Source organism: Mesorhizobium sp. WSM4837 (assembly GCF_055811435.1).
Genome location: NZ_JBVVQE010000047.1, coordinates 1 through 54,729, shown reverse-complemented (window position 1 = coordinate 54,729; position 54,729 = coordinate 1). Strand labels below are relative to the sequence as shown.

Sequence of the window (54,729 nt, the reverse complement as noted above, 5' to 3'; positions counted from 1 at the left end):
CGCCGTCCCCTCGATTCGCCGCCGCCGAACCGAGTGAATCACGCTCCGCAGCACAAGGGAATCGCAAAACCGAATTGCAGGAAAACAGCGCTCATAAACCGCCAATCCTGCAATTCCGAAGCCGCTATCCGCCTCAATCAACATGCCAGATCAATGGCTTGCGGATAGTTCACGGTCGACTAATCAGTCATGTGCTAATGGCCATATGGCATCCTAAAAGCTGACGTTTACTGCACCGGAAGTCCTACCCAACTCAGACATCGGGGGTCTCGCGTCCGAGCGCTGCCTCAGGACCCTCGCCATCATAGGTGGGTCGGCGTAGTCTACAATGGTCAAACTACCGAATTAGTCGGTCTCTCACGAACGGGGGACTAGACCGGCACCTTCACTTGTAAGCGTTGGATGCGCGGCTCTCCGCCGGGTGTTGGGACATCGGATGTGTCGACGAATTGTAAATCGCAGAGCTCATAGGTGATCTTGACACTCTGCTGATCACCTTCCGGAAGCGGAAGTCCGCCCTGGGAGTCAAAGCGAATGATTTTCGTGGATTCGCCGTCGACGGTCGTATTGTCAACGGCTGTTGTAAATACCTCTGGATACGATTGACCAGAGCTGTCCTCTACCGGCTTGTCATCTTCGGTATAAGAATAACACTGGTATCGCTTGAAAACGATCGCAGACCTGAGCCCGTAGTTCACGAACAAGATCTCTAGGTATCCGGCCTCCCCTGGGCTGGACCCTCCGCCCGCAAGACTGGCGGCCAAAATGGCATGATTTTGCGTCACTTGTTTAGTTAGTGCTGGAAGTCCGACGACCAGAAATGTGGCGATCGACGCCAAACCCGTGATTATCGCCAAGGCCGTTGAGGCGTTCCCAAGATTGCCCCACCAACTCTTGCTTTGAGATGTACCACAGTGAGGACACTTGCTCGCGTCGTGTTCGATTTTGAGCCGGCACGCCACGCAGCGGTCTTCTGAAAAATCTGCGGCCTGATCAGTCACCGGTTCCTCCTTTGAGTTAGCGCAAGTTCTACGGCCGCCACAGACATCCCACTGGCAATGGCGTGGCATAATATGGCAGTCTGGGCTTGCTAACATGCGGTAGTTTAGTTGCAGCTATGCAACGTTGTAGAAAACAGGCGCTGTATATGGTCGTTCTTGCCCGGAGGGGTGACGGCAATTTTAGACTAGGCGATTTTTATCCCCTCTTCCGCCATCGCATAGCTGTGTATCAATAAAGCGAATGGTAAAATCATCATATTTATCAGGCACTTTTGTGAGTTTCTGATAGAAAAAGAGGAGTCGGAGCCTGTTCCAAGTGTCGGCTAATCAATAGCGGGTTTTTAGTTTAGTACCAGCGAGTTTATTTGATACTCTCCTTGTTATAATGGATCGCGCGCAATCGCGTTTCGTTTGGCTCGTAAAGCGGAGCGGGTTCGATGGGGGAAAAAGACGGGCGACCGGACCAGAACTCTGCGGCGGATCGCTTGCTGCCGTGTGATATTGTCATGGCTGGCGGAGTGACGAGCGGCGTCATCTATCCCGGTGCAGTGTCGATGATCGCCCGCCGATATTCATTCCATTCGATAGGAGGCACTTCTGTCGGGGCGATTGCCGCAGCGGTCACCGCTGCGGCGGAATACGGTCGCCGCACCGGGCGCAATCCGAAAGCGTTCGAAGGCATAGCTGCGATGCCCAAAAGTCTCGGCGACGTCGCTCCAGATGGGCATTCGCGGCTGTTCCATTTGTTCAGCCCCGAGACCGCAACAAAGCCGTTGCTTGCCCTTATCACGCCGGTCATGAGCGGCAGGAACTTCAGCGGAAAATTTGTTGGCATACTCACCGCATCCTTGTCCGCCTGGTCGCTCGCAACCATGGTTGCTGTTGCCTCGCTGGCAGGCGTCGCCATGGTCGTCAATGCACTCATTGATGGAGGCATCATTCTTGGCGCAATCAGCCTCATCGCGGCTCTGTGCCTCGTACTGGTCACTTGGCTTATAATGCTCATCGTCGTGCTAAACCGCCGCTGGTTGCCGCTATGGCGCGCCAATGGCTACGGGATATGCACGGGGAAATCTGCGCCTTCATTCCCAAGCAAACCGGCCATCGCAGCGTTCGAAGGTCTCTCGCCGTGGATGCACCGGGTGGTGCAGGCGGCCGCGGGGCGAAGCGTTGAGGATGCGCCGCTAACATTCGGCGACTTGTGGAGCGCACCGGACGCAGCCGGCGCACAGCCAGGGGCCATTGGCCCGACGGCACCCCGGTCAATCGAACTTGCGATGATCGCCAGCGACATCAGTCGCAATCGTACGGTCCAACTCCCTTTCCTGGAATCGCCGTCACCTCTATATGCCGATATCGGTACTCTGCGCCGCTATTTTCCGGCCAAAATCGTGGAGTGGATGGAGGCCCAGGCAGGCGTTTACGAGGACAGGGTTGAGAGGCGGGACGGGTGGATAAGGCTTCCGCAGCCGCAGAACTTGCCGCTCGTCTTCGCTGCCAGATTGTCTTTGAGTTTTCCCATCCTCCTGTCAGCTGTTCCTCTCCTCACGCCCGATTTTGTCAGAGGCAAGGCGGCTAGCGGAAAGATTCCGTTGCGGCCAGTCTGGTTCTCCGACGGTGGGCTGACATCCAACTTCCCAATCCACTTTTTCGACAGCCCCATACCTTCCAGACCGACCTTTTGTCTGAACCTTATCGATTATGGGGTGGGAGCGCCGACCGTCGCGGCCGATGGGCAGCAGGAAGACGAGGTCCACGATCATTCGGCCGGCAAAGCGATTGCAAACCCGCGCGACGAGCGGCGCACCGCGAAGAACCGGCCTGACGTAACACCTCTTGTCGATCCGAAGCCTCGTGATCCGGTCTGGGAGTTTATTTCGATGGCGAAGGGAAACCGGTTTTCGCCCGCCCCGTTTACTGCGTTCGACACCGCGCCCGGTCTCGGCTTGGTGGCGTTCTTCACGGCGCTCCTGAACACGGCAAGGTTTTGGAGTGACAACCAGATGCTTCTAGCACCTGGCGCACGCGACCGCGTCGTCAACATTGCATTGCGTGACGACGAGGGCGGCCTCAACCTCGACATGGACTCCAAGGTATTGAATGATCTTGATTTGAGAGGCCGCGCCGCGGGTCTTCTGATTGCCGCCCGTTTCGATCCGGAAGCAAAACGCGATCCCGAAAGCGGCGACAAGACTATCCAGGTTTTCGCCAATCACCGATGGGTTCGGTTCCGTAACTTCATGGCGGCGTTCGAGGACACTTCCCGGCGCTTCGCCACGTCGAGGCGAAAGTCCGATGCGGCGGCTGTCGATCGCAATGAGTCGCTGCTGGACCAGATAATTGCGGGAAATGCAGGCGAGAAGCTGGGCTATCCGGCACTTGCTAGGGCTCGCGAGTTCTATCACAAATACACCGACGCCTTGGAACAACTGGGGCGCAGCATGGCTGAAGCCACGAGAGCCGACCCCGACAACACGTTCGACCGGCCCCGATTATACCGTCAAGGAAGTTCGACAACGCCAGCTGGTGCGGCACCACGGCCAAAGATGCGAATCAGGCTGAGGCCGCTGACTGACAACGATCCACGTGCCGAGTACGCCGACCTTCCGGAGGCGTGGCAGCCGGCGAACGGCGCCAACGATGCCCCATAGTTTGGCAAGCTCGCATCATTGTGTGCTTCGATGCAACAGGTTTTTGGACGGTCTTGATGCCTCACCATCTCGCAGCACGTGAATACAAACTGTTGCTGGACTTCTCACATTTTGACGCGGCTCCGACGTTGGAGTTGGCCAACTCGTTTTGGGAAAACAAGATCGTGCCTACGATCGACGCCAGGCTTGGCATGCGCGGGCAGGTGTCCAGGGCCGAACAGTGGTTCACGTCAGCCGGCGTGAAATCGATCAGGTTTTGGGACACCTCCGCCTGCCTATTGACGCGGTGCAGCTACGCCCTGCGGGAACGGGTCTCGAACAGGAAAGAGGCGGACCGGAAACAGCAGCGTGAAATTACAATCAAGCTTCGACTACCTGACGTGTTTGTCGTTGCCGCAACGTCACTGCCTGGCATGCAAGGCGCCAAGACGTCATTCGAGGAGGATATCGCACCCCTGGAAGTTGCCGATCAGAGCTACCCATCCGCAAAGATCGCGATCGCGACGCCTAGATCGATGCGCAGCCGATTTGCGCTGTCGACATCGATCAAAGGTGTCGAGTCCGAACCCTCTACCGTTTTGGGTGCAAGCGCGTTGTTTCCGACGCTTCTGACAAACTTGGAGGCGCAAGGTGCCCGTGTCTCTGGCCGCGACGAATTTCAGCATGGGCCGCCTATCCGGGAATATGTTTTCAAGGGGGCCAGCGTCAGGTTAGGGAGCGGCGCAACCGGAGAGTTTGCTCTTACGATCTGGCATTTTGTGCCACCAGGACCGGTGCCCGGCGTTGCCGAAATATCGTTTAAATGTGGCCTCGAAAACGGTAGAATGTCAGGCCCTGCGGCGCAGCGTGCATACAAGCTGTTCGTGGGCCTCCAAGAAGATCTTGGCGATTGGGTCAATCTGCAACATCCGAGCAAAACGGAACTCGCCCTTCCGCGCGGATGCGGCAGCGAATAGGTGCCGCCGGAGACATTTCCTTCAAAACGCAATATCGTCCGCATTTCTGATCGGACGGGCGGATTCGACAGCGGTCGTCTCGACACTGCCCATACGGTCCATCTTGCGAAGCGCGCCAAAATCGAGGCCGGTCAATTCCTCGATGAGTTTGATCGGACGCTGAAACACGCGCGCCTCATCGACACTGTAGGGGTTGTACTTGGTCGTCTCGAAGATAGGCGCGATCGTCGACGATTGCTCGACGACAAAGCCAGTCACGGAAACTGTGCCATCGGGCCGCTTGAAGACGCAGATCTTCCAAAAGGACCATGGGATTTGCCACGGCCCTCCTTTCAAGCCCTCGCCGTAGAAATTGTCATCCGGCCGCAGAATTGGTCCTGTCATCACCGTTGCCTTCTGTGCGCGCGTGTCGGCGCGGGCGAGCACGAAATCCTCCAGATTGCCCCAGGTTTCGCTGTTGTAGATGTGCTCCTGCGGCGCCGCGTTCGTATAGTGGAACGTATCGGCGCCGGCCCGGTCCGCAACATCCTGCGGTCCCCAGACCGGATCGAGACGACGCACAAGATGGCCACGATCGATCTGAATGCCTTTTCCGGGAACCTTGCCGTAAACTTCTGCCAGTGTCTGTTGATTGGCTAGAAGTCTGTCATCTCGGCGCCAGCTTGGCGATTTCGCGGACTTCAGCTTGTTGCCGTCGATATTAACGGCAGTCCAGATCGCAAGCCTGCGCTCCACATTCATGGCCAGGCTGAAGTGCGTGTAGTCGAACACAGCCTTGTCATTGGTGTTGTTCTTCGCCAGAGTTCCCTTGAAACCAGAACCTGTTTTCGGCAAAGGGACGACGAGGTCCGCCCCGAGAAACTTTGGATCGTAGCCGAGCGATTGTGCAAAAGCCGGATCAGTGAAACGGGTTGTTTCAAAGGCTGTAGCCTCAGCAGCATTTGGGACCGTTTGCCAGTTCTTCGGCGCTGTGTCGGCTTGGGCAGGGTGCGGTCGGTAGGCGGCACGAGGTTCATAGGAGAGCATCGCCATGATCTTTGCAGCGTCCGCGCTGAACGGAGCGTCCGCCTGGAGATGCGCCCATAAGGCGCTAATGCGAATGCCCTCATTGGCGATCCACTTTTTAGCACTCTCACCGTCGGCTTCAGTCCAAACCTTTCCCTGCTTATCTAAGGGATCACCCTTCTGGTTCCGATCAACGATTGCTTGGTGGTGAATTGCGACCAAATCCCATTGGTCGTTGAAGACTGGCGCCCCTGACGAGCCTCGTTCGGTGTCAGCTGTATAGTGAATGAAGGCCGGATTGATGTTCGGGAATTTCGTTTGGTCGAGCGCCACTATCCGATTTTCACGCACCACCACCTGCTTGGTGGCGCCTTCCGGATGCTGGATGATCGAGACATGCTCGCCCGTGATCCCCTTACCGCTCATCGGGATCAGCGGCAGCACACCGAAATCGGTGATCGGCGTTCCATCATGGCCCATGGGTGAGATGGCGACGATGGTAAAATCAAGATCGACGCTCGTATAGAACGCTTCGATCGGCGCGAAGGGGAAGATGCGGCCGCGTCGCTCGACGAAATTCGGGTCGAGTTCGTAGCCAAACTCCGCCAAGCTACGGCTTGCAGTTTCCGGATCAGGAAGGACGTGGTTGTTCGTCACCAACAGTGCCGGCGTGGCAAGGAAACCAGTCGCATAATCTGGCGGTCCGCCTCCCATTCCGAGGGTCTTGATGCGGCAGACAGCCTTGGCCGTTTGAAGGCCTCGCTCAAAGAAGTTGACACTGACGATATCGCGCTTGCCTATGAGCCGTTCGAATGCGCTCGGATCGTTGCGATTGATCAGATCGAGCCTAACGGCGATACGATCCGGCCTATCAGTCCCAAGCACCTTCGCGGGAACGGAGTCGGACGACGCGTTCTTTTTCTTCTGATCGGCAACCGTTTGATGTTCGACCGCCTCCTTAGCCGCCAGACTGGTATCTCGCTCTATCCTTCGTGCCTTTTTCGCGTCGTCGATCTGTGCCATGTAACCCCCACCTTACAGTGCGATTCAGTAATTGCTTTTCGTCGGTCAAGCAGTTCAGCGTTCGCCGCGATCAAAGCTGTGCGCTGTTGAGAAGCTTGGCCAGGCGCACGCCAGCCAACGAGACCTGTGCATTGCAAGCGTGCTGCCGAAGCATCTTCTGGACGCCGTAAGCGATGGCTGCCATTTCCCTATCGCCCGGAGGAGAGAGAAATCAGCAATATGCGCAAGAATGACGATGAAATGATCTAGCATCTTTCCCCCTCGATGCCGCCCGGACAGTTCACCACGCCAAGTTAGCTCTGCAATACGTCTGGCACAAGGTTTGACTCGAGTCGCAAACGAAGATCCCAAAAGCTTCGAATTTTGCTCAGCCGACGAAAGTTATTTCCTAAAGCCGACGTTTGGTTTTCGTCGCAGACCGCGGGCACAAAACGATCTGGTTTCTCACCAAAAGCGTCAGGGAGTCTATGACAATGTCAGAGAGGAGCCGCAGCTATACTGGAGAGCTCGGTAGTGATATTGATATTACGGGAGCAAGATTCCAGGAACACCAATCCTGGCAGCAGCGCGGGGGCGTAAATGACTGAAATCACCTTGAAAGTGTTTGCAAATTCCGACGACGTGCATCTGGTGTGGTCCCACAAGGCCGATATCCCGGGATGTCTGGGATTTGCAGTCCAATGCCGTCGCGGCACGGCCGCTCCCAAATATCTGTCGAACCGTGTCGGGTTCGAAGACGATACGGAGGTCGACAAGGACGGTAGCCGGATCACCTCTCGTTCCTCGCAGATTTGGCCGTTCCAGCGCTATGATTGGACAGACCACGCCGCCGACCTTGGCGACGTTATTGCCTATCGCGTTGTCGCGAGGGTGAAGGGTGCCGGCGACCATTTGGAAGATGGGCCTTCCACCGATTGGTCGCAGACGATGACTCTTTCCGCCGATTGCGGCGATGGCGCGAGCGTGCATTTCAACCGCGGCTATGTGTTGTCGCAGTTCATGGCGCGTTACATGAAACGCAAGGGGATCACGCTGCAGGAGCTGAAGGAAACCGCCGTCATTGTCAGCGAGGAGGTCGATCGCGAGGCGCGGGCATTCCTCGGAGGGACGTTGCGTGACACGATGTTGAAGATGATGGCAGAAGTCGCGGCCGATGACGGCCTCGAGCTCCACGCCGCGCTCGATGAACTAAGTGATGAGGAACTCATCGACGGGCTCTGCGCAATCGGCAAGCGCGCGAAAATCGTTCTGGCGAATGGAAGCGTCAAGACCGAGGGCGGGGACGAAAACGCGGGTGCGCGGACGCGACTGCGCGATGCGGGCGTTGTGGTGCACGACCGCTTCCTCGCGCCGAAAGCTCTCGCTCACAACAAGTTCGTGGTCGTGGGTCGCCGCACAGGTTCCAAGTTCAAGCCGACGAAGGTGTGGACGGGCAGTACGAATTGGACGCCGACGGGACTCTGCACGCAGCTCAACAACGGCATCATGCTCGATCATGCCAGGTTAGCGCGGCGCTACGAAGCGCAGTTCAAGCTGCTTGTCGGCGCAAAGAACACGGTTTCTGACGCCCTGCTCGCATCAAACAATGCGCCGGAGGGCGGCATCGAGTTCGGAACCGGCACAGTCGATAGCTGGTTCTCAAGTTTGAGCGAGGAAATCGACATAAAGGAGCTGATCAAGCTGGTGGAGGGCGCGCAGCAGGGGGTGTTCTTCGTGATGTTTCAGCCGGGCAACGAGCCGGTGCGGACATTGCTCAGGCTTCAAGAGGAAAAGAAACTCTACGTGCGCGGCGTGGCGACGCGGTTCACCGGCAAAGGCCAAGAGGAATTCAAGCTGCTGAAGGCGAAACCCGAGGATTTCTTCCTCGATGCGGCGCAGGACACCGGCGTCGGGAAACCGGTCGGACAATGGGCGGTGGAAGGCACGGCGGCTGATTTTACATCGGCCATCGGTCACGCCATCACGCATTCGAAAGTGCTGGTGATCGACCCATTCAGTGACAATCCCGTGGTTGTCACCGGCTCGCACAATTTTTCGCATTCGGCGAGCGCTGACAATGACGAGAACTTCATTGTCATTCGCGGCCATAAGCAATCGCCATGCATTACGCCATTAACGCCATGCAGACTTACAGCCACTATCGCTGGCGGGCCTACCTTGCGGAGGCAGCCAAAGAAAACAAAGATCCGTTCGAGTACCTCTCGCGCGACGAAAAATGGCAAAGGCGCCGGACCTCCGGCGAGACCAAGCGCATGCTAACGTTCTGGATGGCCGACGCGCTAGGCGCTTGAGCCGCTCATTTTCGGGAACCTCGCCTCTGGCAGGTGATTGGATGTCCGACGTGGTGGGGCGCCACGGAGCAGGGCCGAAATCGATCTGAGATGCCTGGGGAGACCGTAAATGCACGAGCTCAAGTTCAAAGATATATCGGATCTAATTGCCAAATGGATAAGCATCCTAGCGGCAATTTTTGGCGGATTTATCTGGCTTGACGCATATGTTGACAGCAAGAGGGACGAGCTCACTGGGCGGCAACAGGAAAGTATGAAATTTTTCCGGGAATATAACGGGCCGGATATGTTAAAACTCAGGCAGGAATATTTCGACCTGAAGCAGGCAGCTCATAAAGAAGTGGATCAAAAAATCGCATCGCTAGGAAGCTCCGATGCGGCCCTAACCGAAGCCGAGCATCTAATCCGCAGCGCCGCATTAAAACTCATGTCAGCTGGCAACAAAGGCTTCGAAATGCGGAGACTGATTGAAATCTTCGACCAGATTGCAGCCTGTGTCGACATGAACGTCTGTGACCAGCAGGTAATTTATCGCTTCTTCATCGCAGACGCTTATGACATTCGTTACGTGCTCATGGACTTCATCGGCAACGTCAAACGGACCCGTCCGGATTTTGGCAAAGGCATCGAGGCACTCTCCTACAAACCGAACGATTGACCAGGATGCCGTAAGTTCATTGCCTTTTGGGCCGGCGGTTGCCGTGAGGAGGAAGCGTCCCAAACCTGCAAATCTCCCGTGCTGTCGAAGGCGAGAGATTGGCAACACAAGCAGGAGCGACATTCCTACTTTGCCAGATCCGGACATTTTAACTTAGCTGCTACGGGTCAAAGTCGCATAAGATGCAGTATGGAACCAGATTGCGCCTGTTCATCGCCTAACCGTTAAAAGGCCGTGTTGAGCAGCGATCCAATTCTGCGCCGCCCAAACTTCCATCTCGAACTGCGCGCGGAATGCCCGCGCGCCGGCTGCCTAGTCTTAGTCTAGCAGTTGCACTGGGCATGCCCTGTGCTCGGCGACCTCGAGCTTCTCCAATGCCTGCCTAATCTCATCTCCAGCGTCCTCCGGCAGCGGCAAAACAGGGCGCGGTGGCTGGACGTGCGCCAGACCGAGGAGGTCGGCGATGACGAACATGACGCGAAAGCTGCCGTAGCGTTTGAACAAGGTCCAGAGCGGCTCGAAAGCGTGGTTCAACCGAGCGACCTCCACAGCGTCGCCGGACTGCGCTGCACGCGTCAGCGCAAGCGCCGGAACCGCCAGCAGACCTGCCGCAACGCTGTACCAAGTGTCACATCCGGCAAGCAGTGCATCGGCCGCGCCCCAATCGCCGCTGTATTCGATTGTGAAAGTGTCAGGCGTCATCGGCCGCAAGCGTGCCAGTTCCCCCGCGTAATCGTTATTCGCCGCCAGAGGCATTTTCACGGCGACGATGTTGGACACCGCTGACAGCCGGGCGATCGATGCGTCGCTGAATGTGAAGCGCGTGGCGCTTGGATTGCTGTATATGCACAAAGGCAGTTCCCCCGCCTCGGCCACGGCGACGAAGTGCTGGAAGACTTCGTCCTCGTTCAGGGGAACGTAGGACATCGGTGCCAGGAGCAGGCCGTCAGCGCCAGCGGATTGGCATCGCGCGCCAGAGCCTGAGTTTCGTGGGTACGCAATGCACCCACACCCACGACAAGAGGCGTTTTGCCGCCGATGCATTCCACGGCAGCCTGGACGGCACGCTTCCTTCGCTCCCTCGTGAGGTAAGCATAGCCGCCCGTGCTTCCGAGCAGCCCGATGGAATCTGCTCCCGCGTGGTGAATGCGCTCGAGAAAACGGGCCAGTGCCTCGGTGTCGACATGCCCTTCCGCATCGGTTGGCGTGAGGGGGAACGCCGATAGGCCACGAAACATAGTCATCATCTATCCTTTCGAAACTACATACGGGAAAGCAGCATGCGCAGCCCGGCGAACGCGAAGAACATCGCCAGCAGACTTTCGATCCAGCGGCGACAGCGGCGATACAGAGCCACCATCGGCGGTGTGGAGAAGACAATGGCGTAGCCGCAGAAGATTATGACACTTAGGACGGCACAGCCACCCAATATCGCTGCGATCCTCTGCCACGACGAATTCGGGCCGATGCCCAGCGTGACGAGCGCGATCCATGCCAGCACGGATTTTGGGTTCGTCAAATGCATCAAGAGGCCCCTTCTATAGAGCTCACCCCGTGAAAGAGCGACTTCGTCGGCCGACGCGCGCGCCGCCAGCTTCTCGTTCGACGTAAGCGCCGACCGTCCCGCCCTGAAGGCGAGGAATAGCAGGTAGAGGCCCCCGAAAATCTGCAGAACGAGCAGTGCCTGTGCGTACCTGGCCAACAGGGCGGAGATGCCGGTCGAGGCCATCAGACCCCAGAAGATCGAGCCGCTGACGACGCCCGAGGCGAGCATGAGCGCAGCACCTCTGCCGCGAGCCATCGCCACGCCCATGATGCGCATGTTGCTGGGGCCGGGGCTTCCCGCGGCAATGACATATGCAGCAAAGACAATGAGCAACTGATGGAGATCGACATTCATTCTCTGAGCCCTTGAGATTCTCATTCAAATCAATGATGCGACCGCTCGACCGGAAACGCCATTTGGTGATGGCGATAGCTTGGCTGACGATCCTGCAGCCCGGCATCAACGCGTTCAGCCCTTCGGCTAGGGCATCTGTCGCCTCCGCCAGCGCTTTGTCGGGCATGGTTTCCAACGCCTCCAATATGAACCACATCCGGCCTGTTGCGGCCTCAAGGCGGGTTCGAGTTCCTTGTCGCCAGTTCCAGCGTCTTCAAGTGACGCCAATGTCGTCGCGCCAGATGACCTGTCCCAATAGGGGAGGATCGTCGACTGCCTCCCCGTTCATCAGAGTGTCGAACGTCTCACTCCCGTCCGCGATCGTCAGGAAGGGTCTCCCGACATAGGCGTCGTGGTTCTCCGCCCACCGGGATTGCGTATTTCAGGCTGACGGCGTTGTAGAGATCGACGACTGGGTTGATCGTCGCAAGGGTGCCGTCTTTCAGAACCCGCTTTCTGAGGGCCTGGGCTGAGCACGGCGTGCGGCTAGGCTTCGCGCCAAAGAGGACGTAGGCGTCGGACCAACTCGCCAGATGAGCTTCTGCCCAAGCCGGGCCACCCGCCAACACGCAATCGCAGGCTTCAGCAAGCAATCGAGGATCGAAATGTCCTTCTCCAGCTGAAGTCGCATCGACGTAGACGCTCACGGCTCTAAATCCCGATGCAATATTCTGAATTCGACCATCGATGATGGGATCCTCAAACATCCAGGCAACTCCATCAATTCAAGTGCAAGCAATCCATGAGCGGCGCGACCAGTGACGATCGCGTCCTTGACTGCAGACCAATATTGCAGTTCACTGGCCCAAATTAAACTGCCACTTTTGGAGATTTTCACTGGTCCAGTATAAGGAAGGTTCTCGCAGGACAGGAGCGACGCGTCGAATTTATCAATCCCTGCTCAAGCAGATCCAGGCCGGAGTGTACGGTGTCAGTGACGCTCTACCTTCAAGTCGCTCGCTTGCGGAAGAACTGGGTGTTTCGAGGACGACGGTTACCGCCGCATTCGACCAACTCATTTCGGAGGGTTATGTGCGGGTACAGCAGGGACGGAAAGCGTGGGTTGCTTCAGCAGGGCGGCTGAGCCCGGTCGCTCCGCCCGACTGTTCGGCGATGCCCGCTCGCCAGCTTTCAGCCTATGCAACTCGTGCGATGACTCTGCCGTCGAACAGCACCGCAGGCAGGCCGCCGCTCAAGTTCGATTTCCGCTACGGGGATGTTGCAGCAGGAGACTTTCCAAAGTTCGAGCAAGAGGCTCTCGCGGCGCTGATCGAGACTGGTGCTTACGAGCGGCATGTCCGCAGGATGCGGAGACTTAACGCAGAAAGGCGCGCCGTATTTCTGGCGTCAATGATCCGCGCAATTGCGGACGATATCGAGATCGTCGGCACGACTGCGGGACTTCACGTCGTCGTGTGGTCAACACAATTTGCGCCGGGCAAGAGGCGCGTTTCGCAGATACCGCTCGAAACCACGACATCGGAATCTATCCCGTCACACGCCTGTTCTCATCCCCGACCGATGAACGAGCCGGATATATCTTTGGCTATGCATCCATGTCTGTCGATCATCTCGCCAAAGGAGTGGAAAAATTACATCGCGCATACCTCGGCTTCGTCGGCGAAGCGGCCCCCCCAAGCGGGCCCGGGGGCGACAACGGGAAGTTATCGATCACCACATAGTTTTCATTGCAAGAGGTACCCAGGCATTCGCTGTTTCTGTGACCTGGAGAGAAAACGTTTTCCGGTAGAGCGGTTTTCGGATCAACCACGATGCGCAATCATGAGCCTAACCCTGACGCGTGGCGCGGGAGGCTTCCGGGAACCAAAAGCAATGCTGTATGCGGTGGGCACGGGCGTATTTATCGCCGGATATACGGTCGTAGATGGTTTAGGCGCCCGTCTTGCCGAAAGCGCAGAAAGCTACACTTTCTGGTCTCACCTCTTCAACGGTATTCCGATAACCTTGCTGGCATTGTATCTGCGAAGGGGGCAGGTTAGGGTCTCGCTGCAGAAATGCTGGAAGGTCGGAGTGCTCGGGGGCATGATTTCTCTGTTGGCATATTGGATTGTCACTTGGGCAATGAGACAAACGCCTTTGGCTTTGGTATCCGCAGTCCGGGAATCAAGCATGGTGTTCGCTGTGCTGTTTGGTGTCTTCTTCCTTAAGGAGCGCCTCGACCTGGCGCGGTTGGCCTCCATCGGCACTACGTTGATCGGGACCGCGATGCTTAAGATATCCAAGTGATCGCTGTTCCGAGTTCGATCGAGCCGGCATGAGGGACGAAAGCTCGCTCTTGACGCCTTGCTGCGTTGCGTTGGTCAGCAGGAGCGGCATGTCCGCTCTCCATCACCCCCCGCGGACATCGCCGAGAGCATACCTAGAGAGAATCAGAGGGCTATGCGGTAGCCCTCTTCCACGATCTCTTCGCCGGCCAGGTGGCGTCGCGCATTTCGCAAGTCGCCTCCGCCGTGCACCAGCAGATCGTCGTCGCCTTTACGGCGTACCATATTTCCTGTTGCAGTTTACAGGTTCGCTCGTCCTGCTTGCCACGCTTCCCTGGCCGCTTGCGCTTCCTGTCCTTGTGTGGATCGCGGCGAACATCGCCATTGAGGTTATGGCTGTTCGAGCCTGGCGCCTTGTCCCAGCCACTGCCCAGGCGCGTGCCTCCCGACACGACCGATCTCGTCAGCCTTCAAGCTGCAGGCGCGGGGCCCATTCGGGGAAATCGATCAGGGGATTGCGATTACCTGGAAGAACGTAGATCGCCGCATTGCGATGTTTTTCCCACTCGTCGGGGGCATATTGTTCATGCCAGGCCAAAAGCGTTTTCAGCCGCTGTCCGGCATAGCGCCTGCCGCATAGCCGGCAGATGGTTCTGTCGCAAACGGAATGGCAACCCATATCTGGCACGAAGGCCTCTCTTTTTCGGGGAGCTCGCTTGCTATGTTCAAAGGCCGTCATTTCGACCGATCAGTGATCTTGCTGTGCGTGCGCTGGTATCTGGCCTACAATCTCAGCCTGCGCGATCTGGAGGAGATGATGGCCGAACGCGGCCTGAACGTCGACCATTCGATTGTGCACCGCTGGGTCGTCCACTTCTCGCCCCAGCTTCTGGAGCGCTTCAACGGCGCAAGCGCGCCGTCACCGACGGCGTCGGCGACACGGTCGAGTTCTTCTTCAGCGAACACCGCGACCTGCCGGCAGCCAAGCGCTTCTTCCGGAAGGCCCTGGAGCGCCACGGCAGACCGGATCGCATCGTCATCGACGGCAGCCCGACCAATCATGAGGCGATCATTTCCTGCGACGCCGAACACCGTCTGCGGAATCGATCGCGACCAGCGCTGAAGCCGATCCGCATCCGCAAGAGCAAGTACCTCAACAATTGGATCGAGCAGGACCATCGGCGCACCAAGCGCCGCAATCGGTCGATGCTCGGCTTCAAGTCGATGGCGAGTGCCGATGCCGTCCTTTCCGGCATCGAGATGGTTCACATGATGCGTAACGGCAGGCGAGGTTCGCCATAATCCACGTCCCTCGATCGCCGAGCGGTTCGAAATCCTTGCAGCATGATCATCGGCGCGAAAGCGTCCCGTTGTGACCAAAAGCACGATTTGCGACAGAACCGCATAGACCCGATGGCATGAACAGGTTGTGGCAGGCCATCGACCAGGACGGCTATGTGCTCGACGAGATCGTCCAGAACCGCCGTAATACCAAGGCGGCCAAGCGCTTGCTGACACGGCTGTTGAAGAAGCAAGGCATCGCGCCGAAGCGCATGATCACCGATAAGCTGCGCTCCTATGGAGCAGCCAGGCGACAGGTGATGCCGCACGTCGAGCACCGGTCGCACAAGGGATTGAACAACCGGGCGGAGAATGCACATGTGCCGCTGCGAAAACGGGAGCGGACCACGCAAGGCTTCCGATCACCAGGAGCACTGCAACGCTTCGTTTCGATCTTCTCGGCTCTGCGCAATCTCTTCGTCCCGCCCTACTCAAAACGCTCCGCTCTCGCCACACATGTTGACCGGCTGCAGGCCATGGCGGAATGGAAAGCCGTGACCGTGGTCAGCTGACATCAGCGGCCGCAGGTCTCAACGCGTTTATATGCAGACAACGTGACATCACCGCTTCAATGCGTCTCGATAAGCATGTCAGCATGACATCGCCCGCCGCATAGAGCAGGGTTACGCACCCGCCGGCGCTGCATTTCGACATTCTGTCATGTAGTCGACCTCGCCCGACTGGAAGCGGCGTGGCACCAGGCCAAGATAGGCGCCCAGATCGCGGGAGCGCCTAAAGCGTCCACCACCGCGGAGAACGCGAGCGCGGTCAGGTTGTCGACGCCTGGGACTATCATTAGCCGGCGGCATGCCGTGGAACGTTTCGCGACGTTCTTGATGTTGCCATCGATTGCCGACGGCCGAGTGCATCGCGGCACGCGCTGCAATGAGGCTCTGCACGGCGGCGGATAGCCCGGCTATTCCCTCGCCGGCCTGCAGCTCCTGTTTGATTAAGCGGGACTGAAACACCCACGACAACACCGCGGATCTGGTTTGCATGACGCCTTGCCCGACCAGCTTCTTGCGGGCGATGATCAGCGCGCGAACGGCAAACGCCAGAAGTCACTTCACATGCGCCGGCTTGAAGAAGCCGATGCGGGCAAATCCGTACGTCGGCAACGGCGCCGAAGGGCTCAGCGGCAGCCTCAAAAGACCAAATCAGAGCGGCGTCCTGTATCCACAGCGCCGATAAGATTCATACAAACAATCGATTTTATCAATCTTGCCCGATGCTGCATAAGGACAGCGCCTAACGGCATCGATCTTTCGATCGCGAGGTGGGACCAACGCTTAAGTCGGGCAACGGCACGCGCGGGCGCGGTCTCTGGCGGTCATTGAGAAGTTCAATTGAGCGGCGGCGGCTCCGGTCAAGGACGCCGCGCGCCTCATCAGGCCAACTCGTTTGGAAGGTCGTCTGCACGAGAGTGCCGTCCCTCAGCCATTAAATTGGAGAAGCCGTTGAAACTTACAGGTAAAATCATCGTCATAACCGGTGTCTCCTCCGGAGTCGGCAGCGAAGTCGCCCGTCTTGCCCGGTGCGAAGGCGCGGGCGTCATCGGCTCGCTCGAGGTGATCCCACTGTCACGCTGGACGGCTTCATTCAGATCGACCAGAGTGCGCCCGAAGAGATTGATGCAGCGCTTACCAAATTCCCGGAACGCATCGACGGTCTTGTGAATGCCGCCGGCGTCCCCCGCATACTGGACCGCGATATTGTTGCACGCGTGAATTATCTCGGGACACGCCATCTCTCATATGAACTTCTTTGCCGTATGCCCAAGGGCGCTTCGATCGTGAATTTCGCCTCCCTCTCGGACACCGAATGGCCCAAGCGCGTTGATCTGCATAAGGAGCTCGCCGACACTCAGAGCTTTGCGGATGGACTCACTTGGCTCGCCGCCCATCCAGTGCCACAGGAAACCTGCTACCAGTATTTCCAGGCGCTGATTGTTTGGTCGGCCAGTGCGAGCTTCGACCTATACATGCGGCGGGGCGTCCGCATGAACACGGTGGCGCCTGAACCTGACTGGACCATTCTCGGGGATTTCTGCGCTATGCGCGGCCGTGGCTACGAACGGCGAGTTGAGGGGCGTCCGGTTGAGACCCACGCTAGAGCGCCGCGCGTCCAATTGGACGCGCAAAGGACGCTCTAGCATTTCTAGACTGCGCATGATGCTTTCCGGAAACCGATTTCCGGTTTCCGGGGTCATGCGCTAAGGACGGCCCATGCTGGAAAACAGGACTACAGTTACAGATGATGCGGCGATCGTCGACGAGGCGATCACGTCGCGCCGTTCGGTGCGGGCCTTCCTGCCCGACATGGTCGATGACGAGACGATCCGCGCCATTCTCTCTGTTGCCGCGCGTGCACCTTCGGGCACCAACATGCAGCCCTGGCGAGTCTATGTCACCAAGGGCGAGGTCAAGCAGCGGATCACCGACGCCATCCTCAACTCCGGCGTCCGCGCCGAAAAGGCCGAGTGGGACGAGTATCGCTACTATCCCGACCAGTTCTTCGAACCGTATCTCAGCCGGCGGCGGGCCAACGGCTTCGGACTCTACAGTGCGCTCGGCATCGGCCGGCGTGAGGTGGATAGGATGCGCGCGCAGCACGACCGCAACTTCGTCTTCTTCGACGCTCCGGTCGGCATGATTTTCACCGTCGACCGGCGGCTCAACAAGGGCTCGTGGATCGACTACGGCATGTTCCTGCAGAACATCATGGTGGCGGCGCGGGGCATGGGCCTGCACACCTGTCCGCAGGCGGCGTTCGCGCCTTATCACCGGCAAATCAGGTCAGTGCTCAACATTCCCGACGAGGAGATCGTCGTCTGCGGCATGGCGCTCGGTTACGAGGATACGTCCAAGCCGGAAAACGAGTTCCGCACCGACCGCGCGCCGCTGGAAGAGTGGGTGACGTTCGCCAAGTGAGGAAGTGAGGTGACGACCGGCCGCCTCGGTCTACTGCACTTCGTAGCCGACTTCTTCGCTGGCGTGACAGAGCGCCTTCCAGAACGACCGCGCAAACGAGCGGAACACATAAATGGGGAGCATGAGGAAGTGTGGGGCAGTTATGCGGCGAGAGCTGTTTCGTCTGGTTCGTGATTGTCGTTCGCCATACCGGGATACCATTGCTGGAAGGTCGAGCGTAGGGAGCCGTCGAGGGTCTGCGTTCGGGTTTGCAGCAGAAGATGCGCGCCGATCCTGCTCCACTGCATCTGCTGCTTTTTCGCGAACCGCTTGCTGATGACGGCATTGACGGTTGCCTCGACGAAGGCCGAGGATATCCGCTCACCGGACCGGTAGCGTTCGCCGTAGTTGATCAGGCTGGCACTGTTGGAAGCGATGTAGGATCGGAACTCGCCAATGGCCGTGAGGAATTTGCGCATGATCGGGTAGTCCGTTTCGAGCGCTTCCGCATCGAATTGCAGGTCGCCGATTTCCTCACTGGCACGGTACGCATTGCCATGCCAGAGGTGCCATTTGATCCTGCGCAGGGTTTCAAGCAGATCCTGTCCGGCCTGCTCATTATGGTTTTCGAGACCCTGGGCGAATTGGCGCAGGACCGTGATGCGCATGGTGATGTGGAACCAGTCGAGGACATGTTCGCTTGCCGGCGCGATCATCTCGGCAAGCGAGCGGACTTCTTCTCCTCCGTCGGTGATGAAGGTGATGTCCTGATTGGCCTGAACACCCTGCTTTTTAAGATGGTCAAGGATACGCCGCTGCGGCTTGCGATCGTAGCCATGGACAAAACCGATGTAACGGGCATCTCCGTCCTCGGGTAAGGAGCGGCCGACGATCAGTTCGAAGTTCTTCTTTCGATCGTTGCGGTCACGGATATACCCGCCATCCAGACCGATGACGATGCGGCCATCGGGAACGGGCAGGTTCATCCAGTCGCGCGGACAGGCATCCTGCATGAAGGAAACCCGCTCTTCGGTCAGTTCCCGCTCGATGCGCCTGGCGGCCTGCAAGGCGTGCTGCCGAACCGTCGTGGCGTTGGCGCCGCTCTCGACCGGCAGCACATCGGCCAGCAGCTCGGCCGCGGCGGCATAGGGCACGAGCGATGCCCACCGCGTTTCCAGATAGAGGCGCTCGGGCGCAATGTGGTCGGGGATCAGTTTCCGGAGTGGAGAGATCGTTGCTGGATCGTTTCCGCCGACCGAGTGCGGCAGGTAGTATCGGGGGCTTTTCAGGCGGACGTCCCCAAAGAGCGTATGGAAGGTTATTGGGTAACCGCCCTTGCTGCGCAGGCGACGCCCATCCAGCTCGCGGTTTTCGCTCAGCCAAAGTTCCACCTGCGTCTCCACCATCGCCTGCTGTAATTTCGTAAGAAGGCCTTTCGCCTCCGACAACGACAGACCGAGATCCTCGGTGCCCTTCGTCACCTTCACCAGATCGGCGACGGTTTCCATTGCAATCATCTCACCATCGTCACCCATAATCTCCAGAACCAGCCGCGCCCGCATCTCATGTCCTCGCAATGAGTTTTCCAGAATGACCGGAGTGGAAAACTGATTGCGCCCATGACGCCCGTTTCTCCTCTGCGGCCTGCCGGAAACGCTGATAAAGACCATCAGTTAGCAATCCGAAAATCGTCCGGTAAACCGACATGATCTCGATCAAGCAGGCCGCCATCCCAGCCTTGCTTTCGGGCATCAACACTCGCGGTGATGATGCCGCCCTTCTGGGGGCCAATCTTCTTTCGAAAGATCAGGTCATCAGGCCCGTCACATCTGCTGGTGCATGAGGATCAGATGTTCGCTCTGCCGCAGGCGATCATTCACTTTCCGCCGCTCGAACGACTGGCCCAGCAGTGTAGCTCCGCCTTTGATCCGAAACCGCAATTCCTGTAATTCCCAAGCGCGGTCCGGATCATCGAGGACCGCAAGGGACCGGGTGTCGCCGATTTCCGTGATGAATTCCAATGCTGTGGCGAGATCCTCATGGAGGTCAGGCCCGAGCGCCTCGTCCCTCTGCCACATCCAGGCTTCCGGTCCACCACAATCCTCAGGCGGACAGTTGCCGTCGCCGCCCGTACACGCCGGATAGTGAGCTCCGGGTTTGACAGGCCGGCGCTGCTCTAGCCGGACCTCGTGCTCCCAAGGGAAGTTGAGGTCGTACTAGTACAGGAACCGGCTGCCGTTACGCAGTTGCAAATTGCCAAGTGGGATAGCCGGAAAGCGGGCACCCGCCTCCCACGAGCCGTACCGCACCGTGTGAATGACGAACTGGTAAAGGTGTATGCCTTCCCATCCCATCGCGACCTGAAGGACGCCATGAAACTCGCGTAGCGTCATCGTCGAGGGAACCTGAACCCTACGCCACACCATGGGGCTCACGTCCTTCAGCCAGATGCGGGATTGCAGGATGGAAATCTCATCCTCCGAGGCTGCCGCCTCTCCGGCAGTTTTCGTCGCTGCCCGTTTTGCCCTTTTCACATCCGCCGGCCCCGTCAAAATTCAACGGTGACGACATACTTCGTTCCAGCCCGCCCCACAAATCCTCATGCTCCCCAAGGACAGCTGCCGTGAAGGCCTTGATACCCATCACGAAGCCGATAAAGAAGTTGAACGAGCCGTAGTTGAAGGTGACGAGCACGCCGCCGACGGCTGCCGTCGCGGCGCCGATAACGAAGACGGTGGAGATCGTGCGGTCGGTGTTTACACCCAGCACCGCGGAGATGTGGCGGTTTTGCTGGGTGGCCCGGCACTCGCGGCCGATGCGCGTGTGGTTGATGAGATAGGTCAGAAGCGCCACGGCGACGAGCGAGGCGATGAGGATCACCGTCTGCATATAGGTGATCTGCACGAAGTGAGCGCCATCTCCAAAACGGAAGGCACCCTGGATCAGCAGCGGAACGCCCTGGTCGCGCGCGCCCTGCGCCACCTGCACATAGCTCTGTAGCATCAGCGAAATGCCGATGGCCGAGATCAAGGGCGCAAGCTTCGTTGACCCGCGCAACGGCCGATAGGCGACACGCTCGATCGTCCAGCCGTAGACGCCCGTGACGGCGCAGGTGATGATCAGAATCGAGATGAGTGCGAATGGAACGGACTGGACACCGAAGAAGTGGAGCACCGCAAGCGTGATAGCTGCAATATAGGCTGACACCATGTAGACGTCGCCATGGGCGAAATTGATCATGCGGATGACGCCGTAGACCATGGTGTAGCCGACGGCGATCAGCCCATAGATGGTGCCCAGCGTGATGCCATTCACCAATTGCTGCGCCAGGATGTAGAAGTCTACTGCGGCCCCCTTTGTTCATGGGCATGCAGGAGCCGGCCGAACAAAGCCCGACCGGCAGGGTTCAATTCCGTCAGTTTGCGCGGGCCGGATCGCCCTTGTCGTCGAAGGTATAGAAGACGAACTTGAAGTCCTTGACGTCGCCTTTCTCATTCCAGGCGAGGTCGCCAACAGCCGACTTGACCGAGTTGGACTGCAGCCATTTGAGCTGGTCGTCGATGCTGCCGTTCTTGGTTCCCTGCAGCGCCGCGACGATGGCCTGGGCGCTGGCGAAACCGAAGAGCGTGTAGTTGTCGAGAGGCACGTTGGCCTTCTTCAGCGCATCCTGTGCTTCGGCGGCAGCCGGGTCTTCCTTTGGGTCTGCTGCGGACGAGTAGTAGACGTTCTTGAGGTTCTGCGCGCCGCCGGCGGCGGTGACAATTTCCTTTTGGGCGAGTGCGTCACCGCTAACGAATTTCACATCGAGGCCCTGCTCGTGGATTTGGCGATGAGCGGGCCTGCCTCCGGGATGAGGCCGCCGAAGTAGACTGCCTGCGCGCCGGAGCTCTTGATCTTGGTGACAAGCGCGTTGAAGTCGCGCTCACCACGGGTGAGGCCTTCATACAGCACCGGCTCGACGCCCTTTTCGGCAAGTGCCCGCTTGAGCGCGTCGACCAGGCCCTGACCATAGGTATCCTTGTCATGGATCAGCGCGATCCTGTCGAGCTTTAGCGTGTCGAGAATGTACGAGCCGGCGACCACCGCCTGCTGGTCGTCGCGGCCGCAGGTGCGGAACATCGTTTCGAGGCCGCGGTCAGTGACGATCGGGTTTGTGGATGCAGGCGTGATCGTCAATATGCCGGCGTCGTTGTAGATTTCCGACGCAGGGATGGTGCTGGACGAGCAGAAATGGCCGACCACCGCCTGGACCTTGTCCTGATCCACGAGGCGGTTGGCGACCGCCACCGCCTGCTTGGGCTCACATGCGTCGTCGCCCTTCACGAGCTCGATCTGCCTGCCGTCGATGCCGCCGGACGTGTTCACTTCATTGACGTAGGTGGAGACACCCGTCCAAATCTGTTCGCCGAAGGTGGCGTTGGCCCCTGTCATCGGACCCGCAACCCCGATCTTGATGGCGTCGGCCGCCAAGGCCTGTGCCGCGAACATGGAGGACGCTACCGCGGCGGCAGCGAGATATTTGCGTAAGCGATTCATTTGAACCTTCCCTCTGTTAGGAGACAACCTTGTTGGATCCGTTTTGGGTGCGGGTTCGGCCCGCACTCCGAATATCTTTCCTTTTCGGGTCGGCCGTTTTCGGCCTGATCCTCCGCCCTTGGAGCTTCTCTCCGCTTGGTCGGATCGCGAGGAACGTTGCCCCTTTTAAGTTGACACATATATGATAAGTGCTATATCGAAAGAACGTCAAGCGGAATTATTTCGCTCCGCGCTAGATAAGAAAAAGTAATAGATGTCAGTGCCTTGGAGCATCGCGCAGGCTGGGGTTGAGCGAGGACCACTTGCTCTCCAAGGCATTTAGGAGATGAGAATGTCGGTACCCGCGGGAGGAAATTGTCGTGTCGGCGTGGACATTGGCGGAACTTTCACCGACATCGCGCTCGATCTCGATGGAGCGCTGCATTCCACCAAGATACTGACCGACTACGCAGCGCCAGAGCGCGCGATCCTGAAAGGCGTGCAGGTGGTGGCGGAGATGGCTGGCATCGAGCTGTCGCAGATCGATATCCTCATCCACGGCACCACGCTCGCCACGAACGCGTTGATCGAACGGCGCGGGGCCAGGACGGCGTTCGTCACCACCGAAGGTTTTCGCGATGTGCTGGAAATGCGCACCGAAAACCGCTTCGAGCAGTACGACCTGAATATTGCTCTTCCGCCCGCGCTGATCGAACGCGCGGACCGCTTCGTCGTGCGCGAGCGAATGGATGCCTCCGGCAAGGTGCTGCTGCCGCTCGACGACGCATCCGTCGATGTTGTGGCCGAACGCATCGCAGCGGGCGGCTATGAAAGCGCGGCGATCGGCTTCATCCATGCCTATGCCAACGGCGGCCATGAAAGGCGGGTGAGGGACGCGCTGCTAAAGCGGTTGCCGGCGCTTTCCGTCTCGATCTCTTCGGAGGTCTCGCCGCAAATGCGGGAGTTCGAGCGCTTCAACACCGTATGCGCCAACGCCTACGTGAAGCCGGCGATCAAATCCTATCTCGACCGCCTCGTCGTCTCCCTCAAGGAGATCGGCGTCGGCTGTCCGGTTTTCATGATCCATTCCGGCGGCGGAATCGTCTCGGTTGAAAGCGCCTCGGAGTTTCCGGTGCGGCTGGTGGAATCCGGCCCTGCGGGCGGCGCGATTTTCGCCGCCGATATCGCCCGCCATCACGGCCTCGACGCGGTGCTTTCCTACGACATGGGCGGCACGACGGCGAAAATCTGCCTGATCGAGAAGCAAGTTCCCAATACCGCGAAGACCTTCGAGGTCGCGCGCACCTATCGCTTTCGCAAGGGCTCAGGCATGCCGATCTCCATTCCGGTGGTGGAGATGGTCGAGATCGGCGCCGGCGGCGGCTCCATCGCCGGGGTCGACGGCATGCGCCAGATTCGCGTTGGTCCACACAGCGCCGGCTCCGAGCCGGGGCCGGCTTGCTATCAGCGCGGCGGCGCGCATCCGACAGTGACCGATGCCGACCTGATGCTCGGCAAGCTCGATCCGGACAATTTCGCCGGCGGGGCGATCACACTGTCCGCCGAGGCGAGTCGCAAGGCAATGCGCGTCGACATCGGCGCCGTGATCGGGCTCGATGCGGAAGCGGCCGCCTACGGCACCTGCGAGATGGTGGACGAGAACATGGCCAATGCCGGCCGGGTCCACGCCGTGGAGAACGGCAAGGACATCTCCGATTTCACTATGATCACCTTCGGCGGTGCCGGCCCGCTACATGCCGCCCGGCTCTGCGAGAAGATGGGTATTTCCAGCTTTCTGGTGCCGCCTGGTGCCGGCGTCGGCTCTGCCATCGGCTTCCTCAGGGCGCCCTTCGGTTATGAAGCGGTCCGCAGTTCGGTATTCCGTCTGTCGCAATTCGATGCGTCGGCGGCGAACCGCCTGATGGAGGCGATGGAGGCCGAGGCCGCAGGGTTCGTCGCCGGGGGGATCGATGATCGCGAACCTGTGATCAAACGTAGCGTGTTCATGCGCTATGTCGGACAGGGATGGGACATTCCAGTCGCCCTGCCGCTTGCCCGCTTCGACGCCGACAGCGCCGCCCGCATAGGCGCACTGTTCGGAGAGGAATATGAGCGCTTCTTCGGTCGCGCCATCGAAGGTCTTGACGTCGAGATCGTCAGTTGGTCGGTCAAGGTCAGCTCACCGCTTCCACCTGTCGCCCGTGTCGAGCCAGTTTCCGAGGGCTCCGTTGTCGCCCCGACGAAGACCCGGCGCCTGTTCGAGGCCGCGCAGAGGGCCTATCTCGAGGCCGGCATTCACGACCGCTCGGCGCTCAACCCCGGCGATGTCGTCAAAGGGCCCGCCGTTATCGTCGAGCGCGAGACCTCGACGGTGCTCACTGCCTCCTTCAGGGCCGTCATCCAGAACGACGGCTGTATCCTGGCCACCCGCACATGAGGACCGGAACATGAACCAGTCCATGATCGACATCCACATGCAGGTGATGTGGAACCGGCTGATCTCGGTGGTCGAGGAGCAGGCGCAAACGCTGATCCGTACCGCTTTCTCCACCTCAGTCCGGGAGGCGGGCGATTTGTCCGCCGGCGTCTTCGACCTTGAAGGCCGCATGCTCGCCCAGGCAGTCACCGGCACGCCAGGCCACGTTAACGCCATGGCCGAATCGGTCGCCCACTTCATCCGCGACATCGGCCCCGAGAACATCTTCGAGGGCGACGTCTACATCACCAACGATCCCTGGAAGGGCACCGGCCACCTGCACGACATCACCGTCGTGACACCCTCCTTCCATCACGGCAGGTTGGTCGGCCACTTCGCATCAACGGCCCATGTGGTCGATGTCGGCGGGCGCGGCTTCGGGCCGGACGCACGCGAGGTCTATGAGGAAGGCCTGTTCATCCCGATCATGAAGTTCTTCGAGCGCGGGGAGCTCAACCGGACCCTCGTCCACATCGTCCGCAACAATGTACGCGAGAGCGACAAGGTGGTGGGCGATTTCCATGCGCTCGCAGCTTGCAACGAAACTGGCCACCGCCGCCTCACCGACATGCTGACGGAATTCAACCTTGCGGATCTCTCACAAATCGGCGGCTTCATCCTGAAACACAGCCGCGAGGCGACGCTGGAGCGGTTGCGTGCGCTGCCGCATGGAAGCTGGTCCTATGGCCTCGACCTCGATGGCTATGACGAACCGGTTCACCTGCATGCGAAATTGACAATCGGCCCCGATGGAGTGCTGGTCGATCTCGACGGCACCTCGGGTATGAGCAAATTCGGCATCAACGTGCCGCTCGTCTATGCCAAGGCCTATGCCTGCTACGGCATCAAATGCGTCGTGGCGCCTGAAATTCCGAACAATGCTGCCTCGCTGGCGCCGTTCGACATCGCCGCGCCGGAAGGTTGTATCCTCAATGCCAAGCGCCCGGCGCCAGTGGCCGTGCGCCACGTGCTTGGCCATTTCGTGCCGGATCTCGTGCTCGGCGCATTGCATCAGGCGCTGCCCGGCAGGGCGCCAGCCGAAGGCGCGAGCGCGCTCTGGAACCTGCACATGAGTGTGCGGCCGCTATCGGATGAGATCGGTGGTTCCGGCGCAGAGATCCTGATGTTCAACTCCGGCGGTTCCGGCGCGCGCCCCACGCTCGACGGGCTGAACGCCACGGCGTTTCCGAGCGGCGTCCACACCATGCCGATCGAGGCGACCGAGAATGTCGGCCCCATTATCGTCTGGCGCAAAGAACTGCGAGAGGGTTCGGGTGGCGCCGGCGAGTATCGCGGCGGCCTCGGCCAGACCATCGAGATCGCGGCGGCCGACGGCTACGGTTTCCGTTTTTCGGCCATGTTCGACCGCCTCAACCATCCGGCCCGGGGGCGCGACGGCGGCAAGGACGGTGCGCCGGGATCGGTATCGCTCGACGACGGAACGGTCCTGCGCGGCAAGGGCCTGCAATTCGTGCCGCCGGCGCGTCGTCTGGTGCTCCAGCTTCCGGGCGGCGGCGGCTTCGGTGATCCCGCGAAGCGTCCGGCGGCGGCGCTCGAGCACGACCTCAAGCACGGCTACCTCACCGGCGAACAGGTCGAAATCCACGGCAAGGCCAGCATACGGAAGCCAAAAGGATGAACATGATCGCTTTTGAGAGCAAGCGGGCCGCGACGATCAAATCGTCGCCCTCAATGGCGGTGTCCATGACAGCCAAGGCGATGCGCGCCAAGGGGGAAAGCGTCGTCGACCTGTCGCTCGGCGAGCCGGATTTCGATACGCCTGCCCATGTGGTTCAGGCCGCCATCGACGCAATGCGGCGCGGCGTGACACGCTATACCGGACCGGACGGGCTTCCAGAGCTGCGCGAGGCGATCGTTGCCAAGTTCAAGCGCGAGAACGGGCTGGACTATGCGATCGACGAGATCTCCATCGGCAACGGCGCCAAGCAGATCTTGTTCAACGCTTTCCTCGGCACGCTGGAGCCTGGCGACGAGGTGATCGTCCCGGCACCCTATTGGGTGTCTTACACCGACATCATCATCCTGCATGGCGGCGTGCCGAAAATCGTTTGCTGCGGCGTCGAGGATGCCTTCAAGCTCGCGCCGGAACGGTTGGAGGCTGCCATCACGCCGAAGACGCGGTGGTTCCTGTTCAACTCGCCGTCTAATCCAACCGGGGCGATCTACAGCGCCGAGGAACTGAGGGCGCTCGGCGCGGTTCTGACGCGGCATCCGCGCGTTGCCATCATGTCGGACGAGATCTACGAGCATATTGTATGCGGCGAAGTACCGTTCGCCTCGTTCGCGGCAGCCTGCCCCGACTTGCGCGAGCGAACGCTAATTGTCAACGGCGTCTCCAAGGCTTACGCCATGACCGGCTGGCGGCTGGGTTATGCCGCCGGGCCAAAAAGCCTGACCAAGGTGCTGAACAAGCTCCAGTCGCAGAGCACGACTTGCCCGTCGTCGATCACTCAGGCCGCCGCCGTTGCGGCGCTCAATGGCCCACAGGACTTCGTCAGCAAGGCTGTCGAGGAATACAAGGTGCGCGGCGCGCTGGTGACGAAGAGTTTCGGAGCCATCCCGGGCTTGGAAGTGCGGGCGCCTGACGGAGCCTTCTACCTGTTCCCTAAATGCGAACCCCACATAGGCAAGACCACTCCCGACGGAACGACGATTGCCAATGACGCGGAACTGGCATCCTACCTCCTGAAAGCGGGCAAGGTCGCAACGGTGCCGGGGGCAGCGTTCGGCATCGAACCCTACATCCGCCTGTCCTTTGCGACGTCGAGCGACAATCTGACCGCCGCCGCCGAACGTGTCGCCGATGCGCTGGCGCGGCTCCGATAACGGAAAGAAGAGCCCATGACGGATTTTCAACGAACCCTGCTCACCGGCGCCGCGGGTGCGCTCGGAACGGAGCTCAGGAAATTGGGAACGCAGCTCGGCAAGGTCGTGCGCCTTTCCTCGCTCGGACCTTGCGAAAACCTCGCCCCGCACGAGGAAGACGCGCCAGCGGATCTTTCGGATTTCGAGGCCGTGTCGGCGGCTGTGAAGGGATGCGACGCCATCGTTCACATGGGCGGGCAGGGCCTGGAAGCGCCGTGGAAGGCCATCCTCAACAACAACATCATCGGCACCTACAACGTCTATGAGGCGGCGCGGCGCCATGGCGTGAAGCGCATCGTCTATGCCAGCTCGGTGCATGCCATCGGCTATTATGAGCGCACGGAAACAATCGACGCCAATGTGCCGACGCGGCCGGACAGCCTCTATGGCGTGTCCAAGACCTTCGTGGAGAATCTCGGGCGATTTTATTTCGACAAGTTCGGCATCGAAACCATCTGCCTGCGCATCGGTTCGTCTTATCCGGAGCCGGCAGATCGCCGCCATCTGATAACATGGCTTTCCTATCGCGACTGCCGCCAACTGGTCGAAAGGAGCCTGTCAGCTCCGCGGGTCGGCTTCATGATCGCTTACGGCATGTCGAACAACAGTGAGTCCTTCTGGGACAATCGCACGGCCAGCATCCTCGGCTACAAGCCGCAGGACAGCGCGGACGATTATCGCGAGAAAGTAATCGCCAGTACTCCCCAGGGCGATCCGAACGATCCCGCGATTCGTTTTCAGGGCGGCTTCTTCTGTGCCCTCGGCCATCCCGACGACGACGAGCAGAAGTGAGCGCTGTCATGCAGGCATCCAAGGCATCCTACGATGTCGTGATCGTCGGCGGCGCCGTGGTCGGCAGCGCGACGGCCTATTTCCTGGCGACGAATCCGGATTTCAAGGGCTCGGTGCTGGTGGTCGAGAAAGACTGGACCTTCCAGCGCTCAGCGACCGCGCTGTCCTCGAGCTCGATCCGCCATCAGTTCTCCAACGCGATCAACGTCCAGGTCTCGCAATTCGGGACGCAGTTCATCCGCAGTTTCAAGGAGAACGTCGCGGTCGACGACGACACTCCGGAAATCGGCTTCCACGAGAACGGCTACCTGTTCCTTGCCGAGGACGAGCGGGGCAGCGAGGTGTTACGTCGCAACCATGCAACGCAGGCGGCGTGCGGGGCGGAGGTGACGTTGTTCGACGTCGACACGCTCGGCCGCCGCTTCCCCTGGCTCAACCTCGACGGTCTGTCACTCGGGAGCTACGGCGAGCGCGGCGAAGGCTGGTTCGACAGTTCGGCGCTGATGCAGGGCTTTCGCAGAAAGGCCCGCGCCCTTGGCGTCGAATATATCGAGGACGAAGTCGTGGCGGTGAACCGTGCCGGCGACTGCATCGTCTCGGTAACCACGAAAAGCGGCCAGACGATCGGCTGCGGCACGCTCGTGAACACGTCCGGCACCAACGGCAAGAAGGTCGCCCGCATGGCCGGCCTCGACATTCCCGTCGAGCCGCGCCGGCGTTCGCTCTTCGTGGTCGACTGCCGTACGCCGCTCGAAGGAAAGGTGGGGCTTACCATCGACCCGACCGGCGTGTTCTTCCGCCCCGAGGGCAAATTCTACCTGATGGGCACCTATCCCAAGCACGACCCGGAAGTGGATCCTAACGATTTCGCGGTCATGCACGACGAGTTCGAGGACGAAATCTGGCCGATCCTCGCCAACCGGGTGCCCGCCTTCGAGGCGATCAAGGTCGTGAATGCCTGGGCCGGGCACTATGACTACTGCACGCTCGACCACAACGTCATCCTCGGCCCACATACCGAGGTGGGGAACTTCCTCTTCGCCAACGGTTTTTCCGGCCATGGACTGCAGCAGGCGCCGGCCATGGGCCGGGGCCTGAGCGAACTCATCACTTATGGCGGGTTCCGGACCCTCGATCTTTCGCCATTCGGCTTCGAACGCGTGGTCGCTAATCGGCCTTTCCTCGAAGACGCGGTCATCTAACTCAAACACGGGTCAAGACGATGAAAACTGAGTGTGGAAGCCGCAGCGGCGGACAGGTACTGATCGATCAGTTGCGCATCCACGGTGTAGAGCGCGCGTTCTGCGTGCCCGGCGAAAGCTATCTCGATGTGCTCGACGCGCTGCACGATGCCGCCGATGCCATCGAACTCATCGTGTGCCGGCAGGAAGGCGGGGCGGCGTACATGGCCGAAGCCTATGGCAAGCTGACCGGCAAGCCCGGCATCTGCTTCGTAACGCGCGGCCCGGGTGCGACCAACGCCTCGGTAGGCGTGCATACCGCCTTCCAGGATTCCACGCCGATGATCCTGTTCGTCGGCCAAGTGGCGCGCGACCAGATGGAGCGCGAGGCTTTCCAGGAAATGGACTACCGCCGCATGTACGGTCAGATGGCGAAATGGGTGGTCGAGATCGAGGACGCGGCGCGCATTCCCGAATTGATCAGCCAGGCGTTTCATCGCGCCGTCAACGGCCGACCCGGTCCCGTGGTCGTGGCGCTGCCTGAAGACATGCTCACCGATCAGGTGACGGTCGATGACGTGCCGGCCTACAAGCGCGTCGAAGCCTACGCGGGCGAGCCGCAGCTTGAGGAACTGATGTCGGTGCTTGCCAAGGCGGAGCGGCCGATGCTTGTCGCCGGAGGAGGCGGCTGGACCGCCCAAGCGGTCGCGGACCTCAAGGCCTTCTCGGAAGCCTTCTGCCTGCCCGTCGCGGCCTCGTTCCGCTGCCAGGACCTGTTCGACAACACTCACCCGAACTACGCAGGCGACCTCGGCCTCGCCGCCGGGCCGAAGCTGATCCAGCGAATGAAGGACAGCGATGTCCTCATCTCCATCGGCGCGCGGCTCGGCGAAATGACGACCGGCGGCTACACGCTGATCGACATTCCGGTGCCGAAGCAGACCTTCATTCATGTCCATCCCGGTGCCGAGGAACTTGGGCGCGTCTACCACGCGGCTCTGCCCGTCAACGCCAGCGTCGCCGGGTTCCTGTCCCAGGCGCGTCGTCTGAAACCAGCGACCCCTCCCGTCCGGAAGGCATGGACCGAGGCAGCTCACGCCGACTATCTCGACAACCTGAGGCACCCGAAAATTCCCGGTCCGGTGCAGATGGGCGAGATCATGGAATGGCTGCGTGGCCATCTCGCGCCCGACGCGATCCTGACGACGGGTGCGGGCAACTATTCCGCTTGGGCGCACCGGTTCTATCAGTACCGCACATTCCGCACGCAGCTCGGCCCAACCAATGGCTCCATGGGCTACGGCGTGCCCGCGGCGATCGCCGCCAAGCTCACCGCACCGGGGCGTGAAGTCGTGGCCTTCGCCGGCGACGGCTGCTTCCTGATGAACGGTCAGGAACTGGCGACCGCCATGCACTACGATGCGCGCGTGATCTTCCTCGTCATCAACAACGGCATGTACGGCACGATCCGCATGCACCAGGAGCGCAACTATCCCGGCCGCGTTTCGGGCACGCGGCTAACCAACCCGGATTTTGCGGCGCTGGCCCGCTCCTACGGACTGCATGGCGAAACGGTGGAAAAGACGGAAGACTTCGCCGAGGCATTCAAGTGTTGTGAGGCGTCCAGAAAGCCGGCACTCATCGAGATCCGGATCGATCCGGAGGCGCTGACGCCGAAGATGAGCCTGACGCAGATCCGCGAGCAGGCGATCGCACAAGGTAGGTAGCCGCAGCCGGAGGCGCCGGCAAAAGGCCGGCACCGACCTCCTCAATCCCCCGACATCGCGCTCGCCGGCTCGTCGAGCATGGCGCGATAGCGGTTCAGGCTCTCTTCCAGATGGGCCACGAGCGCGTTCCTGGCCGCTTTGGCATCGCCTTGTGTTATGGAGGCGAGGATGGCCGAGTGTTCGCGATTGATCTTCTTCAGATAAGCTTGATGCGCGCGGGCCGACTGGCGGTGCTTCAGCACAAGGTCGAAATTGATCTCGGCGAAGACGGCTTCGAGGAAATGCTGAAAGTGCGGATTGCGCGTCGCCTTGGCAATGGCAAGATGGAAGTCGAAATCGGCCCGCGCCTCGACCTCAACATCGTCCGTTTCCAACCTGTCCAGATGATCGTAGGCTCTGGCGATCTCAGCTAGGGCCTCCGGAGTTCGCCGCGCCGCGGCCAGCGCCACGGACTGCATCTCGACCCCCAGCCTCAGTTCCAGGATCTGCATGGCCGAGCGGATATCGTCGATGCGGCTGATCTCGAAATGGAGTGTCTTGGCGTCCTTTTCGGTGACGTAGACGCCGGCCCCCTGGCGTGCCGTGACGCGGCCGCCGATCTTGAGCGAGGTCAGGGCTTCACGGATCACTGTGCGGCTGACACCGAATTCCTCGCAAAGCTGGGCACTCGACGGTATCTTCTCGCCGGGCGTATATAGACCCGAATCGATGCGCGAGGTGAGTTGCGCCGCGACGATTTCTGCGAGGTTGCCGCGTTGCGCTATGATTGCCAAAGCCAATCCTCCAAGCGTCGATTTCGGTACGCGCCAATCTAGCACATATCACATATCATGCTAGCTGGCAGATCAGCCACCTTTGCTGTCGGTGATCCTGGCGTTGATGACCTGGATTGGATGAGGAATCGAGCGCCCGCTGATCTGCTTGGCCTGCGATCTGCAGGAGTAGCCGGTTGCCATCAGCACCTCATTTTGCCCAGCCGTGGCGAGCTCAGCGGCCCAGCTCATGGTATAGATCGTCTCCGAAAGCGCGCGGTTGCGCACCTCGTGCCCGAAGGTGCCGGCCATACCGCAGCAACCGATCTCGGCCAATGTGAGGCGGATGCCGAGCTTGCCGAAAACCGCGGACCACTGGCCTTGCGCTGATGGTACGTTGGTGCGCTCCGTACAATGTGCCATCAGCTTGAAGACGCTATCGTCTGCGACATCTTGTGCCGGCTCCAGCCGGTCCAGATTGGCGGCCAACCATTCTTGAGGCAGTAACACCCTTGCGCGGGTCCGTGTGGAGGGGGCAGTTGCATATTCGCTGCGGTAGGTCAGCGTCATCGAAGGATCGATGCCGACCAGCGTGACACCGGTGTCGGCCAGGTCGTCCAGATGGCGGGCCGTCTTGGCTGCAATTTTTTCGAACGCGCCCAGATAGCCATGGACGTGGAGTGCCTTGCCGTTGTGCCAGGCGGCCAACAGCAGCGGCGCGAATCCCATTCTCCTTGCCAGATCGACCGTGTCGAGCACGACCTGCGGATCGAAATGCGAGGTGAACGCATCCGCCACGAAGACCACCGTGCGGGCGCGCTCTTCCGGGGGCAGCCGCAGCAGGTGCTCCTGTGTCGCGACGCCGATGCCTCTCCGCGCCAGTTCACGTGCGAGCGAGACGGGCGGCATGACCGGCAGCGCCGTCAGGCCCACGAGCCGCATGATCGCCCCGCCGGCGGCGGAGCCGACGAAGGCGTTGTAGAGGGGCTTTAGCCGCGCCATCCACGGCAGCGTCGTCTCGATCGCCGCCACGATCGGGTCCTTCAGCGGCCGCAGATAGCGCCCATAATACAGCTCAAGGAATTTCGCGCGGAAGGCCGGCACGCTTACCTTGACGGGGCACTGGCCTGAGCAGGCCTTGCAGGCCAGGCACGTGTCCATGGCCGCGCGCACCTCGTGGGAGAAGTCACGGCGATTGGCAGGGTTCACGGAATTCCAGGTCCGGGCGACAATCCGGGCAAGCGGGTTCGTACGCCGCAGAAGTTGCGCCTCGGCGCGAGGATCCAGGCCTTGCAAGGCAAGCAGGCGCAACCATTCGCGCATTAGTGAGGCGCGGCCCTTAGGCGAGAAACGCCGGTCGCGCGTACCCTTGTAGGAGGGACACATCACGCTCTTCTCGTCAAAATCGAAGCAGGCACCGTTGCCGTTGCAATAGGCGGCGTTGTCGAATGCCGCGCGAATTTCATTGCCGATGACCGGTCGAAGTCGCCACGCAGCGGGACCTCGTCGATCTTGAGAAGCGGGCTCGTGCCAGGCGCGGCGATCTTGCCGGGATTGAGCTGGTTACGAGGGTCGAAGACACGCTTGATCTCCTGTAGGCCGGGATAAAGATCGCCGAAGAATTCGGGTACGTATTCGGAACGCGCGCCTTTGCCATGCTCTCCCCACAACACCCCGCCATATTTGCGCGCCAGCGCCACCACCCTGTCGCTGATACGCCGCACGAGCTGAACATGATCATCCCGCGTGAGGTCGAGCGCCGGACGCACGTGCAGCACGCCAGCATCGACATGACCGAACATGCCGTAGTCGACGCCCTCGCCGTCCAGGATTGAACGAAACTCGCGGATATAGGCGGCGAGATTTTCCGGTGGCACCGCGGTATCCTCGACAAAGGCGACCGGCCGCACCGGTCCCTCGACATTGCCGAGCAGGCCGACCGCCCGTTTGCGCATCGTCCAGATCGCCTCGATCTCGTTTCTTTCGCGCGTCACCGTGTAGCCGCCGCGGCCGAGCTGAAAGCTGGCACCCAGCCGGGACACGATCTCGGAAAGCTTGCGAGAGAGTTCGGTTGGGTCGTCAGCTAACACCTCGACGATATTGATGCCATTCGCGGGGCCGGAAGCGTCGTCGGGAAAGAAGTGTGCAATCTCCGCCCAGGCCGCGTCGCCCTTGGCAAGGCGCAGCACCTTTTCGTCCACCGTCTCCACCGAAGCCACCCCTCAGCGCGATGAGGTTGCGGGCGTCTTCCAGCGCGGTGTTGAAATTGTCGTAGCGAATGTTGATGAGAGCCGAGCAGGCCGGAATCGGCAGCAGGTTCAGTTCCGCCTCAGCGATCATCGCCAGCGTTCCCTCAGAGCCGCACAGCGTGGCGTTGAGATCGAAGCGGCCGTCCGCGCGCCTGAGGTGCGCGAGATCGTAGCCCGTCATGAAGCGGTTCAGCTTCGGGAAGGTTTGGGCGATCAACAGCCTCCTCTCGCGTTCGATCCGGTCGAGAACCCGGTGGATTTCTCCTATCCGGTCGCTGCGGCGCTGCACGTTCTCCAGTTCCGCCCTCTTGAGCGGCCGCGACCACCAGTCGGTGCCGTCCGTCAGAACCACCCGCAGGCCGAGCACGTGGTTGCTGGTCTTGCCGTAGATGCAGGAACCCTGGCCGCTCGCGTCGGTCGAGATCATGCCGCCGATCGTCGCCCGATTCGAGGTCGACAATTCCGGAGCGAAGAACAGTCCGTACGGCTCCAGCGCCCGGTTGAGCTGGTCCTTGACGACGCCACATTCGACTCGGGCGACGCGACGGATCGGATCGATGTCGAGTATCCGGTTCATATGTCGGGAGCAGTCGACGACGATTCCGGCTGTCAGCGACTGGCCGTTGGTGCCGGTGCCACCGCCGCGAACCGAGATGGCGGCGTGCGCAAATTCCGGCCGGCTCAGCAAGCCGGCAACGACTTTCAGGTCGTCCGTTCCGCGAGGAAACACAATACCCGCCGGCTGAACCTGATAGATCGAGTTGTCTGTTGAGAACACCGTCCGGCTGTCGCTTCTCGTTTCAGTTTCGCCACGGAAGCCCGTTTCCACCAAGCGCTCGAAGAAAGCGTTTTCGGGCCGTCGGCGTGCTTGAGAGAGGCGAGGTATCATGCGCTGCTCGGATATCGCTTGAGATTTGAGAAGTTAACATATAAGTGATATCATACCAATAGCATCGCATTACCGAAAGCCCGGAGATGGTATGAAGGACCAGACTGTTGTGATCGTCGGTGGCGCTTCCGGCCTTGGGCTCGCGACAGCCAGACTGATGATCGAGCATGGCGTCGGCAAGCTAGGGCTGGTCGACAGGAATGGTGATTTGCTGGCCAAGGCTGCCGAAGACCTCGCCGGGCAGGGCGCCGACGTCGCCACCGCATGCGCCGACATTTCGAGGGCCGAGACCGGCCACACCGGATTCAACGAGATCGCGGGCAAGCTCGGCCGTGTCCATGCGCTGGTCAACAGCGCGGCGATCTATCCGCGCAAGCCGATCCTCGACATCACCGACGATGAATGGGACCTCGAGAACGCCGTCAACATCAAGGGCACCTACCATATGATGGTCGCGGCAGTCAGGCATATGCGCCAATATGTGAGTCCACCTGAGGTGACCGGGCGCATCGTCAACGTCACCTCGGTCGACGCCTTCAAAGCGCATCCGCAAAACGCCCATTACGCGGCCACCAAGGCGGCTGTCGTCAGTCTGACCAAATCCTTCGCCGAAGAATGCGCAAACGATCAAATCCTCGTCAATTCCGTCGCGCCAGCCGGCTTCGCGACTGATAGGGCGAAGGAACTCGGATTCCTGTCGGAACTGGCCAGGGCGAGTGCCCTCGGCCGAGCCGCTGAGCCGAAGGAAATGGCCGAATGGATCGTCATGATGGCAAGCCACCGCAACACTTACGCGACCGGCGAGAACGTCGTCGTCAGCGGAGGCTACATTTATGTCTGAGAACTCACCCTACCGCACCGCGCTCGTCACGGGCGCGACCAGCGGGATCGGCCGGTCCATAGTTCTGCGCTTGAGGGAACGTGGTCTTGTCGTTCATGCGGTCGGGCGCAACGAAAGTCAGTTGAGCGAACTCGCCAGCCTCAGCGGCGCGGTTCCGGTCATCGCGGACGTCCGCGACACCTGGGCAATCGTCAATGCCTTGGGCGGCGTCGAAGTCGATATCCTCGTCAACAACGCAGGCATTCTCTCCAGTCGCGCGGCTTTTCACGAAATCGATCCCGCTGAGATCGACGCCATGATCGACGTCAATCTGAAAGCCCCGATGCACCTGACCCGAGCCTTCCTGCCTGGGATGGTGACGCGCAGGCGCGGCCACCTTGTCTTCATCGGCTCAAGCGGTGGCCAGGCGCCATATCCTTCCATGGCTGCCTACGGCCCCTCCAAGGCGGGCCTAAGCCTGTTTTGCGACAATCTGCGCTGCGACTTGCTCGGTACGTCGGTTCGTATCAGCGAAATCGTGCCGGGCCGTGTCCAAACACAACTCTACCGGACGTCTATACCGGACCATCAGGCGGCGGCCCTTCTTTACGACGACTACCGCCCGATACAGCCGGAACACATCGCGCAGATCGTCAGCGACGTGATCGATCTCCCGGTCTTCGTGGACGTGGCGCGCGTCGAGGTTTTCCCTACCGACCAGGCGACCGGCGGCGGCACGATGGTCAAGCATCGGCAATAGCGGTCGGCAGCGAACCCAAGAAGCAGTGATGCCTCCGAAGTTGCCGCACATAGCCGAAACGGTCGATGGCGAAGATCCAGTACCAACCCTCGTGCCGCACGAGCATCGCGTTGCGATTCTGAACGATGTTCATGCCCGGCCACTCCGCCCGGTGGACACCCCGGCGCGTCTGCTTCGTTTCGCAGTCCTGTCCACCGAGATCTAAAGCCGACGAAGCCACGGTCGAAGGCATCCAGCGCAACGTTCGCCTCTTGGTCGCCGCCGGCGACACGGTCTTCGAGCTGTGCTTCGCAGAGCACGAACTTCGGTCGTCAGTCCAGGCGGTTCGCGTCGGCGTGCTCCCAGTAGATTCGGGAAATCTCGCGCGTCAAAGGCCCTGGCTTGCCGTCACCGATCATATGCCCGTCGACGTGTGCAACCGGCGTGACCCCGCCCAGAGTGCCGGTGACGAAGGCTTCGTCGGCCGAGTAGGCCTGGACGAGCGTGAAATCCTTCTCGAAAGACGGCCCGCAATGTTCGCCGAAAAGCCGGACGATGTGGGAACGCGTGATGCCGTTGAAGCTGTAAAGCCCGCGCGACGTCCACAGTTCGCCCTTGCGCACGATGAAGAAATTCGTGGAGTTGCAGCTTGCGACGAACCCTTGCGGGTCGAGCATCAACGCCTCGTCAGCGCCGGCCGCGATCGCCTGGACCAGCGCCTGGATGAGATTGAGACGGCTGTGCGAATTGAGCCGCAAGTCGAACGCGTCGGGCGACGAGCAGCGGAAGGTCGATGTGAACAGTTTCAGCCCCGCTTCCGCGAACTGGCCGCGCGGCCGCTTGATCTCCGCCACGATGACCACGGTCGCTCCCCCCAGCGTGAAGCGCGGATCCTGGTTCGGAGTGGACTTGCGGCCGCGCGTGATCATCAGACGGATGTGCGTGTCGGTGGTGAAGCCGTTCTTCACGCAGGTCTCCATTAGCGCTCGCGTGACCTCCTCGCGCGTCATGCCGATCTCGAGGCTGATGGCGCGTGCACCCTCGAAGAGCCGATCGAGATGCGCGTTGAGCGAAAGCAGCTTTCCGTTAACGAGCCGCAACCCTTCCCACACGCCGTCACCGAGCACGAAACCGGCATCGAAGACCGACACCACGGCGTTTTCGCGGTGGACGAACTCTCCGTTCACATAGATCAGTGCGTTGTCGTTGCGGACGTCGCCGTCGTAGCTTTGTGCACTTGTGTAACCCATCATGGCCCTCACAGTGAAAATTCCGAGGAGCGGTCAATGAACGCACTTGTCCGGGCGTGCTTCGGCGCCCGGAAGATTTCCTCGGCCGTCCCTTCCTCGTGAACCACGCCGTCGGCCAGAAAAAGCACGCGCGTGGCGAAGCGGTAGGCGAAGCCGAGCTCGTGCGTGACGAGCAGCATCGTGCGCCCTTCTTCGGCAAGGCCGAGGATGGTGCGCAGCACCTCGCCCACAAGTTCCGGGTCGAGCGAGGATGTCGGCTCGTCGAACAACATCACCTCCGGCTGCATGGCAAGGGCCCGCGCAATGGCCACCCGCTGCTGCTGACCGCCCGAGAGGCGGCGGGGATAGACTTCGATCTTGTCGGTCAGCCCGACGCGGTCGATCTCACCGATTGCGCGTTCGCGCGCCTCGGATTTCCGCATGCGGTCGACGGTGACCAGCCCTTCCATGACGTTTTGCAGAACCGTCATGTGCGGGAAGAGGTTGAACTGCTGGAACACCATGCCGACGCGTCGGCGCACGGCGCAGAGATCGCGTTCCGGATAGTCGACCTGTCCGTTGGCGCGCGGCCGCCCGACACGCTCGCCCGTTAGTTCCACTGTTCCCAGGGTCGGCAATTCCATGAAGTTGAGGCATCGCAGCAGCGTCGATTTGCCCGAACCACTTCCGCCGATGATGGCCAGGCGCTCACCTGGCATCACTGTCAAGTCGATGCCCTTGAGCACGTCGAGCTTGCCGAAGGATTTGTGCAGCCCGGTGCATTTGAGTGCGGCCACGGCTTGGGTCATCGCTCGCCTCAAGATGCACGCGCCATGCGTCGCTCAAGAACAAGCGAGGCAAGGCTGAGCGGATAGATGATGAGGAAGTAGATGACGCCGACCGCCGTGAGGATCTCCAGCGGACGGTAGAAGGTCGAGGAAAGCAGCCTACCCTCGTACATCAATTCATGCACGCTGAGCACGGAGGCGAGCGAGGTCACCTTGGCGACCTCGAAGGCCCGATTGGTGAAGGCGGGAAGCATGCGCTGGACGACCTGCGGCAGGATCACGCGGCGCATGACGGCGGCGCGGCTCATGCCGATCGCCATCGCGCCCTCGTTCGACCAAAGTGTTGGAAGACGGAGCGATGCCGGCGGCTGGAAAGCCGGCCTCGGGGATCGGCCGGCAGCCGCAAAACGGCCTCGTCTACGATCTCGACTGGGACGAGGACGCTGGCCGCGGCGGCTCAGCGGCGCCAGCGGAGGGTGGCCGGGAAGGGGAGCGGGCTTTTGGCCCGGATCTGGAGGCCGGCGAACTGGGCGAGGCGGACGAGTCGGATCCGCTGGCGGAAGAATTTGCGGCGATCGACGCGGTGCTCGAGCGCACGCCTGGCCGAGTGGCAGGGCGTGCTCGCTGACACCCGGGAACTGCCCACGGTCCTGCGCGCCGCGATCCTGCTCGAGGCTTGGTCCGAGATCGATGTGCTGCAGCATGCTGCTTGGTTGGGGCATCTGCTCGTGGCCGCGCTGCTGCGGCAGGAAGGGCTCGCCGCGGGTCATCTCGCCTCACTGCATCTCGGTGCCAAAAACATTCCGCGGGAGCGCAGGCGAGCACGGTTGCGGAGCGACCGCCTGTTGGCGTTTGTCGATGCCATCCAGGAAGCCGCGCTGGCTGGATTGAAGGAGCACGATAGACTCGTGCTCGCGAAAAGCCAGATGGAGCGGCGGTTGCGTGAACGCCGCGCCAACTCAAAGTTGTCCGACCTGGTCGAGCTCGTGCTCTCCCGGCCGATCGTCTCCACAGGCATGATCCAGGACCGGCTAAAAGTCTCGAAGCAGGGCGCACTCAACCTTGTCGGCGAGCTCAGCTTGCGCGAAATGACGGGGAGGGGAAGGTTTCGAGGATGGGGGTTGATTTGAGACTAGAGGCGGCAAGGTCGATGCCTTGGTCACACGCGAGGGACGAGAGGCGTAACTGACTGATAATGCAACATTATCATTCGTTTTGTCGAGCCGACAGGCTGTGCGTTTTGGCGCGAAAACCCTGGCATAAAGCGCACCGCCGTTTACCCTCGAAGTCATGATTCGCCTCGATCCCGCGACCGCCAGCCCCGCCGCGCCGCCGACCGTGCCGGCCTGGGCGCTCGCGCCCGGCCGTGACGCCAGCCCCGCCGACGCCGCCTTCCAGGCCGGCGCCGCCTTGGCTACGCTCGACACGCTGGCCCGCGCGCAGCCTTCCTGGGCCGGGGCTTGGCGGCAGCGGCTGGCGCTTCGCTGTGCCGCCGCCAGCATGCGGCTCGCCGGCCGCGCCGAGGGTGAAGCCGCCCTGCGCGACGCCTGGTACTTGCGCCCGGCTGGCGCCGATACCGGCCCCGCCGGCGCCATTCTTGGCGCCTGGCGGCAGTTGGCTGGGCAGCCGCCCGTTGTCACCGCCGATCGTTTAGCCAAGATCGTCGACCAGCTGGGGCTGCACTGGGACCGCGCGGCTCTCGCCGACTTCTGTACGGAGATCGAGGAACTGGCGGGGTTGCAGCGGCCGGCGCCGTTCGCCGCCGCGGCGATCGCCGCTCGTGTCATCGCGACGCGACCGGATTGCGAGCTTTTTGCCTGGTGGCTCGCCGACCTGGTGCTGGCGCAAAGGCTGCGCTGGTCGCGGCCGCTGCCGCTCCTGATGGCTCAGGCCTTTGCTCCGGTCTTCCGCCGCGAGGCCGGCGGCAAGCGCGTCCGACCCGGGGAGCAAAATTTTGAGCGCGCGGTCTGCGTCGCACTGGTTCAGGGCGCCGTCGAGACCTGTCGGCTCGCCACAGAGATTGCCCGGCGGGCGGAGCGGCTCATCGCCGTCGCACCGAAGCTCAGGGCCAAGGGCGCCGGGGACGCGATCTTTTCGCTGCTCAACGAAGATGCCGTCTCCGGCTCGCTGACAACGAAGAACCTGTCGCGCTTCGCGGCGCGTCGCCTGTTCGAACGGCTGCAGCAACTCGATGCCGTGCGCGAGCTCTCCGGCCGTACCAGCTTCCGGCTGTTCGGGCTGTAGCGATGAGCCAAGCCTCCGCCCGCCGTAAGCCGAACGATAAGCCGGCGCTGCGGTTCCGTTGCAAAATTGTCGTCTGGCAATAGAAATTCGGGGAACGACCCCAGCCTCACGCGGCGGCGATGATTTCGAATTGCTGGGCGATGGGCGGATTTGGATTGAAGGCGTACCTCCCCTGTCGTTTTCGCATCATGTGGATCATCTCGATCCCGCCCAGCGTGGCGATAGCGCTTGCGAATGATTTGAAACCGAGCATAGGCCGCACACGACACTTGATACGCCGGTGATCCTGCTCGATGCGGTTGTTGAGGTACTGGCTCTTTCGGATGCGGATCGGCTTGAGCTGCCGCCGCGACCGATCCCGCAGCCGGCTTTCCGCGTCACAGGAAAGGATCGCCTCGCGATTCGTCTGGCTACCGTCGATGACGATGCGCTCGGGGCGGCCGTGACGCTGCAACGCCTTGCGCAGGAAGCGTTTGGCCGCCGGCAGATCACGATGCTCGCTGAACCAGAACTCGACGGTGTCGCCGACGCTGTCGATGGCGCGATAGAGATACATCCAGCGGCCGCGAACCTTGATATAGGTTTCGTCGATATGCCACCTTCCGCCGACGGCACGCTTGCGCCGATTGAGGCGTTTCAGCAGCAAGGGCGAGAAGTGAACGACCCAGCGGTGGATCGTCGAATGATCGATACTGATGCCGCGCTCGGCCATCATTTCCTTCAAATCGCGAAGGCTCAAGCCGTAGGCCAGATACCAGCGAACGCAAAGCAGAATGACGGACTGGTCGAAATGGCGGCCCTTGAACATCTGAACTCTCCGGCGAAACACCAGAGGCCATGCCATGCGCCTGGTTACCGAAGACTTTGCAACACAGCCACCCAGACTCCATACAAATCGCGCAACGCGCCTGCACCCAACCCTCAACCTGCTTAAGAGTAACTGGACGGCCGGCGATGCGATCGCCCCATCGGAATTGCCCGACGAGGCAGGGGCGAGATGAGCCGATTGTCCGGAAGAGATCAGGTCGGGCTTGAGAGCTTGCTGGCCTGGGTGGCTGCTGCTTCAGATGGTTCTATTCGGCAGCGTGCTCGTTCTGATCTGGCGGCCCAGCTGCGCTTGTAAAGTTCGTCTGCTCGGCGGGCACGCAGCAATGCCGATCGACATCAAGGACGCGGTCAAAGCGGATCTTCCGCACATCGCCATAGGTTGCACAAGGGCGGCGCAGGATGGTGAACAACGGCCACACCATCCAAGTCAACCTGCCGCAAGGCAGCACCCTCGCCCGCGGGGATCGTGTCTATGAGCTGCTACAGTTTCATTTCCATGCGCCAAGCGAGCACCACGTCGCGGGCAAGAGCTTCCCGATGAAAGCGCATTTTGTCCATAAGGACCGCAACAGCGATACTCTGGGTCCGCTGGGCCTGTTTCTGACGCCAGGCGCCACAAATGCCAGCTTCGCCAGGCTTGCCGCAGCATTTCCCGCAACCGCAGGCGAGGACACAGCGGTCGACGAGGCCGACCCCCAACGCGCTTCTCCCGGCTTCGCTTGGCTACTGGACATATGAGGGATCATTGACGACGCCGCCATGCACCGAAAACGTCGAGTGGATGGTCGCGACGGAACCGATTGAGGTCGACCCAGCGGACATCGAGCGATTTACCTCACTCTATCCTTTGAGCGCGGCCTATCCGCCGCACCACTGCGCCCAACCACGCAGCGGTGGCCGGTGACAAGATGCGTTTGCCCTCCAGCGAAACCACTGCCTGTCAGTTTGATCGAGCGTGATTCCGCGTTGCGCGATTTTGCATGGGGCTGGTTCGGTTCTTAATCGCATTCGATGGTCCGCATTCATACCGTAGATGCACTCATCGAAACGATCGATTTTACGAAGAGTAACGAACATGAAAAAGGCGTTGCTCAGGACGTTTTGAGGACGATCAGCGGCATGAAGTACAGAGCGGACATCAGCGGTCTACGGGCCGTCGCCGTTGTTCCTGTTGTCCTGTATCATGCTGGCTTTTCAGCGGTCAGCGGCGGGTTCGTTGGGGTCGACATCTTCTTTGTGATCTCCGGCTTCCTGATAACGTCCGACATCATCGAGCGGACAGAGAGAGGCGAATTCTCGCTGCTGGACTTCTATCACCGCCGCGTTCGACGGATTTTCCCCGCCCTCTCCGCGATGCTCGCCGCCTGTTTTGCGATGGCGTGGTTTGTGTTGCCGCCGGGAGAGTTCATTGGGTTCGGCAACAGCGCCATCGCCGCCGCGATTTCCTTCAGCAACTTCTTTTTTTACCGCAACACCAACTATTTCACTGAAGCCGCGAACTCGCTCCCGCTCCTGCACACATGGTCGCTGGCTGTCGAGGAGCAGTTTTACTTGCTGTGGCCTTTGGCAGTCATACTCATGATGCGATGGCTGAGACCGTGGGCGTCGTCAATCATCGTCGCAGCGCTATTCGTCATGTCCATCTACGCCGCTGAGCACTGGCTCCAGAGCGACCCGCCCTTTGTATTCTACATGCTTCCGACGCGCGCTTGGGAACTGCTCGCGGGCGGGCTGATCGCGCTGCCCGTGGCCAAGGCAATGAAGCCAAACCAAACGATTGCGGAACTCCTCGCTGCCTCGGGTCTGGCGCTCATCACCGCTTCACTTTTCCTGATCGATCAAGATACGCCATTTCGTGGCCTCCACGCGCTTGCTCCCTGCATTGGAGCGGCGCTCATCATCGCCGCCGGCTTTCACCGCGAAACAATGGTCTCAAAAGCGCTGTCGATCGGCCCTGCCGGCTTCATCGGCCTGACTTCCTACTCGCTCTACCTCTGGCACTGGCCGTTGCTGGTCTTTGCTGGCATCTATCAAAATCGCGAGTTGCTCGTCTCTGAACGTGTCGCTGTCGTAATGGCCGCGCTGCTCGTCTCAGCTCTCTCATGGCGCTTTGTCGAGCGCCCGTTCCGCCGGAGAGCTACAGGTTGGACGTGGCTGGTACCGACCGCCGGCGCAACAGCTGCGGTGTGCTGTCTATCCCTGGCTATCATCAACAGCTCCGGCTTCCCCAGTCGGGGCCCTGATGGCGGCCCGTCTGTTCAAGCACTCAGAGCGGAGAGGGCCAAGTTCGAAGCATCTTCCTGCCTCGAGCGTGGCGGGCTCATCCCCAAAACGGGCGAATGCCTCCTCGGCTCCGGCAATATCGCTCCGACGATCGTTTTGTGGGGCGATTCTCAGGCTGCCCATCTTGCCCCTTCTTTAAGCGAGGCCGCCCGGACCACAGGCGTGCGCGTCAGACAGATTACAAAAGCGGGGTGCGCTCCTTTCCCCAACATGACGATGCTTCCCGCCAGTCCATTGACAGCGGATTGCCCGGCCTTCAATTCGTCCGCGCTCCAATCGGTGCTTGCCGATCGCAACGTCACACTCGTGATCCTAGCAGGCCGCTGGAACACCTACTCGGGGCGTGGAGGCAGCTTCCTTTCGAAGGATGGAAGCTGGCCTTCGCGGGAGGCTTCCAAAGCGAACTTCACGTCCGCCATTAAAGAGACCGCGGCCGCACTGGCGACCCGTGGCATCAAGACCGCCGTGGTTGGACCAGCCCCAGAACCGCCCACCGATGTGCTGACTTGCCTTATCCGTGCGGACTTCATGAATGGCGATGCGCCGTGCTCCACCATGCCGGCCGAGAGGTCTTGGCAGAACAATCAAATCCTCGCGGATCTGCTGCCACGAACTGTACAATTCGTTCCGATAGTCCAAGCTTTGTGTGGGCAGGAAAAGTGCCCGCTGAAATCAGGTGAAGACGTCTTCTACCTCGACGCGATCCACCTTTCGCGGGCGAGCCGGCATATCCTCGCCCCCATTTTCGCTAAGGTCATCTCTTCGCCGGCCATGGATCTGGAGTAAGTCAGGCTTCTCCGGGGGAAAGGATCGCGCGCATGGCCGCGGTGCAGCGCGGGCTAACCCTCAGCAAGGACTGCAGCGAAGTATTCGTCATGGTATCTCCCGTCAGTGCTCTGCTGCAGCCACGACCTTGAGCCTGATTGATTGGGGTCCAACGGCAGAGTTATGCGGCTCGACATCGGTCTTGCTGCCCGCGAACCTTGAGGCGTTCGTCGATCGGATAGAGGCTTCGATTCAGGAGACCTGCTTCGTAATGCGGCCATGATAGGCCGGTCCCTCACCGACTGCCGCGCGCTCGGAAGAGATCGTCAGCATCGCCGGCTGGTTGGTGGCGTATGATCGGAGGGCGACCGGTGTCCCTGACCTTTCGGCGCGGCTCCAGCTTTGCGAGCAGTCGCTTCGAGATTCGAGAAACTACCCGTGTAGCCGCGCTGTTTGATAGCTTGGAACAGCTTGCTCCAGCACTGGCTGAGAAACGCCTCGAAATGTAAGGTGACGTCGTGTTCAACGCCGTCCTGCGTCGGTCGGGTGGGGTGTCGAAAGTCAGCCATTTAGCGATGCTGCGCCAAGCATAGCCGGTATGACCGGCGTCGGCACAGGACAAGCCGATCCTTCCGCAGGGCATGAACATTTCGAACACCATCTACCGCGATTGTCGATAGCGTGGCGCACCTGGCGCCTGTGACTTACCTCAATATGCGGACCATCCTGAAATCAGATTGACTTGCGACGAATGTTACCAAACGATTTGGCGGGTGGAAGAGCCGGCGTCATCCAGTCGCCAGGGCCGGCTTCTGCCGCCAGGCTTTACCGCCATCTGCATCGTCCGCAGGCTTTTGTTCGTGAACCGTGTCTGATCGACCGCGCATGAAAACGTGCGAACTTTCATGGGGGCGCACCACGAAACCCTATTGCAGAGCCAACCAAGCCCGGCCGGCGACGTCAGCAAGGGGCCGCCTATAGGACAAGCCGGGGTCCGGATTTCTCCCAGATCATCCGCGATTTTAAATCAAATACCTCTGTGGATATTGACGATTGCGCGACCCTCACCTCGTAGACGGCCAGCGCGGGCGGCAACTGAGAGGGTCATATGACAAGCGATTTTTCCGCCGCGCGAGTGCATCTAGATCGAGCGTATCATTACCTGCGAGGCGATGACCCGATGAGCCGGAGGGGGCGCGAAGCCTTGGATTTGCTGATCGAGGCGGTTGCTGTCGAAGAGTTCAAGCAACCGCGCCAAAACGCGGAGGTGCTAACATTTCCGATTAAGCGCCGCTTCTGAGGCAATCTCCATGGTGGCAACCATGAACATGGTGTGCAAACACCCTCAGAATACTGCCCGTCCAGGCATGAGCCGAGCCTGTCCTCACAACCATCCTAATTGAGCTGCCCTTAGTGTAGGTTCCATCATCGATGTCGGCGGCAGCTATTCCGGAATGGCCGCCGCCCTGCAGTTCCGCCGCGCCCGCGCCAGGTTCTAGACTAGTGATCGACGCCGGGCTGCGGCGGACGCTTTTTGCCAGTCATTCGCCTGCTTTCCTGCCCCAGGACGACGTCGATCCGGCCAAAATCGCGAAGGGTCGCCTGAGCAGCTTTCGCGTTGCGAGACGCTCGCCTGGTACGACGGAACGGCCGAACGGGTGAGGGGAGCCGCGACTCTTTCGGCTTCGGCCTCGAAATCCATCATCTGCTCGAGCGCCTGCGGCACCACCGTCTCGTAAAAGGCGGTGTAGTCATAGGAGGTGAAAGCGTTGTTCGAACCGCCGATGGCGGAGACGGCGCGGTCGAATGCGCCGGCCGCGTGATTGGTCGTCGCCTTGAACATCAGATGCTCGAAGAAATGGGCGATGCCGGACTTGCCGGGCGGCTCATCCGCGCTGCCGATCTTGTACCACACCATATGGGTGACGATCGGCGCCCGATGATCGGGAATGACGACAACTTCCATGCCGTTGTCGAGCAGGAAATTCGTTGCCTTGATGTCATCGGTGGCCGCCAGAACCGGAGCGGCGGTGGTCACAAACGACAGAGCGGTCGCAAAAAGTGTCCCGCGCAGCCAGCCAGACCGAAGATTTATCGATGGCTCCGGTTGTGGTGACCGGGCGATGGGCAAGGTTCCAGGTGAAGTGAGTTGTCCCTCATTTTGAAGGTGCTGCGTCCTCGTCGCCCTCACTGGGAGAAAGTGGATCGGTGGGCAGCGCCGGGCCAGATGAGCCCTCAGCATGCTGCCAAGCCCGACTCGAGCGTTATCTTTGAGTGCGTCGTGGAAAGGTGGGGCGGCATTTTTTGGTGGGGGATCATGGGACGACTCTCCTGGCCTCGTATGTGTTTGCGATGACCACGCACGCACCGTGCCAAATGGGAAAACCGTTTCGGCCATGTGATTAATCGGACTCTGTGTGTTGCGTATCCGACATTGTCGGACAAGCCCCTGTCCCAGAAGCGCTTCGCCTGCTCGTCACGGATCTGGCCGGCAAGATCGATCGACTGGAGTCAAGAGGTCGAGCGGCTGCGCCTCGACAACAGCGGTACTGTCAAGTTTGGCGAGGCGGCGATCTGTGGCACCGTCTTGCTCATGAGCACGACGTCCGATACCTACCGGGGCTTCCGCTACCCGGCCGAGATCATCAATCAGGCCGTCTGGTTGCATCACTGCTTCAGCCTGAGCCTGCGTGACGTTGATCTGATTCTTGCCGGGCGAGGTGTCGTGGTCAGCTACGAGACTGTCCGTGAATGAGCCTGCGCGGGCGCGCCTATGCCAAGACGCTGAAGCGGAGGCGGCCGCAGCCCGGAGACAAATGGTTTTTGGATGAAGTGTTCGTTCGCATCCGAGGCAAACTGCCGTTGGGCCGATGCGGTGACCAACTGGCCAGCACGGCTCTCTACGAGGCGGCTTATTCGCTGCTCGTGCTCAGCAAGGAAATGTCGGGCTTCAGGCGTGGGGCATGAACGTCGCCAAACGGTGCGGTATGGCTCCAGCCCGAGTTGCTGTTGCCCGCAAGCTCGCCGTCATTCTGCGTCGCATGAGAGGCCGGTCTCGTCGATGAACACGAGCTTCGCCGGATCGAGATCGAGCTGGCCGTCGAACCACTCCCGGCGCGCTCACAGGACGTCGGGGCGATTGCTGTGGCCGCGAAGCCAGACGCTCAAGGCGCCCACCACGAGAACGGTGCCTCTGTCGCCCAACTCGCGTTGACTAAGCTACTAACCGAGTGGGCAGACCTGAGCGCGGTGGCACACCCAACTTTCCGCAATTCCCGCCAGGGCGCCGCATCCCGTTCCTAAACCGTCAACTCCTTTTCCATGCAGCTAACATCCGATTTTTCCCATCGACGTGAAAACATCAGAACAAAGTACCTTATCTCTACAGATTTTATAGAATATCGTTTGGCCTGGTTTGATGCTGGCCTAGCGGGCATGCAAAGTGTGGGGATTGATGACTTTGGCACGGCTATCGGTTCTCGGAATATCGCGCGGTGTAAGCAAGCCGTCCCGCACCACGGCGGTGGTCAATGCGCTGGTCAAGGCGGTCGCGTTGCGCGTGCCAGCAGACACCGGTCTGATTGAGATCACGGAGGCAGCACCCTCGCTTTTCGCCGGGCTATCCCGCGGCGCACTGGGCGCCTCCGGAGAAGCAATCATCAAGCGTGTCGAGAAGGCAGACTTGCTGGTGGTCGGAACGCCCGTTTATCGAGCTTCCTACACCGGCGCCCTCAAGCACCTGTTCGACCTCGTCGACTATCGCGCGTTGACCGGCAAGACTGTGCTCCTCGCGGCAACGGGCGGCAGCCCCTACCATGGCTTGGTTCTCGAACATCAGCTGCGGCCGTTGTTCGGCTTTTTTGGCGCTGTCACCGTCCCGACGGGCGTCTACGGCGCGCCAGACGATTTCATCGATGGCGAAATCGTCGGCGCAGCCATCATTGAGCGCATTGCAAGGGCCGCTACCGACGCGGTCTCCTTGCTCAACTCCGGTCACGCAAATGCTGCCGTCGCCACCCGCGTCGGCTGAGCAATGAAAGGGGAAACGACGAGATGAGTTCGCATTCCGACGCCATCAAATTTGCCTACTGGGTCCCGAATGTCTCCGGCGGCCTGGTCATTTCCAACATCGAGCAGCGGACGGGTTGGGACATCGACTACAACCGCAAGCTCGCCCAGATCGCCGAGGCCAATGGCTTCGACTATGCGCTGAGCCAGATCCGCTTCACGGCCGGCTATGGGGCCGACAACCAGCACGAATCCGTCTCGTTCAGCCACGCCTTGCTCGCTGCGACCACAACGCTGAAGGTCATAGCAGCGATCCTGCCCGGCCCGTGGAACCCTGCGCTGGCGGCCAAGCAGATCGCTACCATCAACCACCTGACCAATGGCCGCGTCTCCGTCAATGTCGTCAGCGGCTGGTTCCGCGGCGAGTTCGCCGCCATTGGCGAACTCTGGCTCGACCATGACGAGCGCTATCGCCGGTCGGAGGAATTTATCCGTGCGCTGCGTGGCATCTGGACCGAGGACAGTTTCACGCTGAAGGGGGATTTCTACCGCTTCACCAACTATTCGATGAAGCCGAAGCCGATTGATCCCCAGCCCGAAATCTTTCAGGGCGGCTCATCAAGGGCGGCGCGCGACATGGCTTCGCGAGTCTCCGATTGGTATTTCACCAACGGCAATACCCCGGAGGAGATCCGGAAGCAGGTCGACGACATCCGCGCCAAGGCGAATGCCAACGGCCACAAGGTTAGGGTCGGCGTCAATGCCTTCGCCATCGCGAGAGACAGCGAACAAGAAGCACGCGCCGTGCTCGACGAGATCGTCGTCGAGGCCAATCCCGAGGCAGTCCAGGGTTTTGCCGACCAGGTCAAGAATGCCGGCAGGGCCTCGCCGGAAGGCGAAGGCAATTGGGCTAAATCCTCTTTCGAGGATCTGGTGCAATACAATGACGGCTTCCGCAGCAACCTCATCGGCACGCCGGAACAGATCGCCGAACGCATCCTCACGTTGAAGGATGCTGGCGCCGACCTCATCCTGCTCGGCTTCCTGCATTTCCAGGAAGAGGTCGAGTTCTTCGGCAAGCGCGTCATCCCATTGGTGCGCGAACTGGAAGCAGCTCGCGACAGGGAGCTTGTCGCCGCGGAATAGGTCAGGCGCGGCCTTCGGGCCGCCGCCAGCTTTGCTTCAAAAAACAGGGACGTTTCATGATTGGTGCTTCGCTGGGAGCCGCCGCATACGAGCGCGCGCCCGAAATTTCCCGCATTCTTGCTGGTGCTGGCCCCGTGGAGGACACGCGCCCGGCGCGCCGGTCGGCAAAGGCGGATGCCATCCTGGCCCTGAGCGGGATCGGGATTTCGTTTGGCGGCGTCAAGGCGCTGAGCGACATTGATCTCGAGGTCAAAGGCGGTGAGATCCGCGCGGTGATCGGCCCCAACGGCGCTGGCAAGTCCTCGCTGATCAACATCATCAGCGGCCTCTATCATGCCGACCACGGCAGAATCGCGATCGACGGCCAGTCCTTCTCCCGGGTGCCGGCGAGCCGTCTGGCGCGACTGGGCGTTGCACGAACCTTCCAGAACCTGGCGCTGTTCGGCGGGCTATCGGTGCGCGACAACATCGCGTCGGGCCGCTCCCACACCAGGCGCGCCAACTTCGTCGAACACATTGCAGGCCTGCCACGCGCCCGGCGCGAGGATGCGATGATCGCCGAAAAGACCGATCAGATAGTCTCCTTCCTGCATCTCGAGGCCGTCGCCGACCGGCTGGTCGCGACGCTGCCCTATGGCCTGCAGAAGCGGGTCGAACTCGCCCGCGCGCTGGTCGCCGAGCCGAAGATCCTGCTGCTCGACGAGCCGATGGCCGGTATGACCGCGACCGAGAAGGCCGAGATGGCCGGCTTCGTGCGTGCGGCGCGCGACCGGCACGGCGTCACCATCATCCTGATCGAGCACGATATCGGCGTGGTCATGGGGCTCTCCGATCGGGTCGCCGTGCTCGACTACGGCCGCAAGATCGCAGACGGGACGCCGGCCGAGGTCAGGACCGATCCGGCAGTGATCCGGGCCTATATCGGCACCGCCGATGGCGAGGACATCTGATGAGCTACTATGATTTCCTCTTCGTCATCGAAGTGCTGGTCGGCGGCCTGCTCTCTGGGGTCATGTATTCGCTTGTCGCCATCGGTTTCGTGCTGATCTACAAGACGTCGGGCGTGCTGAACTTCGCGCAAGGGTCGATGGTGCTGTTCGCAGGGCTCACCTTTGTCAGCCTCGTCGAACGCGGCATCCCGTTCGCGCTTTCGCTGCTCATCACCTTCGCGGTCATGGTCGCGCTGGGCTTCACCATCGAGCGGACTGTGCTCAGGCCGCTGGTCAATCGCTCGCCGATGACGCTGTTCATGGCTACGCTTGGGCTGTCCTGCATCATCGAGGGCGCTGCCCAGTTGATGTGGGGCACCCAGGTGCACGGGCTCGATCTCGGCATAGACGACACGCCGTTCGAGGTCGGCGGCATCCTGATCTCGTCGTTTGACCTTCTCGCCGCAGGCATTGCCGCGGCGATGGTGGCGGCCTTGAGCGCATTTTTCTATTGGACCCGGATCGGGCTGGCGTTTCGCGCCGTCGCCGACGACCAGTTCGCGGCGCTCGCTGTCGGGCTGCGGCTGCCCCGGATATGGGGAACGGTGTGGACGGCCGCGGGGTTCGTGGCGCTGGTCGCGGGGCTGCTGTGGGGCGCGCGTCTCGGTGTCCAGTTTTCTCTGTCGCTGGTCGTTTTGAAGGCGCTGCCGGTGCTGGTGCTTGGCGGCTTCGATTCCATCCTCGGCGCCATCGTCGGCGGCCTCATCATCGGCGCCAGCGAAAAACTCGCTGAGGTCTATCTCGGCCCCTTCGTCGGCGGCGGCATCGAAGGCTGGTTCGCCTATGCGCTGGCGCTGGTGGTCCTGCTGGTGCGCCCCTCCGGCCTGTTTGGCCAGAAAACCGTCGAAAGGGTCTGACCGATGGCCGTGCAAGCGCTCGATGCCGCAAGGCTTCCAATCGACTGGCAGAAGTTGGCTCTGCCGGCCGCCTTGATTGCCGTGGCCTACGGCCTAATCCCCGCCTACGCATCGAACTATCTCGTCGAGGCAATCCTGCTGCCGTTTCTGGCGCTCAGCCTGGCGGCGGTCGGCCTTAACCTGCTCACCGGCTACTGTGGCCAGCTTTCGCTCGGCTCTTCCGCCTTCATGGCGGTCGGCGCTTTCGCCGCCTATAATTTCAACCTGCGGGTCGAAGGACTATCGCTGGCGGCGACCATGATCCTGGCCGGGATTTCGGCCGCCGGAATCGGCGTCGTGTTCGGCTTGCCCAGTCTCAGGCTCCGCGGCTTCTATCTCGCCGTCTCGACGCTCGCCGCCCAGTTCTTCGTGCAATGGGCGCTGACCAAGTTCGGCTGGTTCTCCAACGACAACCCATCGGGCGTGATTTCGGCGCCGCATCTCATCGTCGCTGGGTTCCCGCTCGACGGCGCCACCGGCCGCTACCTGCTTTCGGTCACCACGGTCATCGTGCTCACCGCTCTCGTTTGGCGCCTGGTCAACAGCGCGACCGGTCGCAACTTCATCGCCGTGCGCGACAACGAAACCGCGGCGCGCGTCATCGGTGTTCCCGTACTGCGAACCAAGCTGCTGGCCTTCGCCATCTCGTCCTTCATTATCGGCGTTGCCGGTGTGCTGTGGGCCTTCACCTATCTGCGCACCGTTGAACCGGCCGGATTCAATCTCGACCGCTCGTTCCAGATCTTGTTCATCATCATCATCGGCGGGTTGGCCTCGATACGCGGCGCGTTTCTGGGCGCGGCCTTTATCGTCGTCTTCCCGCTCGTTCTGTCCCGGCTCGGCGCCTTCCTGTTCGGCGGCCTGTTCGATTCAGGCGTGCTCGACATGAGCCAGCGCATCGTACTCGGCGCCCTCATCATCATCTTCCTCATCGCGGAACCGAACGGCCTGTCGGCCCTCCTGGACCGCCTCAAACGGCGGATCGGCTCAAGGTCCAGCTGAGTGCCGCTCGACATTCTCCCCTCACGGACCACAACCTCAGGAGACGCAACCCATGACCTTCTTCAGCCACCTACGGAAGGCGGCGATCGCCACGGCCTTCGTGCTCGGCGCGACGGCTGTCCACGCCGACGAACAGTATTTCCCCCTGCAGAGCTATCGCGTCGGCCCCTATGCCGCCGGCGGCACCGGCTTCTTCGGCGGCTTCGTCGACTACCTCAACCTGATCAACATCCGCGACGGTGGCGTCAACGGCGTCAAGCTGACCTGGAGCGAAGGCGAAACCCAGTATGAGGTCGAGAAGGGCGTCGAGGTCTACGAACGGCTGAAGAGCAATCCGGGTATTGCCGCCTGGAACCCGCTTTCGGTCGGCATCGCCTACGCCATGATCGACCGCATCACTGACGACAAGGTGCCGCTGATCACCATCAACCACGGCCGCACCGACACCACGGACGGGCGCGTGTTCCCTTACGTCTTCCCGCTGCTGCTCAATCCCTACAGCGAGACTTCCGGAATCGTGAACTACATCGCCTCCAGGGAAGGCGGCCTGGACAAGCTCAAGGGCAGGAAGATCGTGGTGCTCTATCACGGCTCCCCCTACGGCAAGGAGACGATCCCGATCTACGAGCTTTTGGCGCACAAATACGGCTTCGAACTGTCGCAGATCGAGGTTCCGCATCCGGGCAACGAGCAGCAGGCACAATGGCTGACGATCCGTCGCGAGCATCCCGACTATGTGGTGCTGCGCGGCTGGGGCGTGATGAACCCTGTAGCGTTGAAGACTGCGCAGAAGACCGGGTTCCCAGCCGATCACATTGTCGGCAATGTCTGGTCGAATTCCGAAGAGGACGTCATCCCCGCGGGCGATGCCGCCAAAGGCTATACGGCCATCACCACCCAGGCCTCGGGCGAGCAGTATCCGGTGGTCCAGGAGATCGTGAAAACGGTCTACGGCGACGGCAAGGGCAATCTCGAGGACAAGAGCCGCATCGGCTCGGTCTACCACAATCTCGGCATCGTCAATGGCATCCTCAATGTCGAGGCGGTCCGCATCGCGCAGGCCAAGTTCGGCAACCGCACGCTGACCGGCGACGAAGTGCGCTGGGGCTTCGAGCATCTCAAGCTCGATCCGGCGCGCGTCGAGGCGCTCGGCGCCAAGGATCTGTTCCACTCGATCAATGTCTCCTGGGACAATCACGAGGGTGACGGCTACGTGACCTTCCAGCAGTGGGACGGCAAGAAGTGGAACGTCGTGTCCGACTGGATCGCGCCCGACTGGAAGCTGCTGCGCCCGATCATCGAGAAGTCGTCCGAGGCTTATGCCAGCGAGAAGGGCATCAAGATCCGCACGGCCGAGGACGCCGACGCAGTGGTCAGCAACTGAGTTTGCCATGACGCGGGCCGGCCCCGGGGCGGGCCCGCCCGGCCCGGCCGACCCGGGGTTTGGGGTTGGGCCCCCCGCAACCCCCACCCGTCGGTTTTGACGCGGGGGTCCCGGGTATAAGGCGCCCACCCCCCCCGGGCCG

43 protein-coding genes and 14 pseudogenes are annotated in these 54,729 nt (G+C 60.9%); 34 read left to right on the top strand and 23 right to left on the bottom strand.

The window, feature by feature from the left end; translation table 11 throughout:
* Window positions 1–371: 371 nt before the first annotated feature.
* Window positions 372–1,001: a hypothetical protein gene (locus AC0L3D_RS24385; RefSeq protein ID WP_473646052.1), complete on the bottom strand. Its 630-nt coding sequence runs from the start codon at window positions 999–1,001 to the stop codon at window positions 372–374.
* 437 nt (window positions 1,002–1,438) lie between these two features.
* Between AC0L3D_RS24385 and AC0L3D_RS24380 the strand changes: the two genes are divergently transcribed.
* Together AC0L3D_RS24380 and AC0L3D_RS24375 are read left to right on the top strand one after the other, a co-directional pair.
* Window positions 1,439–3,652, top strand: a complete 2,214-nt coding sequence (locus AC0L3D_RS24380) for a patatin-like phospholipase domain-containing protein (protein ID WP_473646050.1) — start codon at window positions 1,439–1,441, stop codon at window positions 3,650–3,652.
* 56 nt (window positions 3,653–3,708) lie between these two features.
* The gene (locus AC0L3D_RS24375; RefSeq protein WP_473646049.1) at window positions 3,709–4,608 is read left to right on the top strand and encodes a hypothetical protein; all 900 of its coding nucleotides are present in this window, start codon (window positions 3,709–3,711) and stop codon (window positions 4,606–4,608) included.
* A gap of 21 nt (window positions 4,609–4,629) precedes the next feature.
* Here AC0L3D_RS24375 and AC0L3D_RS24370 read toward each other — a convergent pair whose 3' ends face one another.
* Window positions 4,630–6,636 (bottom strand): DNA/RNA non-specific endonuclease, encoded by a 2,007-nt coding sequence (locus tag AC0L3D_RS24370; RefSeq protein WP_473646047.1) that lies wholly within the window; start codon window positions 6,634–6,636, stop codon window positions 4,630–4,632.
* A 579-nt stretch (window positions 6,637–7,215) separates the two neighbouring features.
* On the opposite strand from AC0L3D_RS24370, the gene AC0L3D_RS24365 reads away from it, so the two are divergent.
* Window positions 7,216–8,895 (top strand): phospholipase D-like domain-containing protein, encoded by a 1,680-nt coding sequence (locus AC0L3D_RS24365; protein ID WP_473646046.1) that lies wholly within the window; start codon window positions 7,216–7,218, stop codon window positions 8,893–8,895.
* 141 nt (window positions 8,896–9,036) lie between these two features.
* Entirely contained in the window at window positions 9,037–9,585 is a 549-nt protein-coding gene (locus tag AC0L3D_RS24360; protein WP_473646044.1) for a hypothetical protein, read from the top strand.
* Between the two features lie 318 nt (window positions 9,586–9,903).
* Here the strand turns inward: AC0L3D_RS24360 and AC0L3D_RS24355 are convergent.
* The 3 genes and pseudogenes from AC0L3D_RS24355 to AC0L3D_RS24345 all read right to left on the bottom strand — a co-directional run.
* Window positions 9,904–10,829, bottom strand: a pseudogene (locus AC0L3D_RS24355) (dihydrodipicolinate synthase family protein).
* Window positions 10,830–10,846: 17 nt separating this feature from the next.
* Window positions 10,847–11,485, bottom strand: coding sequence for a LysE family translocator (locus tag AC0L3D_RS24350; RefSeq protein ID WP_473646042.1), 639 nt, complete (start codon window positions 11,483–11,485; stop codon window positions 10,847–10,849).
* A 67-nt stretch (window positions 11,486–11,552) separates the two neighbouring features.
* Window positions 11,553–12,231 (bottom strand): annotated as a pseudogene (locus AC0L3D_RS24345) (B3/B4 domain-containing protein); the annotation flags it as partial.
* A 214-nt stretch (window positions 12,232–12,445) separates the two neighbouring features.
* Between AC0L3D_RS24345 and AC0L3D_RS24340 the strand changes: the two are divergent.
* From AC0L3D_RS24340 to AC0L3D_RS24330, 3 genes and pseudogenes are all read left to right on the top strand, one after another.
* A pseudogene (locus tag AC0L3D_RS24340) lies at window positions 12,446–12,520 on the top strand (hypothetical protein); the annotation flags it as partial.
* A gap of 36 nt (window positions 12,521–12,556) precedes the next feature.
* Window positions 12,557–13,771: a DMT family transporter gene (locus AC0L3D_RS24335; protein ID WP_473646053.1), complete on the top strand. Its 1,215-nt coding sequence runs from the start codon at window positions 12,557–12,559 to the stop codon at window positions 13,769–13,771.
* A gap of 158 nt (window positions 13,772–13,929) precedes the next feature.
* Window positions 13,930–14,150: pseudogene (locus AC0L3D_RS24330) on the top strand (ABC transporter ATP-binding protein); the annotation flags it as partial.
* A gap of 62 nt (window positions 14,151–14,212) precedes the next feature.
* On the opposite strand, the gene AC0L3D_RS24325 reads toward AC0L3D_RS24330, so the two are convergent.
* Complete coding sequence (locus tag AC0L3D_RS24325) at window positions 14,213–14,488, bottom strand: endonuclease (RefSeq protein WP_473488848.1); 276 nt, start codon at window positions 14,486–14,488, stop codon at window positions 14,213–14,215.
* Between AC0L3D_RS24325 and AC0L3D_RS24320 the strand changes: the two are divergent.
* Window positions 14,471–15,097: pseudogene (locus AC0L3D_RS24320) on the top strand (IS6 family transposase). The gene AC0L3D_RS24325 and the pseudogene AC0L3D_RS24320 overlap by 18 nt on opposite strands.
* A 79-nt stretch (window positions 15,098–15,176) precedes the next feature.
* Window positions 15,177–15,602 (top strand): annotated as a pseudogene (locus AC0L3D_RS24315) (IS6 family transposase); the annotation flags it as partial.
* Window positions 15,603–15,678: 76 nt separating this feature from the next.
* Here AC0L3D_RS24315 and AC0L3D_RS24310 read toward each other — a convergent pair.
* A pseudogene (locus tag AC0L3D_RS24310) lies at window positions 15,679–16,190 on the bottom strand (transposase); the annotation flags it as partial.
* Window positions 16,191–16,624: 434 nt separating this feature from the next.
* Between AC0L3D_RS24310 and AC0L3D_RS24305 the strand changes: the two are divergent.
* Window positions 16,625–17,242: a Rossmann-fold NAD(P)-binding domain-containing protein gene (locus AC0L3D_RS24305; RefSeq protein WP_473646041.1), complete on the top strand. Its 618-nt coding sequence runs from the start codon at window positions 16,625–16,627 to the stop codon at window positions 17,240–17,242.
* A gap of 73 nt (window positions 17,243–17,315) precedes the next feature.
* Window positions 17,316–18,020, top strand: coding sequence for a nitroreductase (locus AC0L3D_RS24300; RefSeq protein ID WP_473482458.1), 705 nt, complete (start codon window positions 17,316–17,318; stop codon window positions 18,018–18,020).
* A gap of 30 nt (window positions 18,021–18,050) precedes the next feature.
* On the opposite strand, the pseudogene AC0L3D_RS24295 reads toward AC0L3D_RS24300, so the two are convergent.
* Together AC0L3D_RS24295 and AC0L3D_RS24290 are read right to left on the bottom strand one after the other, a co-directional pair.
* Window positions 18,051–18,134, bottom strand: a pseudogene (locus AC0L3D_RS24295) (sarcosine oxidase subunit gamma); the annotation flags it as partial.
* Window positions 18,135–18,160: 26 nt separating this feature from the next.
* Window positions 18,161–19,561 (bottom strand): ISKra4 family transposase, encoded by a 1,401-nt coding sequence (locus AC0L3D_RS24290; protein ID WP_473646039.1) that lies wholly within the window; start codon window positions 19,559–19,561, stop codon window positions 18,161–18,163.
* A gap of 143 nt (window positions 19,562–19,704) precedes the next feature.
* On the opposite strand from AC0L3D_RS24290, the gene AC0L3D_RS24285 reads away from it, so the two are divergent.
* The gene (locus AC0L3D_RS24285; protein WP_473646038.1) at window positions 19,705–19,842 is read left to right on the top strand and encodes a hypothetical protein; all 138 of its coding nucleotides are present in this window, start codon (window positions 19,705–19,707) and stop codon (window positions 19,840–19,842) included.
* Here AC0L3D_RS24285 and AC0L3D_RS24280 read toward each other — a convergent pair.
* The 5 genes and pseudogenes from AC0L3D_RS24280 to AC0L3D_RS24260 form a co-directional block, all read right to left on the bottom strand.
* Window positions 19,823–20,020, bottom strand: a complete 198-nt coding sequence (locus tag AC0L3D_RS24280) for a hypothetical protein (RefSeq protein ID WP_473646055.1) — start codon at window positions 20,018–20,020, stop codon at window positions 19,823–19,825. The genes AC0L3D_RS24285 and AC0L3D_RS24280 overlap by 20 nt on opposite strands.
* A gap of 6 nt (window positions 20,021–20,026) precedes the next feature.
* A pseudogene (locus AC0L3D_RS24275) lies at window positions 20,027–20,533 on the bottom strand (plasmid pRiA4b ORF-3 family protein); the annotation flags it as partial.
* Window positions 20,472–21,314, bottom strand: a complete 843-nt coding sequence (locus AC0L3D_RS24270; protein ID WP_473646036.1) for an ABC transporter permease subunit — start codon at window positions 21,312–21,314, stop codon at window positions 20,472–20,474. The pseudogene AC0L3D_RS24275 and the gene AC0L3D_RS24270, both read right to left, overlap by 62 nt.
* A gap of 100 nt (window positions 21,315–21,414) precedes the next feature.
* Window positions 21,415–21,801: a hypothetical protein gene (locus tag AC0L3D_RS24265; RefSeq protein ID WP_473518311.1), complete on the bottom strand. Its 387-nt coding sequence runs from the start codon at window positions 21,799–21,801 to the stop codon at window positions 21,415–21,417.
* Window positions 21,798–22,535 (bottom strand): branched-chain amino acid ABC transporter substrate-binding protein, encoded by a 738-nt coding sequence (locus AC0L3D_RS24260; protein ID WP_473646035.1) that lies wholly within the window; start codon window positions 22,533–22,535, stop codon window positions 21,798–21,800. The genes AC0L3D_RS24265 and AC0L3D_RS24260 overlap by 4 nt, the downstream gene beginning before the upstream one ends.
* Window positions 22,536–22,866: 331 nt before the next feature.
* On the opposite strand from AC0L3D_RS24260, the gene AC0L3D_RS24255 reads away from it, so the two are divergent.
* Genes AC0L3D_RS24255 through AC0L3D_RS24230 form a run of 6 tightly spaced genes read left to right on the top strand, consistent with a single transcriptional unit; the run spans window position 22,867 to window position 31,576 of the window.
* Window positions 22,867–24,951 carry a hydantoinase/oxoprolinase family protein gene (locus AC0L3D_RS24255; protein WP_473482164.1) on the top strand — a complete coding sequence of 695 codons (2,085 nt, stop codon included), beginning with the start codon at window positions 22,867–22,869 and terminating at the stop codon, window positions 24,949–24,951.
* A gap of 10 nt (window positions 24,952–24,961) precedes the next feature.
* Window positions 24,962–26,629 carry a hydantoinase B/oxoprolinase family protein gene (locus AC0L3D_RS24250; protein ID WP_473646033.1) on the top strand — a complete coding sequence of 556 codons (1,668 nt, stop codon included), beginning with the start codon at window positions 24,962–24,964 and terminating at the stop codon, window positions 26,627–26,629.
* Window positions 26,626–27,837, top strand: a complete 1,212-nt coding sequence (locus AC0L3D_RS24245; protein WP_473518309.1) for a pyridoxal phosphate-dependent aminotransferase — start codon at window positions 26,626–26,628, stop codon at window positions 27,835–27,837. The genes AC0L3D_RS24250 and AC0L3D_RS24245 overlap by 4 nt, the downstream gene beginning before the upstream one ends.
* A 15-nt stretch (window positions 27,838–27,852) precedes the next feature.
* Window positions 27,853–28,668, top strand: a complete 816-nt coding sequence (locus tag AC0L3D_RS24240; protein ID WP_473646032.1) for an NAD-dependent epimerase/dehydratase family protein — start codon at window positions 27,853–27,855, stop codon at window positions 28,666–28,668.
* A gap of 8 nt (window positions 28,669–28,676) precedes the next feature.
* Window positions 28,677–29,870, top strand: coding sequence for an NAD(P)/FAD-dependent oxidoreductase (locus tag AC0L3D_RS24235; RefSeq protein ID WP_473482156.1), 1,194 nt, complete (start codon window positions 28,677–28,679; stop codon window positions 29,868–29,870).
* Between the two features lie 20 nt (window positions 29,871–29,890).
* Entirely contained in the window at window positions 29,891–31,576 is a 1,686-nt protein-coding gene (locus AC0L3D_RS24230) for a thiamine pyrophosphate-binding protein (RefSeq protein WP_473646031.1), read from the top strand.
* A 41-nt stretch (window positions 31,577–31,617) separates the two neighbouring features.
* Here AC0L3D_RS24230 and AC0L3D_RS24225 read toward each other — a convergent pair whose 3' ends face one another.
* Window positions 31,618–32,349 carry a FadR/GntR family transcriptional regulator gene (locus tag AC0L3D_RS24225; protein ID WP_473482153.1) on the bottom strand — a complete coding sequence of 244 codons (732 nt, stop codon included), beginning with the start codon at window positions 32,347–32,349 and terminating at the stop codon, window positions 31,618–31,620.
* 72 nt (window positions 32,350–32,421) lie between these two features.
* Window positions 32,422–35,466, bottom strand: a pseudogene (ydiJ, locus tag AC0L3D_RS24220) (D-2-hydroxyglutarate dehydrogenase YdiJ).
* A 91-nt stretch (window positions 35,467–35,557) separates the two neighbouring features.
* Between ydiJ and AC0L3D_RS24215 the strand changes: the two are divergent.
* Together AC0L3D_RS24215 and AC0L3D_RS24210 are read left to right on the top strand one after the other, a co-directional pair.
* Complete coding sequence (locus tag AC0L3D_RS24215) at window positions 35,558–36,307, top strand: SDR family NAD(P)-dependent oxidoreductase (protein ID WP_473482147.1); 750 nt, start codon at window positions 35,558–35,560, stop codon at window positions 36,305–36,307.
* Complete coding sequence (locus tag AC0L3D_RS24210) at window positions 36,300–37,046, top strand: SDR family oxidoreductase (RefSeq protein ID WP_473646029.1); 747 nt, start codon at window positions 36,300–36,302, stop codon at window positions 37,044–37,046. The genes AC0L3D_RS24215 and AC0L3D_RS24210 overlap by 8 nt, the downstream gene beginning before the upstream one ends.
* Here the strand turns inward: AC0L3D_RS24210 and AC0L3D_RS24205 are convergent.
* From AC0L3D_RS24205 to AC0L3D_RS24190, 4 genes are all read right to left on the bottom strand, one after another.
* Window positions 37,030–37,179, bottom strand: a complete 150-nt coding sequence (locus AC0L3D_RS24205; RefSeq protein WP_473482142.1) for a hypothetical protein — start codon at window positions 37,177–37,179, stop codon at window positions 37,030–37,032. The two genes, AC0L3D_RS24210 and AC0L3D_RS24205, sit on opposite strands and share 17 nt — an antisense overlap.
* A gap of 178 nt (window positions 37,180–37,357) precedes the next feature.
* The gene (locus tag AC0L3D_RS24200; RefSeq protein WP_473482141.1) at window positions 37,358–38,275 is read right to left on the bottom strand and encodes an aminotransferase class IV; all 918 of its coding nucleotides are present in this window, start codon (window positions 38,273–38,275) and stop codon (window positions 37,358–37,360) included.
* Between the two features lie 8 nt (window positions 38,276–38,283).
* A complete protein-coding gene (locus AC0L3D_RS24195) occupies window positions 38,284–39,063 on the bottom strand; it encodes an amino acid ABC transporter ATP-binding protein (RefSeq protein ID WP_473646028.1) in 780 nt (259 codons plus the stop codon).
* Window positions 39,064–39,071: 8 nt separating this feature from the next.
* Window positions 39,072–39,362 (bottom strand): hypothetical protein, encoded by a 291-nt coding sequence (locus AC0L3D_RS24190; RefSeq protein WP_473646026.1) that lies wholly within the window; start codon window positions 39,360–39,362, stop codon window positions 39,072–39,074.
* Between the two features lie 38 nt (window positions 39,363–39,400).
* Here AC0L3D_RS24190 and AC0L3D_RS24185 point away from each other — a divergent pair, with 38 nt between their 5' ends.
* The 3 genes from AC0L3D_RS24185 to AC0L3D_RS24175 all read left to right on the top strand — a co-directional run bounded on the left by AC0L3D_RS24185 (window position 39,401) and on the right by AC0L3D_RS24175 (window position 41,286).
* Window positions 39,401–39,670: a hypothetical protein gene (locus AC0L3D_RS24185; protein ID WP_473482137.1), complete on the top strand. Its 270-nt coding sequence runs from the start codon at window positions 39,401–39,403 to the stop codon at window positions 39,668–39,670.
* Window positions 39,660–40,172, top strand: a complete 513-nt coding sequence (locus AC0L3D_RS24180) for a DUF1612 domain-containing protein (RefSeq protein ID WP_473482135.1) — start codon at window positions 39,660–39,662, stop codon at window positions 40,170–40,172. Before AC0L3D_RS24185 ends, AC0L3D_RS24180 begins: the two co-directional genes overlap by 11 nt.
* A 160-nt stretch (window positions 40,173–40,332) precedes the next feature.
* Complete coding sequence (locus AC0L3D_RS24175; RefSeq protein WP_473646024.1) at window positions 40,333–41,286, top strand: DUF1403 family protein; 954 nt, start codon at window positions 40,333–40,335, stop codon at window positions 41,284–41,286.
* 106 nt (window positions 41,287–41,392) lie between these two features.
* Here the strand turns inward: AC0L3D_RS24175 and AC0L3D_RS24170 are convergent, their stop codons facing one another.
* A complete protein-coding gene (locus AC0L3D_RS24170) occupies window positions 41,393–42,094 on the bottom strand; it encodes an IS6 family transposase (RefSeq protein ID WP_473646023.1) in 702 nt (233 codons plus the stop codon).
* Window positions 42,095–42,417: 323 nt separating this feature from the next.
* On the opposite strand from AC0L3D_RS24170, the pseudogene AC0L3D_RS24165 reads away from it, so the two are divergent.
* The 3 genes and pseudogenes from AC0L3D_RS24165 to AC0L3D_RS24155 form a co-directional block, all read left to right on the top strand.
* Window positions 42,418–43,018: pseudogene (locus tag AC0L3D_RS24165) on the top strand (carbonic anhydrase); the annotation flags it as partial.
* A 107-nt stretch (window positions 43,019–43,125) separates the two neighbouring features.
* Window positions 43,126–45,183 carry an acyltransferase family protein gene (locus AC0L3D_RS24160; protein ID WP_473646021.1) on the top strand — a complete coding sequence of 686 codons (2,058 nt, stop codon included), beginning with the start codon at window positions 43,126–43,128 and terminating at the stop codon, window positions 45,181–45,183.
* A gap of 1,087 nt (window positions 45,184–46,270) precedes the next feature.
* The gene (locus AC0L3D_RS24155; RefSeq protein ID WP_128372442.1) at window positions 46,271–46,462 is read left to right on the top strand and encodes a hypothetical protein; all 192 of its coding nucleotides are present in this window, start codon (window positions 46,271–46,273) and stop codon (window positions 46,460–46,462) included.
* Window positions 46,463–46,837: 375 nt separating this feature from the next.
* On the opposite strand, the pseudogene AC0L3D_RS24150 reads toward AC0L3D_RS24155, so the two are convergent.
* Window positions 46,838–47,404, bottom strand: a pseudogene (locus AC0L3D_RS24150) (M16 family metallopeptidase); the annotation flags it as partial.
* A 192-nt stretch (window positions 47,405–47,596) separates the two neighbouring features.
* Here AC0L3D_RS24150 and AC0L3D_RS24145 point away from each other — a divergent pair.
* Window positions 47,597–47,917 (top strand): IS6 family transposase, encoded by a 321-nt coding sequence (locus AC0L3D_RS24145; protein WP_065009355.1) that lies wholly within the window; start codon window positions 47,597–47,599, stop codon window positions 47,915–47,917.
* 110 nt (window positions 47,918–48,027) lie between these two features.
* Window positions 48,028–48,227, top strand: a pseudogene (locus AC0L3D_RS24140) (hypothetical protein); the annotation flags it as partial.
* Here the strand turns inward: AC0L3D_RS24140 and AC0L3D_RS24135 are convergent.
* Window positions 48,205–48,306 (bottom strand): annotated as a pseudogene (locus tag AC0L3D_RS24135) (IS630 family transposase); the annotation flags it as partial. The pseudogenes AC0L3D_RS24140 and AC0L3D_RS24135 overlap by 23 nt on opposite strands.
* A 316-nt stretch (window positions 48,307–48,622) precedes the next feature.
* On the opposite strand from AC0L3D_RS24135, the gene AC0L3D_RS24130 reads away from it, so the two are divergent.
* Genes AC0L3D_RS24130 through AC0L3D_RS24105 form a run of 6 tightly spaced genes read left to right on the top strand, consistent with a single transcriptional unit; the run spans window position 48,623 to window position 54,587 of the window.
* A complete protein-coding gene (locus AC0L3D_RS24130) occupies window positions 48,623–49,192 on the top strand; it encodes an NAD(P)H-dependent oxidoreductase (RefSeq protein ID WP_473646020.1) in 570 nt (189 codons plus the stop codon).
* Window positions 49,193–49,215: 23 nt separating this feature from the next.
* Window positions 49,216–50,316 (top strand): dimethylsulfone monooxygenase SfnG, encoded by a 1,101-nt coding sequence (gene sfnG, locus AC0L3D_RS24125; RefSeq protein ID WP_473646018.1) that lies wholly within the window; start codon window positions 49,216–49,218, stop codon window positions 50,314–50,316.
* A 56-nt stretch (window positions 50,317–50,372) separates the two neighbouring features.
* Window positions 50,373–51,266 (top strand): ABC transporter ATP-binding protein, encoded by an 894-nt coding sequence (locus tag AC0L3D_RS24120; RefSeq protein ID WP_473646017.1) that lies wholly within the window; start codon window positions 50,373–50,375, stop codon window positions 51,264–51,266.
* The gene (locus tag AC0L3D_RS24115; RefSeq protein WP_473646016.1) at window positions 51,266–52,162 is read left to right on the top strand and encodes a branched-chain amino acid ABC transporter permease; all 897 of its coding nucleotides are present in this window, start codon (window positions 51,266–51,268) and stop codon (window positions 52,160–52,162) included. The genes AC0L3D_RS24120 and AC0L3D_RS24115 overlap by 1 nt, the downstream gene beginning before the upstream one ends.
* Before the next feature lie 3 nt (window positions 52,163–52,165).
* Window positions 52,166–53,203, top strand: a complete 1,038-nt coding sequence (locus AC0L3D_RS24110; RefSeq protein WP_473482579.1) for a branched-chain amino acid ABC transporter permease — start codon at window positions 52,166–52,168, stop codon at window positions 53,201–53,203.
* A 52-nt stretch (window positions 53,204–53,255) separates the two neighbouring features.
* Entirely contained in the window at window positions 53,256–54,587 is a 1,332-nt protein-coding gene (locus AC0L3D_RS24105; RefSeq protein ID WP_473482581.1) for an ABC transporter substrate-binding protein, read from the top strand.
* Window positions 54,588–54,729 lie beyond the last annotated feature (142 nt).

Bases quoted from the DNA above. Each gene is read 5' to 3' on its own strand.
- AC0L3D_RS24380 (WP_473646050.1), top strand. From the start codon at position 1,439: ATGGGGGAAAAAGACGGGCGACCGGACCAGAACTCTGCGGCGGATCGC.
- AC0L3D_RS24375 (WP_473646049.1), top strand. From the start codon at position 3,709: ATGCCTCACCATCTCGCAGCACGTGAATACAAACTGTTGCTGGACTTC.
- AC0L3D_RS24370 (WP_473646047.1), bottom strand. From the start codon at position 6,636: ATGGCACAGATCGACGACGCGAAAAAGGCACGAAGGATAGAGCGAGAT.
- AC0L3D_RS24365 (WP_473646046.1), top strand. From the start codon at position 7,216: ATGACTGAAATCACCTTGAAAGTGTTTGCAAATTCCGACGACGTGCAT.
- AC0L3D_RS24360 (WP_473646044.1), top strand. From the start codon at position 9,037: ATGCACGAGCTCAAGTTCAAAGATATATCGGATCTAATTGCCAAATGG.
- AC0L3D_RS24350 (WP_473646042.1), bottom strand. From the start codon at position 11,485: ATGAATGTCGATCTCCATCAGTTGCTCATTGTCTTTGCTGCATATGTC.
- AC0L3D_RS24325 (WP_473488848.1), bottom strand. From the start codon at position 14,488: ATGACGGCCTTTGAACATAGCAAGCGAGCTCCCCGAAAAAGAGAGGCC.
- AC0L3D_RS24300 (WP_473482458.1), top strand. From the start codon at position 17,316: ATGCTGGAAAACAGGACTACAGTTACAGATGATGCGGCGATCGTCGAC.
- AC0L3D_RS24290 (WP_473646039.1), bottom strand. From the start codon at position 19,561: ATGCGGGCGCGGCTGGTTCTGGAGATTATGGGTGACGATGGTGAGATG.
- AC0L3D_RS24285 (WP_473646038.1), top strand. From the start codon at position 19,705: ATGATCTCGATCAAGCAGGCCGCCATCCCAGCCTTGCTTTCGGGCATC.
- AC0L3D_RS24260 (WP_473646035.1), bottom strand. From the start codon at position 22,535: ATGAATCGCTTACGCAAATATCTCGCTGCCGCCGCGGTAGCGTCCTCC.
- AC0L3D_RS24255 (WP_473482164.1), top strand. From the start codon at position 22,867: ATGTCGGTACCCGCGGGAGGAAATTGTCGTGTCGGCGTGGACATTGGC.
- AC0L3D_RS24250 (WP_473646033.1), top strand. From the start codon at position 24,962: ATGAACCAGTCCATGATCGACATCCACATGCAGGTGATGTGGAACCGG.
- AC0L3D_RS24245 (WP_473518309.1), top strand. From the start codon at position 26,626: ATGAACATGATCGCTTTTGAGAGCAAGCGGGCCGCGACGATCAAATCG.
- AC0L3D_RS24240 (WP_473646032.1), top strand. From the start codon at position 27,853: ATGACGGATTTTCAACGAACCCTGCTCACCGGCGCCGCGGGTGCGCTC.
- AC0L3D_RS24235 (WP_473482156.1), top strand. From the start codon at position 28,677: ATGCAGGCATCCAAGGCATCCTACGATGTCGTGATCGTCGGCGGCGCC.
- AC0L3D_RS24230 (WP_473646031.1), top strand. From the start codon at position 29,891: ATGAAAACTGAGTGTGGAAGCCGCAGCGGCGGACAGGTACTGATCGAT.
- AC0L3D_RS24215 (WP_473482147.1), top strand. From the start codon at position 35,558: ATGAAGGACCAGACTGTTGTGATCGTCGGTGGCGCTTCCGGCCTTGGG.
- AC0L3D_RS24210 (WP_473646029.1), top strand. From the start codon at position 36,300: ATGTCTGAGAACTCACCCTACCGCACCGCGCTCGTCACGGGCGCGACC.
- AC0L3D_RS24205 (WP_473482142.1), bottom strand. From the start codon at position 37,179: ATGAACATCGTTCAGAATCGCAACGCGATGCTCGTGCGGCACGAGGGT.
- AC0L3D_RS24200 (WP_473482141.1), bottom strand. From the start codon at position 38,275: ATGGGTTACACAAGTGCACAAAGCTACGACGGCGACGTCCGCAACGAC.
- AC0L3D_RS24195 (WP_473646028.1), bottom strand. From the start codon at position 39,063: ATGACCCAAGCCGTGGCCGCACTCAAATGCACCGGGCTGCACAAATCC.
- AC0L3D_RS24190 (WP_473646026.1), bottom strand. From the start codon at position 39,362: ATGGCGATCGGCATGAGCCGCGCCGCCGTCATGCGCCGCGTGATCCTG.
- AC0L3D_RS24185 (WP_473482137.1), top strand. From the start codon at position 39,401: ATGCCGGCGGCTGGAAAGCCGGCCTCGGGGATCGGCCGGCAGCCGCAA.
- AC0L3D_RS24175 (WP_473646024.1), top strand. From the start codon at position 40,333: ATGATTCGCCTCGATCCCGCGACCGCCAGCCCCGCCGCGCCGCCGACC.
- AC0L3D_RS24170 (WP_473646023.1), bottom strand. From the start codon at position 42,094: ATGTTCAAGGGCCGCCATTTCGACCAGTCCGTCATTCTGCTTTGCGTT.
- AC0L3D_RS24160 (WP_473646021.1), top strand. From the start codon at position 43,126: ATGGTCCGCATTCATACCGTAGATGCACTCATCGAAACGATCGATTTT.
- AC0L3D_RS24155 (WP_128372442.1), top strand. From the start codon at position 46,271: ATGACAAGCGATTTTTCCGCCGCGCGAGTGCATCTAGATCGAGCGTAT.
- sfnG (WP_473646018.1), top strand. From the start codon at position 49,216: ATGAGTTCGCATTCCGACGCCATCAAATTTGCCTACTGGGTCCCGAAT.
- AC0L3D_RS24120 (WP_473646017.1), top strand. From the start codon at position 50,373: ATGATTGGTGCTTCGCTGGGAGCCGCCGCATACGAGCGCGCGCCCGAA.
- AC0L3D_RS24115 (WP_473646016.1), top strand. From the start codon at position 51,266: ATGAGCTACTATGATTTCCTCTTCGTCATCGAAGTGCTGGTCGGCGGC.
- AC0L3D_RS24110 (WP_473482579.1), top strand. From the start codon at position 52,166: ATGGCCGTGCAAGCGCTCGATGCCGCAAGGCTTCCAATCGACTGGCAG.
- AC0L3D_RS24105 (WP_473482581.1), top strand. From the start codon at position 53,256: ATGACCTTCTTCAGCCACCTACGGAAGGCGGCGATCGCCACGGCCTTC.